Genomic DNA, 56712 nt, shown 5'->3' on the forward strand with positions numbered 1-56712 from the left:
ACGGTGCCGGAGTCGAAGATCGTCGAGACCCTGATCGAGGAGGCCCTGAAGATCGCCGCGGAGATGGAGGCCGACGGAGTCCCCTCCGGCGAGCCCGAGGTCTCCATCAGCTGAGGATCGCCCCGGGGCCCCCGCCGGGCCGCTCGCCGGCCGCCGCCTGGCCCCGACCCTCCTCGTCGCTGCCACGTCTCCGTACGGCCCCGCATCCCACGCCTCAGGCGTCAGGGGAGCGGGGCCTTTCGGTGTACGCGGCACGGCGCGGAAGCGGCGGGTACAGTGCGGAGAATCAGCAGACGTATGGTGAGGCCCCTCTCGTGTTGACGCAGACCACCACCCGGGTCCTCGATCCCGGCGAACTCGGCGCCGCGCTCGCCATCCTCGAGAGTGAGCCCGTCGCCAACGCCTTCGTGGCTTCCCGTGTCCAATCGGCGGGACTCGACCCCTGGCGCCTCGGCGGCGAGATGTGGGGCTGGTACGCGGACGGGCGGCTGCGCTCACTGTGCTACTCCGGCGCCAACCTGGTCCCGATCTGCGCGTCCCCCGACGCCGTGAGGGCCTTCGCCGACCGCGCCCGCCGTACGGGGCGCCGCTGTTCGTCCATCGTCGGGCCCGCGGAGCCCACGGCCCAGCTCTGGCGGCTCCTGGAGCCCAACTGGGGCCCCGCCCGCGAGGTCCGCGCCCATCAGCCGCTCATGGTCACCGAGCGGGCGTCCGAGACGGTGCGGCCCGACCCTCTCGTACGCCGCATCCGTAAGGAGGAGCTGGAGACGATCATGCCCGCCTGCGTGGCGATGTTCACCGAGGAGGTCGGCGTCTCCCCGCTGGCCGGCGACGGCGGGCTGCTGTACCAGGCGCGGGTGGCCGAACTGGTCGGCGCCGGGCGGTCGTTCGCCCGCGTCGACGACGGCAAGGTGATCTTCAAGGCGGAGATCGGCGCGGCCACGTCGCACGCCTGCCAGATCCAGGGCGTCTGGGTCGCCCCCGAATTCCGCGGCCAGGGCCTCTCCGAGAGCGGTATGGCCGCCGTCGTCCGGTACGCGCTCGCCGACGTCGCCCCCGTCGTCAGCCTGTACGTGAACGACTACAACACCCCCGCCAGGGCCTCCTACCGACGGGTCGGCTTCCGCGAAGTGGGCGCGTTCATGAGCGTCCTCTTCTGAAAGTAGGGTTCGGCCATGCCGAGCGTGCCGAGCTACCCCGGGAACCACCGCCGGATTCCCGACGTGCGCGTGGGGCCGATCGACCTCGCCCCGCGCGTGGACGAGGCGCTGGCCGTACAGGCGCTCGCCTTCGGGCTCAGCGAGGCCGAGATCGGCGTACGCCGCCAGATCGTGCTGCGGCACCTCCTCACGCCCGGGGCCCGCGCGTACGGGGCGCTCACGGCGGAGGGCAGGCTCACCGGCTTCGTCTACGGCATGCCGAACGACCGCTCCCACTGGTGGTCCACGGTCGTCGAGCCGTATCTGCGCGCCGAAGGCCGCGACGGCTGGCTCGACGACTCCTTCGTCATCACCGAACTGCACGTCCACCCCGCGTTCCAGGGCCACGGCATCGGGCGCACCCTCATCACCACCATCACCGACGTCGCACGGCAGCCCCGCTCGATACTGTCCGCGATCGACATCGAGAGCCCCGCCCGCGGCCTCTACCGCGCCCTCGGCTACCAGGACCTGGCGCGCCAGGTCATCTTCCCCAGCGCGGCCAAACCGTACGCCGTGATGGGCGCCCAGCTGCCGCTGCGGCGGCGCTGAGGGCCTTACGGTGCGCGCTTACTGATTTCCGCCCGCCGGTGTGCCCCGGATAACCTCCTGGCACCAGCCGAGTAGAAAACGCAGGAGTGCTCCCCATGTCCCAGGTCCAGCGCATGTCCCGTTTGATGGCCAAGACACTGCGCGACGACCCGGCGGACGCGGAGACCCTGAGCCACAAGCTTCTCGTCCGCGCCGGGTACGTACGCCGCACCTCCGCCGGCCTCTGGAGCTGGCTGCCGCTCGGCAAGAAGGTGCTCGACAACATCGCGCGCGTCGTCCGCGAGGAGATGGACGCCATCGGGGCGCAGGAAGTACTGCTGCCGGCCCTCCTTCCCAAGGAGCCCTACGAGGCGAGTGGCCGCTGGGACGAGTACGGCGACCTGCTCTTCCGTCTCAAGGACCGCAAGGGCGGCGAGTATCTCCTCGGTCCGACGCACGAGGAGATCTTCACCCTGGTCGTCAAGGACCAGTGCACGTCCTACAAGGACCTGCCGGTGATGCTCTACCAGATCCAGACGAAGTACCGGGACGAGGCGCGGCCCCGCTCCGGCGTGCTGCGCGGCCGTGAGTTCCAGATGAAGGACTCGTACTCCTTCGACGCCACGGACGAGGGCCTCGCCGAGTCGTACGCGCTCCACCGCGCCGCGTACCAGAAGATCTTCGCGCGCCTGGGGCTCGACTACCGCATCGTCTCCGCCGTCTCCGGCGCCATGGGCGGCTCCGCGTCCGAGGAGTTCCTGGCACCGGCCGCCGCGGGTGAGGACACCTTCGTCGACTGCCCCAACGGCGACTACGCCGCCAACACCGAGGCGGTCACGTTCACCACGCCCCCCGTCGACGGCTCGGCGCACGGGCCGATGGAGGAGCTGGACACCCCCGACACCCCGACCATCGAGACCCTGGCCAAGTTCCTCGGCGTGCCGGCCTCGGCCACGCTCAAGAACCTCCTGGTGAAGGTCGACGGTGAGATCACCGCCGTCGGCGTCCCCGGTGACCGCGAGGTGGACCTCGGCAAGCTCGGCGAGCACCTGGCGCCCGCCGTCGTGGAACTGGTGACGGCCGAGGACTTCGAGGGCCGTCCCGAGCTGGTGCGTGGCTACGTCGGCCCCCAGGGGCTGAAGATCCGCTACATCGCCGACCCGCGCGTCGCGCCCGGCACCGCCTGGGTCACCGGCGCGAACAAGGCCGACACCCACGCGCGCGACGTCGTCTGCGGACGGGACTTCGAGGTCGACGACTACCTCGACGTGGTGGTCGTCGAGGAGGGCGACCCCTGCCCCGTGTGCGGCACCGGGCTGAAGCTGGGACGCGCGATCGAGATCGGCCACATCTTCCAGCTCGGACGCAAGTACGCCGACACCTTCCAGCTCGACGTCCTCGGGCAGCAGGGCAAGCCGGTGCGGGTGACGATGGGCTCGTACGGCATCGGCGTCTCCCGCGCCGTCGCCGCGCTCGCGGAGCAGACCGCGGACGAGCAGGGCCTGTGCTGGCCCCGTGAGATCGCCCCGGCGGACGTGCACGTCGTCGCCGCGGGCAAGGCCCTCCAGACGGAGCTGGCGGTCGACGTCGCCGACCAGCTGGCCGCTGCGGGGCTGTGCGTGCTGGTCGACGAGCGCCCCGGCGTCTCGCCCGGTGTGAAGTTCACCGACGCGGAGCTGATCGGTGTGCCCAAGATCCTGGTCGCCGGGCGGCGCGCGGGCGACGGAGTGGTGGAGCTGAAGGACCGCCGCACCGGGGAGCGCGAGGAGCTGACGGTCGCGGAGGCGGTCGCGCGCCTGACGGCCGACGCCTGACGCCGACGCCCCTACGGGGCGGGTACGGCGGGCCGAGGACGAGTACGACGGGGTACGGGGCGGGCGGGACCGGGTCCGGGGCGACCGGGCTCTCCCGCCCCGTACCCCGTGGCCGCCCGGACCGCCCCGTGACGGGGCTCGCGGAGTACGTGGCACGGGTGGTGCGTACGGTCGGCGGCGCCAACTCCCCGCCCCGTTACAGCCAGTCGGCGAACTCCAGCAGCAGTTCCGCGTCCTGGCGACGCCCGGCCTCCAGCGCGCGCACGCCCGATTCCACCGCGCGGAAGAGCGTCCAGCCACGCAGCCGCTCGCGGTCGACGTCCAGCGAGTCGGCCAGTTTGTTCACCCGGCGCCGCGTCGCGGCGGCGCCGGACGACGCGGCGACGAGATCCTCCACCCGGTCGCGTACCAGCCGCGCCAGGTCGAACGCGCGCTCGCCCACCACCGGCACGGGGCCCACCGCCAGCCACGGCGCCCGGTCGCCCGACAGCACCTTGCCCTGACGGAACGCGCCGTGGAGCAGCATCAGCTCCGCCGTCCCCGCAGCGAGAAGGTCCTCGCGTGCGTCGAGTGCCGCCGCGACGAGCGGAGCGACCTGTGGGTCCGTCGCCCTCCGCATCGCCTCCGCCTGCCGCGTCGTCCGCTCGGCGACTGTCTCGAAACCGTGGCCGGCGACCGGCTCGACCCACAACTTCCGCACCGTTCCCGCCGCTTCGAGCAGTGCCTTCGCCTCGGGCAGGGAGCGCAACGACGTCTCGGAGTGCAGCCGTTCCAGGAGCAGCGCACCGTCGGAGCCCGAGATGAGCTCCACCGAGCCCCAGCCCTTCCAGTGCGTCAGCGCCGCCCGCTCCGGCTCCGGAGCGGCGAAGGGGGGGACCACCTTGAGCGCGGCCGGCGCCCCGTCGGGGCGCCGTACGAGCACCACGAGGCTGCTCCCGCCGCCAGGCGCCACCACCCGCTCGACCGTCAACTCCCGCCGCTCCACCGCTTCCTGGGCGATCCCGGGCAACCGCCCGAGCCACGGTGCCGCGACGGATTCCCCGTACGTCTCGCTCAGGGTGCGTACCAGCCGCCGTGGCGGTTCGAAAGCCATACGTGCCCAGAGCCCTTCCTGTGGATCGGGCTCACAGACGCTCGGCGAGCCCAGGAAAGGCTACGCCGCTGCCCCGCCAGCGCACCGCCCGCACCGCCGCCTCGCGCAGCGCCCCGGCGGCGTCCTGCCTCAGCGGCCCCTCCGAGGCCCGTACGAGGTCGGAGTAGACCCCCGCGATCCGATCCTCCAGATCGGCCGCGAGCGCCGTGGCCGCGGCGGTGTCGGGCACCTCGAAGGGCAGGGCGTAGGCCGCGGCGGCCGCGGCCGGTTTCCCGCCGAGATCGCGCACCGTACGCGCGAGGCCGTCCCGCCGGGCCCGGTGCGCGTCGTACGCGGTCGTCGCCTCCGCGCGGCGTTCGTCGCCGACACGTCCGCCGACCACGCCGTACCCGTACACCGCCGCGTGTTCGGCGGCGAGGGCCGCCTGCGCGGCGTCCAGGACCCGGTCACCGCTCACGAGGAGAATCCTTCCGCCAGCAGGTACGCGTGGGCGGCGGCGGCCGCGGCGAGGGAGGCCAGCAGCCGGGCCAGTTCCGGCGGGGCGTGGACGAGGGCGTCGGCGTGCGCCTCGGAGACACGGCGCTCGGCCGCGGCCAGCTCCTTGATCGCGGCGCCGGGATCCGCCGGAACGGACGGCGCGGGACCGGAAGCCGCTACCCCGGCGTTCATGGCGGCCGTACCGACAGACGCCGCCGACGACGGCGCCGGAGACGGAGCGGAGGAAGCCGGCAAGGAAGGAGACGGCTTCGCCGACCCGTTCTCCGTCTCCTTCTTGGAAGGCCGCGGAGGCGACAGCGCGGTCACATGCCGTGCGACGGCGCCCCGCAGCGGCGTCAACCGCGTGGCCTGATCCGGATGCCGTTCGAGCACCGCGTCGTACTGCCGCAGCAGTTCGCGGCTCGTCCCGGCGGACTTCACCCGCAGCTCCTTCGCGGCCCGGACGGCCGCCGCGCTCGCCGGGCCCCGTGATCCGTCGTCGCCGTCGGTGCAGGCGGTCAGCAGACCTCCCGCCGCGGCGCCGACCGCCAAGAGCGCACCCCTACGTGTCGTCCCCGTGCGCCCCACGCGTGTCTCCCTCGGGCCTCGCAGTGATCACCGCAGGCGAGCGTACCTGCGCGTCAGCCCCAGGTGGACGGCAACACCCCTTGCGACCGGATACCCTTTCCCTGACACGCGACGATCCCACAACAGCACACACGCGGCCGAGGAGTCACCCGGATGAGCACCACCCACAGCGAGAGGCTGCGCGGACTGCTGGAACCGCTCGTCAGCGCGAAGGGCCTGGATCTCGAGGAGATCGAGGTGTCCCGGGCGGGCCGGCGTCGTGTGCTGAGAATCGTGGTCGACTCCGACGACGGCGTGGATCTGGACGAGTGCGCCGAGCTGAGCCGCACCGTCTCCACGGCTCTCGACGAGACAGACGTGATGGGCGAGGACGAGTACCAGCTCGAAGTGACCTCCCCGGGAGCCGACCGCCCGCTGACCGAGCACCGTCACTACGTGCGCGCCGTCGGCCGTCTGGCGAAGATCCAGCCTCATGAGGGCGACGAATTCGTGGCCCGTGTCCTCGCGGTGGACGAGGGAGGACTCGACCTCGAAGTGCCGGGTGTGAAGGGGCGCAAGCCGACCGCCCGCCGGATCGAGTTCGCGTCGATCGCCAAGGCGCGCGTGGAACTCGAGTTCAACCGCAAGGACAAGAAGGAAGAGGAGGCGTAGCCATGGACATCGACGTAAAGCTCCTGAAGGGCTTGGCACAAGAGAAGGAGATCCCGTTCGAGCTGTTGGTCGAGGCGATCGAATCCGCCCTCCTCATCGCCTACCACCGCACCGAGGGGAGCCGCCGCCTCGCCCGTGTCGTGCTCAGCCGCGACAACGGTCACGTAACGGTGTGGGCCAAGGAGGACCCCTCGGAGCTGGAGGAGGGCCAGGAGGCGAAGGAGTTCGACGACACCCCGTCGGACTTCGGCCGCATCGCCGCCACGACGGCGCGTCAGGTCATCCAGCAGCGGCTGCGGGACGCCGAGAACGACGTGACATTCGGGGAGTACGCGCGCCGTGAGGGCGACATCGTCGCCGGACAGGTCCAGCAGGGCAAGGACCCCAGGAACATCCTGGTGCGGCTGGACGACAAGCTGGAGGCCATCCTCCCGGTGCAGGAGCAGGTGCCGGGCGAGGAGTACACGCACGGTCTGCGGCTGCGTACGTTCGTGGTCCGCGTGGCCAAGGGCGTACGGGGCCCCTCCGTGACACTGTCGCGCACCCACCCCAACCTCGTGAAGAAGCTCTTCGAGCTGGAGGTCCCGGAGATCGCGGACGGCTCCGTGGAGATCTGCGCGATCGCCCGTGAGGCGGGCCACCGCACCAAGATCGCCGTACGGTCCACCCGCTCCGGCCTCAACCCCAAGGGCGCCTGCATCGGCCCGATGGGCTCGCGGGTGCGCAACGTGATGGCGGAGCTGCACGGCGAGAAGATCGACATCGTCGACTGGTCGGACGACCCGGCGGAGATGGTGGCCAACGCGCTGTCGCCCGCCCGGGTCAGCAAGGTCGAGGTCGTCGACCTCGGCGCTCGCTCCGCGCGGGTGACAGTGCCGGACTACCAGCTGTCGCTGGCGATCGGCAAGGAAGGGCAGAACGCCCGCCTGGCCGCCCGTCTCACCGGCTGGCGCATCGACATCCGGCCTGACACGGAGCAGACCGACGGGGCGGACGACACCGGGGCGGCCATGGGTCCGTCGCCGCGCGGCGACGGCGGCTGACGGGGCGGCGCGGCCGCACCGGGACCGGCGGGCGAGCCGGGTCGGCTCGGGTCCGTTCGGCGCAGCGGCGGGCGGTGCGGAGCGGCGTACGCGGCGCGATCCCGCCCGGTACGCCGCGGTGCGGGGGAGCCCCGTACGGTCGCGGATCGCTCCGTGCGGCGCGCGACCGCCCCGTACGCGCCGTACAGCCGCGGCATCGCCCCGTACGCCACGTACACCCCGCGCCGTCGGGGCAGCGTGATCCGGGCGTCGTCCGCCGGGTGCATCGCATTCGGCCATCGGGTGCCGGATGTCGGCCACCGACGGTGCCGGCTGATCGCGGTGGATCACGGCTCGCCACCCCGCCCGAGCCCGCGCGGGGCCCGCGACGTGCGGGCGACGTACGACGACGGACGGCGCGGAGATCAACCGAGTCTTTTTGGCCAGCAAATGTTCGACCATTGCCCCAAAGGGGTGAGGTCGGTACGGGGAGGTAGACTTAAGGATGTCTGGCCGGACGCACGCCCGCGCCTGCCCTGAGCGAACCTGCGTGGGATGCCGGGAGCGAGCGGCCAAGAACGATCTGCTGCGCATCGTGGTGGTCGAGGGTGCTTGCCTCCCTGATCCACGCGGTACGCTGCCCGGCCGGGGCGCTTATGTACACCCCGCCTCGTTCTGTCTCGATCAGGCGGTCCGCCGCCGGGCGTTTCCCCGGGCCTTCAGGGTCAAGGGACCGCTCGACAGCGCGGAACTGCTCCGATACGTCGAGCAGGCAGCAACGCACGAACACGTACGGCACGGAACCCCGTGCGATTCAGGTACCTCGCGAGTTGGAAGTAGGTCGAGATTGCGATGAGCACTCGATGAGTACGCGATGAGTACGCCCATGAAGTAGCGACGGTCCGGCGGTAACCCGGACCTAAAAGGAGCGAAGTGGCTAAGGTCCGGGTATACGAACTCGCCAAGGAGTTCGGTGTGGAGAGCAAGGTCGTCATGGCCAAGCTCCAAGAACTCGGTGAATTCGTCCGTTCGGCGTCGTCGACGATCGAGGCGCCGGTCGTACGCAAATTGACTGATGCTTTGCAGGGCCCCGGCGGCAACGCCGCCAAGCCCGCCGCGAAGCCCGGGGCGCCGCGTAAGGCGACCCCCGCGAAGCCCGCCGCGCCCTCCCCGGCGCAGGCGGCACGTCCCGCTGCCCCCAAGCCCGGCGCCCCGGCCCCCAAGCCGGCCGCCGCCGAGGCCCCGCAGAGCAGCACCCCTTCTTCTCCGGCTCCGTCCGCGACGCCCGCCCCCGGCCCGCGTCCCGGTCCGAAGCCCCCGGCGTCGAAGCCCGCGCCGACCCCGGTGCCCGCGGCCGAGTTCTCGGCCCCGGCGCCGGCCCAGCCCGCGGCGCCCCAGACCCCGGCGTCCCCGCGCCCCGGTTCGGCCACCCCGGGGCCCCGCCCCACCGGTGGTCCGGCCGCCCGTCCGGCTCCGTCCGGCGGTCAGCGCGACGGCGGCCGTGACGGTGGCCGCGGCGGCGAGCGCCCCGCGCGTCCCGCGGGACAGGGCGCCCGTCCGGGTGCCCGTCCGGCGGGTCCCCGTCCGGGCAACAACCCCTTCACCTCGGGTGGTTCCACCGGTATGGCGCGCCCGCAGGCGCCCCGTCCGGGTGGTGCCCCGCGTCCCGGCGGTGCCGGTGCGCCCGGCGGCCCGCGTCCGCAGGGCGCCGGTCAGGGCGGTCCCCGTCCGCAGGCCGGTGCCGGTGGTCAGGGCGGCCGTCCCACCCCCGGTGGGATGCCTCGTCCGCAGTCCCCGCGTCCCGGCGGCGGCCCCGCCGGTAACCGTCCGAACCCGGGCATGATGCCGCAGCGTCCCGCCGCGGGTCCGCGTCCCGGCGGCGGCCCCGGCGGAGGCCGTGGTCCCGGTGGTGCCGGCCGTCCCGCCGGTGGCGGCGGTCGTCCCGGTGGCGGCGGCGGTTTCGCCGGCCGTCCCGGTGGCGGTGGCGGCGGTGGCTTCGCCGGTCGTCCCGGTGGCGGCGGCGGTGCTCCGGGCCGTCCCGGCGGCGGTGGTTTCGGTGGCGGCGGTGGCCGTCCCGGTTTCGGCGGACGTCCGGGTGGTCCCGGTGGCCGTGGTGGAACGCAGGGCGCGTTCGGCCGTCCCGGCGGACCGGCCCGTCGTGGCCGCAAGTCGAAGCGGCAGAGGCGCCAGGAGTACGAGGCCATGCAGGCCCCCTCGGTCGGCGGCGTGATGCTGCCGCGTGGCCAGGGACAGGTCGTCCGGCTGTCGCGCGGTGCGTCTCTCACCGACTTCGCGGAGAAGATCAACGCCAACCCGGCGTCGCTCGTCGCCGTGATGATGAACCTCGGCGAGATGGTCACCGCCACGCAGTCCGTCTCCGACGACACCCTGCACGTGCTCGCCGGCGAGATGAACTACGTCGTCGAGATCGTCAGCCCGGAGGAGGAGGACCGCGAGCTTCTCGAGTCCTTCGACATCGAGTTCGGTGAGGACGAGGGTGGCGAGGAGTTCCTCGTCGCGCGTCCGCCGGTCGTGACCGTCATGGGTCACGTCGACCACGGTAAGACCCGGCTCCTCGACGCCATCCGCAAGACGAACGTCGTCGCGGGCGAGGCCGGCGGTATCACGCAGCACATCGGCGCGTACCAGGTCGCCACCGAGGTCAACGACGAAGAGCGCAGGATCACCTTCATCGACACCCCGGGTCACGAGGCGTTCACCGCCATGCGTGCCCGTGGTGCCAAGTCCACCGACATCGCGATCCTCGTGGTGGCGGCGAACGACGGTGTGATGCCCCAGACGATCGAGGCGCTGAACCACGCCAAGGCGGCCGACGTGCCGATCGTGGTCGCGGTCAACAAGATCGACGTCGAGGGCGCGGACCCGACCAAGGTGCGCGGTCAGCTGACCGAGTACGGCCTCGTGGCCGAGGAGTACGGCGGCGACACCATGTTCGTCGACATCTCCGCCAAGCAGGGTCTGCACATCGACAGCCTGCTGGAGGCCGTGGTCCTCACGGCGGACGCCTCGCTCGACCTCCGGGCCAACCCGGAGCAGGACGCGCAGGGTATCGCCATCGAGGCGCACCTCGACCGCGGTCGAGGCGCCGTCGCCACCGTGCTCGTCCAGCGCGGCACGCTGCGCGTCGGCGACACGATGGTCGCCGGTGACGCGTACGGCCGTGTCCGGGCGATGCTCGACGACAACGGCAACAACGTCGAGGAAGCGGGTCCCGCGACCCCCGTCCTGGTCCTGGGACTCACCAACGTCCCCGGCGCCGGCGACAACTTCCTGGTCGTCGACGAGGACCGCACCGCGCGGCAGATCGCCGAGAAGCGTGCCGCCCGTGAGCGGAACGCGGCGTTCGCCCGCAAGGGCGTCCGGTTCTCGCTGGAGAACCTGGACGAGGCCCTCAAGGCCGGCCTGGTGCAGGAACTCAACCTCATCATCAAGGGCGACGCGTCCGGTTCGGTGGAGGCCCTCGAGTCCTCGCTGCTCCAGCTCGACGTCGGTGAAGAGGTCGACATCCGGGTCCTGCACCGCGGCGTCGGTGCGGTCACGGAGTCCGACATCGACCTGGCGATGGGCTCCGACGCCATCGTCATCGGCTTCAACGTGCGCGCCGCGGGGCGTGCCTCGCAGATGGCCGACCGCGAGGGTGTCGACGTCCGCTACTACTCGGTGATCTACCAGGCCATCGAGGAGATCGAGGCGGCCCTCAAGGGCATGCTCAAGCCGGAGTACGAGGAGATCGAGCTCGGCACGGCGGAGATCCGCGAGGTCTTCCGCTCGTCCAAGCTCGGCAACATCGCGGGTGTTCTCATCCGGTCCGGCGAGGTCAGGCGCAACACGAAGGCCCGGCTCGTCCGCGACGGCAAGGTCATCGCGGAGGACCTCAACATCCAGGGTCTGCGCCGCTTCAAGGACGATGTCACCGAGATCCGCGAAGGCTTCGAGGGCGGTATCAACCTCGGGAACTTCAACGACATCAAGATCGACGACGTCATCGCGACGTACGAGATGCGCGAGAAGCCGCGCGGCTGACGTACCGCCGCCGTACGGCTGACGAGGCCGTACGGCGGACGGTGCGCCGTCACATGACCGACGTCGCGACCCACGTCGCGACCGACGTCATGTGACGGGGCGCGCGGTGCGCCGATGCCGCCCGGGTCCCGCTCGGGCGGCATCGCCGGTCCGGGGCCGGTCGGCGGTGCTTAATCCGTCGATCGGCCCCGGCCGTTCCGTGTACGGTTTATGTGCCCCTGCCAAGCGCTGGCGGGCCCGAACCCGTACCGGCGGGACATCCGGAAACACATGTATGTGGGGACATTGTCCTTCGACCTCCTCCTCGGCGACGTACGGTCGTTGAAGGAGAAACGCTCGATCGTCCGGCCGATCGTCGCCGAACTCCAGCGGAAGTTCGCGGTGAGTGCGGCGGAGACCGGCGACCAGGACCTCTATCGCAGGGCCGAGATCGGCCTGGCGGTGGTGTCCGGGGACACGGGGCACCTGAGGGACGTCCTGGACCGGTGCGAGCGCATGGTCGCGGGCCGTCCGGAGGTGGAGTTGCTGTCGGTACGGCGGCGGCTGCACGGGGACGACGACTGAACGTCGAGACGACTGAGCGGCCACAGCCGGCCGCGCCCGACCGTCCCGGTCGGGTCGGTGACGGCCGACAACGGTCGTGGCAGCAACAGCAGCAGACAAGAAACCCAGAAGGAAGAGTGACGGACCGGTGACCGACAACGCGCGGGCCCGCAAGCTGGCCGACCGCATCCAGGTCGTGGTCGCGGAGACCCTGGACCGGCGTATCAAGGATCCGCGGCTGGGCTTCGTGACCATCACGGACGCCCGGGTCACCGGCGACCTGCGGGAGGCCACGGTCTTCTACACGGTCTACGGGGACGACGAGGAGCGGGCGGCGTCCGCCGCCGCCCTGGAGAGCGCCAAGGGCGTCCTGCGGTCCGAGGTGGGCCGCCAGACCGGTGTGCGGTTCACGCCGACGCTGGCGTTCGTCCCGGACGCCCTGCCGGACAACGCCCGCACCATCGAGGACCTTCTCGACAGGGCGCGCGCCAAGGACGCGGAGGTGCGGGAGGTGTCGACCGGTAAGACCTACGCGGGCGAGGCCGACCCTTACCGCAAGCCCGGTGACGAGGGCTACGAGGAGGAGGGCGCGGGCGACGCCGGTGCCGCCTCCGAGGCCGGAGCGGGGTCCGGCTCCGGGTCCGGCGAGGACGGTGCGGCCAAGGCGGCCGAGGCGGGCGACGGCGGCGTCGGCCCGGCAGGCGACGACACGGACGGTGCCGCCGCTAAATGACACAGCGACTCCCCACGACGCCCGACGGCCTTGTCATCGTGGACAAGCCGTCGGGCTTCACTTCGCACGACGTCGTGGCCAAGATGCGCGGCATCGCCAAGACCCGCCGCGTCGGTCACGCGGGCACGCTCGACCCCATGGCGACGGGCGTTCTCGTCCTCGGCGTGGAACGGGCCACCAAACTGCTGGGGCACCTCGCCCTGACCGAGAAGGAGTACCTCGGCACCATCAGGCTGGGGCAGGACACCGTCACCGACGACGCCGAGGGCGAGATCATCTCGTCCACCGACGCGTCCGGGGTCACCCGGGAGGGCATCGACGCCGGGGTGGCCGCACTCACCGGCGCGATCATGCAGGTGCCGTCCAAGGTCAGCGCCATCAAGATCGACGGGAAACGGTCGTACGCGCGCGTACGGGGCGGTGAGGACTTCGAGATCCCGGCACGGCCGGTGACGATCTCCTCGTTCAAGGTGTACGACGTCCGCCCCGACGTCGCTGAGGACGGCACGCCCGTGGTCGACCTGGTCGTGTCGGTCGTCTGCTCCTCCGGTACGTACATCCGGGCCCTCGCCCGCGACCTCGGCGCTGGACTCGGCGTCGGGGGGCACCTCACGGCGCTGCGCAGGACCCGGGTGGGTCCGTACGGCCTCGACGAGGCGAGGACGCTCGACCAGCACCAGGAGCGGCTGACCGTCATGCCGGTCGCCGACGCCGCGGCTACCGCCTTCGCGCGCTGGGACGTCGACGAGAGGCGCGCGAAGCTGCTGCTCAATGGTGTACGCCTTGACATGCCCGTTCGGCGTGACGGGGCGGGCCGCACCGGGCCCGTGGCCGCGTTCGGGCCGGACGGGCGGTTCCTGGCGCTGGTGGAGGAGCAGGGCGGCAAGGCGAAGAGCCTGGCTGTCTTCGGCTGACCCGGACGTCCGTCCGACGCGGGGACCTCATCGCGGAGCGGACACGACGGTTTGTCCGTCCCGGCGAGCGCGCGGCCGGCCACGCGCTCGCCGGGATTCGAGCGCCCAACTCACCGAACACGTCGCGGCACTTGGCGGTGAGTACCTGAGCCGGGGCTCGCCCCGGCGACACCTGCGCACCGCGCCGGACCGGTGGCTGCCGTCAGCCGGTATTCGACACGAATGTCACGTTATGGCGGGTCGATGATTCGAAGCAGGGGGCGCCAGTGGACGGGCCGGGCGCGGGGAAGTCCCTCATGTCGCTCCGTACCCCGATACCGATGCGGGTCAAAAGCCTCGGGCATGGCAGTCTTAGACCTTCGTAAGAGGCATTCACGTACACAGGTTCGGGCGAGGAGAGCGGTCACAGTGCAGCGCTGGCGCGGCTTGGAGGACATCCCCCAGGACTGGGGGCGCAGCGTCGTCACCATCGGCTCCTACGACGGTGTGCACCGCGGGCACCAGCTGGTCATCGGCCGCGCCGTCGAGCGGGCTCGGGAACTGGGGATTCCCTCGGTGGTCGTGACGTTCGACCCGCACCCCAGCGAGGTCGTCAGGCCGGGGACCCATCCGCCTCTGCTGGCGCCGCACCACCGGCGCGCGGAGCTGATGGCGGAGCTGGGTGTGGACGCGATGCTCGTCCTGCCGTTCACGCTCGAATTCTCGAAGCTGTCGCCCGCCGACTTCATCGTGAAGGTGCTGGTCGACAAGTTGCACGCGAGCGCGGTCATCGAGGGGCCGAACTTCCGCTTCGGCCACCGGGCGGCCGGCAACGTCGCCTTCCTGGCCGAGCTGGGGGCGACGTACGACTACGAGGTCGAGGTCAACGACCTGTACGTGAGCGGTGCGGCGGGTGGCGGCGAGCCCTTCTCGTCGACCCTGACCCGGCGGCTGATCGCCGAGGGGGACGTCGCGGGCGCGGCGGAGATCCTGGGCAGGCCGCACCGGGTCGAGGGCATCGTGGTGCGCGGTGCGCAGCGCGGACGTGAGCTCGGCTACCCGACGGCCAACGTCGAGACGCTGCCGCACACCGCGATCCCGGCGGACGGCGTGTACGCGGGCTGGCTGACGGCCGACGGCGAACGGATGCCGGCGGCGATCTCGGTCGGTACGAACCCGCAGTTCAACGGCACGGAGCAGACGGTGGAGGCGTACGCCATCGACCGTGTGGGGCTCGACCTGTACGGGCTCCACGTCGCGGTTGACTTCCTGTCCTACGTCCGGCCTCAGCGCACGTTCGACTCGATCGAGGCGCTGCTCGAGGCCATCGCCGGCGACGTGAAGCGCTCGCGCGATCTCGTCGCCGCCCACGACGCGCGTTGACGACGCTGTGAGACCCCAACTCGGGCACCGTGTGTCCGAGTTGGGGAGGTACGGCGCTCCGGGTCAGAGCGCCTTCTCGCTCTGCGCACCGGACCGGGTGGCCGTGGCCCAGTGACAGGCGACCTGAGTGGTGTCACCGCCCGTCAGAATCGGCAGGGCCTCCGTACGGCACTTGGAGGCGACGCCCGCGCGTTCCGCCTCCCCCGAGGCCAGGATCTGGCACCTCGCGTGGAAGCGGCAGCCCCCTGGGATACGTGACGGGTCCGGAGGCTCGCCGGCCAGCACGACCGGTTCCGCGCCGGACTCGGGAAGCACCGACAACAGCGCCTGCGTGTACGGGTGTTGCGGGGAGGTCAGTACCTGTTCGACCGGTCCCGTCTCGACGATCCGCCCCAGATACATCACGGCGACCCGGTCGGCGATGTTCCACGCGAGCCCCAGGTCATGTGTCACGACCAGGGCGGACAGGCCGAGTTCGTCGCGGAGAGAGAGCAGCAGCGCCAGGATCTCGCCCCGTACGGAGGCGTCCAGCGAAGCCACGGGCTCGTCGGCGACGATCAGTTCGGGCTTCAGGACCAGGGCGCCCGCGATGACGACGCGCTGCCGCTGGCCGCCCGACAACTCGTGCGGATAGCGGAGGAAGAACCGCTCCGGCGGCCGGAGCCCGGCGCGGGACAGCGCCTCGGCGACTGCCTCGCGTTCGTCGCCCTTGTACCGGTGGATGCGCAGGCCCTCCGCCACCGCGTCGTACACCGTGTGCCGCGGGTTCAGCGAACCGCTCGGATCCTGGAGCACCAGCTGGACGCGCTTGCGGTACGCCTTGAGAGCGGCGGACTGGTAGCCGAGGGGCGCTCCGCCGAAGGTGATGCCGCCCGTCGTCGGTGGCAGCAGACCGAGCAGCGTCCGCGCCAGTGTGGTCTTGCCGCAGCCGGATTCGCCGACGAGGGCGACGATCTCGCCCCCGCCGATGTCGAGGTCGACGCCGTCGACGGCCCGCGCCGTCGGGGCGCCGCGCCGCCCGGGGAACGTGATGTGCAGCCCCGAGGCCGAGAGCAGAGGCGTGGGCGTGGTGGTCATGACTGGCTCCTGAGGAGTGGCCGCCCGGCGGCCGTACGAGCGGGACGGGGCGGGTACGGCGCCGACGGCGCCGTCGACCCTGCCGTCCGCGGGCGTCGGGCCCCATCGCCCCGTACGGTGCGGCCGACGGCCCCGTGCGCCGCGTGCCGCACCGTACGGGGCACCACGGTGGCCGCCCCTTCGGGGCGCGGGGAGGTCATGGGCGGGACTCCGTGGGCGCCGTGGACAGCTGCGCGGGAACGGCCGCGCCCACGTGTACGCACGCAGCCTGCCGCCCCGGCCCCGCCTCCCGCAGGGGCTGGTCCTCCCGCGCGCACTCCTCCAGCGCGACGGGGCAGCGCGGATGGAACGTACAGCCCGACGGCAGCGACGACGGGTCGGGCGGATCCCCCGGCAGCCCGCGCGGGGCGCGCCGCGAGGCGAGGTCCCCGATCCGGGGGAACGCCGCGGAGAGCGCCCGGCCGTACGGGTGCTCGGCAGCGTCGTACACCGCCTTCGCCGGCCCCTCCTCGACGATCCGCCCTGCGTACATCACCGCGAGTCGGTCACAGGTGTCGGAGAGCACTGCCAGATCGTGGCTGATCATCAGCAGGCTGATGTCCTGATCCGCGACCAACTGCTCTATGAGGCGCAGGATTTGGGCCTGGATCATCACGTCGAGTGCCGTCGTCGGTTCGTCCGCGACAATGAGCCGCGGATCGCAGGCCAGCGCCATCGCGATCATCACGCGCTGCCGTTGCCCGCCGGACAGTTCGTGCGGGTAGGCGTCGGCGCGGGAGGCCGGCAGCCCGACCTGCTCCAGGAGCTCCACGGTGCGCCTGCGCGCGGCGGCTGGCGTCGCGCCCCGGTGCAGCAGCACGGGCTCGGCGATCTGGTCGCCGATCCGGTGCACGGCGTTGAGGGAGTGCATCGCGCCCTGGAAGACGATCGAGGCCCCTGCCCAGCGCACGGCGCGCAGCCTGCCCCACTTCATGGTGAGCACGTCCTCACCGTCGAGCAGCACCTGACCGGTGAGCTTCGCCGAGGGGGGCAGCAGCCGCAGCAGGGCAAGCGCCAGCGTGGACTTGCCGCAGCCGGACTCGCCGGCGATGCCGAGCTTGCGGCCCGCTTCGAGAACGAGGTCCACGCCCCGTACGGCGGGTACGGCCGAGGGCCCCGTCCCGTACGTGACGCACAGATTCCTGATCTCCAGCAGACTCGACGCCGGGCTCGTCCGCTCCCGTGGCTCCGAGCCCCGATCGTTCCGCGGCTGCGGCTGCGGTTCCGTCACTTTCGATGTCTTCGGCGTATCGGTCAACGGGACACCCCAAGCTTCGGGTTGAGCACGGCCTCGATGGCCCGGCCGCAGAGTGTGAAGGCGAGCGCGACGAGCGCGATCGCGATACCGGGCGGCGCCAGATACCACCAGTGACCCGAGGAGACGGCCCCCGCCTCGCGGGCGTCCTGGAGCATGCCTCCCCAGGAGACGACGGAGGGGTCACCGAGCCCGAGGAACGCGAGCGTGGCCTCCGTCAGGATCGCCGTGGAGATCCCGAGCGTCGTCTGGGCGAGGACGAGCGGCATCACGTTGGGCAGCACGTGGCGGGTCATGACGTGGCCGTGTCCGCCGCCGAGTGCCCGCGCCCGCTCGATGTACGGGCGCGATTCGACGGCGATGGTCTGCGCGCGCACCAGACGTGCCGTCGTCGGCCACGAGGTCACCCCGATCGCCAGGATGACCGTCCAGATGCTGCGCGACATCACCGTCGCCAGCACGATCGCCAGCACCAGCGCCGGCATCACCAGGAACCAGTCGGTCACCCGCATGGTCACCGTCGCGAACCAGCCGCCGAAGTGCCCCGCGATGATGCCGACGAAGGTGCCGATGGCCACCGACAGCGCGGCGGCGAGGAGTCCGACGATCAGGGAGATCCGTGCCCCCCAGATCAGCAGGCCGAGCAGTGACCGGCCGAACTGGTCCGTACCGAGCGGGAATTCACCGCTCGGGCTCTCCAGCGCCGTTCCCGGCGCGTCGGTGACGCTCTGCACGTCGCCGCCGATGAACAGCGGCGACGTCAGGGCGATCAGGGCGATGACCGCGAGGCCGGCGAGACCGAGGAGGCCGGCACGGTGCGCGCGGTACTGGCGCCAGAACCGGGACACGGAGGCGCGCCGCCGTGCCCACACGAGCGCCGAGGCGGACCGCACGGCCGGCTCCCCGACCGACGGGGCCGAGGACGCCGAGGACGCCGACGGCGCCGACGAAGTCTGCGGCGTCGACGCGACCGGCGCGGGCGTCGCCGCGTCGTCGCCGGGCTCCGGGGACCCCCCGGACTCGGGGGGATTCGGCGGCGTCTCGTCGATGGTCATCGGCCCACCCGGGGATCGAGCAGCGGATACAACAGGTCGGCCAGGAGGTTCATCAGGATCATCGCTCCCGCGAAGACCACGAACAGCCCCTGCACGACGGGCAGATCGGGCACGCTCAGCGCCTGGTAGAACAGTCCGCCGAGGCCGGGCCACGAGAAGACAGTCTCGACGAGGATCGAACCCGCGGCGACGTGGCCCAAGTTGATGAAAATCATCGTGACCGTCGGCAGCATCGCGTTCGGTACGGCGTGCCGACGCCGTACGAGATCGTCCCGCAGCCCCTTGGCCCGCGCCGTCGTCAGATAGTCGCTGCCCATCTCGTCCAGCAGCGAGGACCGCATCACCAGCAGCGTCTGCGCGTAACCGACCGCGACCAGCGTCACCACCGGCAGCACCATGTGGTGCGCCACGTCGAGCACATACGCGAAGCCGGTCTCGTCGCCCGACTCCATCCCGCCGCTGGGGAACATCCCGGGAATCGGCCCGATGCCCACCGAGAACACGATGATCATCAGCAGTCCCAGCCAGAACGACGGCACGGACCAGAGAGTCAGCGCCACACCGGTGTTGACCCGGTCGCCGAGCCCCCCGTGGCGCCACGCGGAGCGCGTACCGAGCCACAGGCCGAGCGTCGAGTAGATCAGCACGGCCACGCCGGTCAGCAGCAGCGTCGCCGGCACCTTCTCGGCGATCAGTTCACCGACGGGGGCGTGGAACTGGTACGAGATCCCCAGATCGCCCGTCAGGGCCTTCGCGCAGTACTCCGTGAACTGCTGCCACATCGGCAGATCGAGTCCGAACTGCTTGCGGAGCGTGGCCATCTGCTCCAGCGACGTCGGCTTGCCGTGGGTCATGGCCTTGACCGGGTCGCCGGGGATGATCCGGAACAGGAAGAAACTGGTGACGAGGACGGCGAACAGCGAGACGGCCGCGCCGCCCAGCTTGCCCGCCACGTACAGCAGATAGCCGGTCCTGTGGCCCGTGGAGCGGGTACGGGGGCCGCCGGACGGCCCGGTCTTCACCGGGTCGTCGACGGCGTCCCGCACCACACCCGGGGTGCTTGCGGTGCTCATACGGTGTCTTTCCGGGGAAGCCTCCCGGACCCCCTGTTCGCGGTCGTGACCTTTCCCATGCTCCTACTCACGGTCCTCGGCCGTCGAGCGGCGCCGCATCATGAAGAAGAGCCCGAGTGCCGCCACGAACACCACGGCCACGCCGATCCCGACCATCGTGCCGGTGGACGAGCCGCTGTCGGAACTCGCTTCGCCGGTCCCGTCGGCCGGCACGGCGGACCACCAGCTCCAGTAGCCGTCCTGGCCCCAGATGTTGCCGGCGGCCTCGGGCATGGTCGTGATGGACTTGATCTGGTCCGTGCGGTACGCCTCGACGGCGTTCGGGTAGGCCATGACATTCATGTACCCGGTGTCGTACAGACGCGACTGGATCTGCTTGACCAGGTCGGTGCGCTTGGCCGTGTCGTATTCGACCGACTGCTTCGCATACAGCTCGTCGTACTTCTTGTCGCAGATGAAGTTGTCCGTCGCGCCGGAGGCGTCGGCCGTGGCGGGCAGGGCGCCGCAGGTGTGGATCGACAGGACGTAGTCCGGGTCGGGGTTGACCGACCAGCCGTCGAAGGCGAGGTCGTAGTTGCCCGCGAGCCACGGGTCGGAGACGTTGTCCAGGCACTCGACCTTGAGGCCGATGCCCAGCTCACCCCACCACTCCTGGAGGTACTTGCCGATGGCCTTGTCGTTCGGGTCGGTGGCGTGGCAGAGGATGCGGAAGTCGAGTGGCTTGCCGTCCTTGCCGACGCGCTTTCCGGCGGCGTTCTTCTCGTATCCGGCATCGTCGAGGAGTGTCGCGGCCTTCGCCGGGTCGTAGCCGATCTTCTGGCCGGCCGACGGCTCCCAGAAGTACGAGTCGAAGCGCGGCGGTATGTAGCCCTGTCCCTCGACCGCGTGGCCCTGGAAGACCTTGTCGACGATCGTCTTGCGGTCGACGGCGTGGAACAGCGCCTTGCGGACGTCGGGGTCGAGCAGCGCCTTGTGGCCGTTGCCGAAGGTCTTGCCGTCCTTCGCCTTCGCACCGGGGTTGGTGGCGAGCGCGAAGAAGCGGCGTCCGGGGGCGTCGTTGACCTTGATGTTGTCGGCCTTGCCGAGCGCGGCGGCCTGGGCCGGCGTCAGGCCGGCGACGAACGAGACCTCGCCCTTCTGGAGGGCGGCGACCGCGGCGTCCTTGTCCTTGTAGTACCTGAAGACCAGCTCGTCGAACTTCGGCGCGCCGCGCCAGAAGTCCTTGTTCGGCTTCAGCCGGAGGTACTGGTCGACCTTGAAGTCCTCAATGATGTAGGGGCCGTTGCCCACGATCGGGAACTTCTTGTCGTTGTTGAACTTGGAGAAGTCGCCGACCTTCTCCCAGATGTGCTTGGGCACGATCGGCACGTCCAGCGCCGTCATCGTCGCCTGCGGCTTCTTGAGCTCGATGACGAGCTTCGTGGGGTCGGGCGCGGTGACCTTCTTGAAGTTCGACGTGAAGCTGCCGTTCGCCGTGGCGGCGTTCGGGTCCGTCATCATCTTGTTGAAGGTCCACGCCGCGTCCTCGGCCGTGGCCTGCTTGCCGTCGGACCACTTGGAGTCGTCGCGGATGGTGAAGGTCCACGTCAGCTTGTCCGCCGAGGGCGTCCACTCGGTGGCGAAGGCCGGAACGGTGCGGGCGTCCTTGGCGTCGTAGTTGGTCAGGTACTCGTACGTGAGCCGGTGGACGCTGGTGGCGACGAGCGTCTGGGCCAGGAACGGGCTGAGCGAGTCGATGCTCTGGTCGACGGCGACCGTGAGGACGTTCTTGCCGTCCGCTGCGGCCGGGGCCTTGGGCGCGTTCGGCGCCGCCTGGGCCTGTGGCGCCGCGGGCAGCAGCGGACTCAGAGGGACCACGGAACCGACCACCATCGCCGTGGCAGCGGCACCGGATGCCAGGAAGAGACGGAACCGGGAGCGTTGCCGGGCGGGCTGCCGCGTCGTACGCGGTGGAATCCTTGTGACCATGGGTCGTGACCTCGCGTCATCACTCGCACGGAGAAACAGAGAACAGCAAACACGAACTGCGGAGAGAACAGAGAGAACGGGAGAGACCAGAGAACAGCGGAGAGCGGCGGACACATCTGGCGGTTGAGCGATGGAGAAGCGGGAAAGCAGCGAAACGGGGCGGGAGTTGGCGGGTCGGACGGGTGGTCGGGTGGTCGGGACTGTCATCGGCCCGAGCGGTCACTCGAAGGGGTGGCCAGAAACGATTACTCGCGTCGGCCGCGGTCGGTATGTGGGTTGACTCCAGCTCACCATCTGGTGAAGCGAAGGTTTATCAGCGCTGGTCGGGCCACGTCAACGGGCGTAGAAACCCCGTGTGGGCTGCGGGAATGCGATGAGGGTCCGTACCGTCGAGCCGGTACGGACCCTCATTGGTCTAATCCTCTGTCGCCTTACTGCTGAGGCGCTGACGGAGCCTGCGGAGGCTCCTGCTGCGGCCATCCGGCGGGCGGAACCGGACCCTGCAATTCCGGCTGTGCCGACTCGCCCGGCTGGCCGGTCTGCCCCGGTTGCGCGGGCTGCTGATGCTGCGGCTGCGCACCGGGGTACTGGCCCGGCGGGGGACCGGCCGGGGCGCCGGACGACTGCGCCTGCGACGGCAGCGACTGCTGCCACCCCTGCTGCTGCGGATAGGGCTGCTGCGGATGGTACTGATGGCTCGGGCCGTGGGGCTGCTGGCCCGGAGCCCAGGGCTGACCCTGGGCGTGCCCGGTCCCCGGAGCCTGGTGTCCAGGGGCCTGCCCCGGAGCCTGGTGTCCCGGTGTCTGGCCGGGGACTTGGTGTCCCGGTGGCTGACCGTGTCCGTACTGTCCGGGAGCCTGCGGCTGTCCGTACGGCTGCTGACCCGGCACCTGCTGGCCTGGCGCGTACTGGCCGGGCTGGCCGTGCTGTTGGCCCTGCTGGCCCGGCATCGGCGGTGCCAGGTGCGGCGGCGGGTTGCCGTCCGCCGTCCACAACCCCTGCTGCTGCTGGGCGCGTACGAAGTCCTCGGCGATCAGCGCGGACAGGTTGAAGTACGCGTCACGCGTCTTCGGCCGCATCATGTCGAGGTCGACCTCGGCACCCGCCGCCAGGTGCTCGTCGAACGGCACGACCACGACGCCGCGGCAACGCGTCTGGAAGTGCTGCACGATGTCGTCGACCTTGATCATCTTTCCGGTCTCGCGTACGCCGGAGATGACGGTGATGGACCGCTGCACCAGATCCGCGTAACCGTGGGCCGACAGCCAGTCCAGCGTCGTCGACGCGCTGCTCGCACCGTCGACGGACGGGGTCGAGATGATGATCAACTGGTCGGCCAGGTCCAGCACTCCACGCATCGCGCTGTAGAGGAGCCCCGTGCCGGAGTCGGTGAGGATGATCGGGTACTGCTTGCCGAGTACGTCGATCGCACGCCGGTAGTCCTCGTCGTTGAACGTCGTGGAGACCGCCGGATCCACATCGTTGGCGATGATCTCCAGCCCGGACGGTGCCTGCGAGGTGAACCGGCGGATGTCCATGTACGAGTTGAGGTACGGGATCGCCTGCACCAGGTCCCGGATGGTCGCCCCGGTCTCACGGCGCACCCGGCGGCCGAGAGTGCCGGCGTCGGGGTTGGCGTCGATCGCCAGGATCTTGTCCTGCCGCTCCGTGGCCAGCGTGGCACCGAGCGCGGTGGTGGTGGTCGTCTTGCCGACGCCGCCCTTGAGGCTGATGACCGCGATGCGGTAGCAGGAGAGCACCGGCGTGCGGATCAGTTCGAGCTTGCGCTGCCGCTCCGCCTCCTCCTTCTTCGCCCCGATCCTGAAGCGTGAGGCGCCGGAGGGGTTGCGGCTGCTCTTGGCCTTCGGCTTGTTGTTGCGCAGGAGGCGGTCCGAGGACAGTTCGACGGCGGCGGTGTAGCCGAGAGGTGCGCCGGGCACCGAGCGCTCACGCTGGTCGTGCGCCACCGTCGTCGGCCAGCCCCCGCCGGAGCGCGGGTCCACGGGCGGAGCGCCGGGCCCGGCCCCCGGTGCGCCGGCGGCCCCAGCGGCCCCGGGTCCGCCGGCTGGCGGGTTGCCCGGCGCGGGCTGCTGGTACGGCTGCTGCTGGGCGGGCAGATTGGGCGTCTGCGGGGCTGGAGCCGGCAGGTGCGGCGGCTGCGCATGCTGTGTCTGCGCGGGCGGCGTCTGGGGCGTCTGCGGGGGCTGGGCGGTCTGCGGCTGCTGCTGCGCGGGGACATACGGGGCGGGCTGCGCGGAGTGCGGCTGCTGGCCCTGTTGGGCTGGCTGTCCGGGTTGTCCCTGCTGAGGGAAACCGTAGCCAGGCTGCGGGCCTTGTTGCCCCGGCTGTCCGGGCTGTTGGGGGAAGCCGTAACCGCTCTGCGCGTACGGGGCATGGGGGCCGGAGTTGGCGGGCGCGGGCCCGCCCGGCTGACCCTGCTGGCCCGGCTGCGGGAATCCGTAACCGCTCTCCTGCGCCGTCGCGGCGGGAGTCGCCGGTGTGGCGGGCGCGGCGGGCGTGGCCCAGGGGGACGCCGCTGGGGGCAGCTGAGGCTGCTGGTGCTGTTGGTGGGCGGGCGCGGGAGTGATCGCGGGCGGCTGCGGTTGCGACTGGCCCTGGGACACCGATGGCGACTGCGGCTGCGGCTGAGACGCCGCGGGGCGCTCGGCGGGCCACTGCGGCGCGGGCGCCGGAGCGGCCGGCTGGAAGGCGGGCGGCAACGGCGGCAGGCCGGAGTCCGGACCGGCCGGAGCCGGGGACCACGGCAGCGCGGGGGCGGGCGGCGCCGCCGGGGTGTCCGACGGCGGAGCGGCGTCGACGGGCTCGTCCGTCGGCACCGCGTCGGCCGGCTCGTCGACTGTGTCGACCGCGTCGACGGCATCGGCCGGCTCCGGCTCTTCGCGGCTGTCCTGGACGTCGTCCGAGAGGTCCGCACGGACCACGGAGTCGCTGACATCCGCCGGTTCCCCGGAGTCGGCGTCGAAGCCGGTGTCCGCGTCGCGGTCGGAGGTGGATCGGGAATCCGCGTCGATGTCGGTCTCGTCCGACGAATCGGGGCGCTCCGAAGGCGCGTGGGCGGTGGACTCGCCGGACCCGGTCAGGTGGCTCCCACCCGTGTCTCCGTCCCTCTCTCCGTCCGCGTCGTCCCCGCCCCGTACGTCGTCCTTGACGCCGTCGTCCTCGTCGCGGTTCGTCTCCTCACCGAAACGCAGACCGGGCTGGGCGCCGGCACCCGCCCCGTCCTGCTCGTCCTTCGCCGAGGCCCCGGCAGGTGCGGCGTCGCTCGCGTCGGCCGCCGCCCCGTCAGGGGCCCCGTCGGCATCCGGAGCGCCGTCGTCGGCGTCCGCTTCACTCTTGGCCTGCTCCGCCGCCTCCTTGGCGGCGTCGATCTCCGCCATCTCGCGCTTCAGTGCGGCGGGGGAGAAGCGCATGGTCGCCCCGCTCTCCACGTCCCCGGCGCCGAAAGGCTGAGCGAATGGCTCCGGCGCGGCGGAGTCGTCGGCCGCGGCGGAGGAGGGTGTCGCAGGAGGAGGTGTCGACGGCAGGACCGGATCGACCGACGGCGGCAGGGGCGCGCTCTGCGCCGGGATCGGCGGCGGAGGCTGCTGGTGCGGCCAGTTCGGCTCGTACCCACTGCCCGCCGGCAGCCCCGGCACGGCCACCGGAGCCCCGTTCGGAGGCGGCGGCGGAGGGGTGGAGCTCCGCAAGCCCGCCCCGTCGCCCGATGTGTCCCCGGAGGCGTTCTGCGTGTACCAGGCCGGCGGGGTGTAGTCGATGGTGAACTCACCCGTCATCTCGGCGGGCTCCGCGTCGGACTGATCATCGACGGGAGTGTTCCAGTCCCCACGGATCTCGTCCCGATCGCCGTTCACTTTGCCTCCTGGTGTGGTCGAGCACCCTTGTGCCGTGGTGGGTGGGGGCGACCGTGGTCACTCGATCCGCCCGGCTCTACCCGTTGGGACGCTCCCGGAATGCCTGTGGGTTCTCGTGCGCCCCGACCCACCCTAATCGCCCGCGAGCCGGTACCGGCAGGTCCGCCCACCGGTCATCGTTCGCCCCGTACGTCGCCCCTTGTCCCCCGGTGGTTCGGGTGTGGCAGACGGTCAGGGCGACGGTGGGGTGAATCGTGACAACACCGCAGGAATGCATGCCCGTTCGCCCAGCTCCGGGCACGAGCCAACAATCCGGTATCGGCGCCCGGGCGTGGTCCGGTAGGGACGGTTCTGTCCAGGATTGCCTGTACCGACGATTCCCCGCTTCCCCATCGTCTCAGCGCGTTCCCTTCTTATAAGGAGGAAGAGGCGCGGCGCCCGCTCGCTAAGAAGGCGTAGGAGTCGGGCCATTTACTCGCGTCGATGGAGGTCCGTGGCCGCGGCCTCTATTGGAGGTCGAACTCTCCGTCGCGCGCGCCCAGTACGAACGCCCGCCACTCCGACTCGGTGTACCGCAGCACCGTGTCGGGATCCAGGGACGACCGCATCGCCACCGCCCCGCCGGGAAGGTGCGCGATCTCGACGCGCTCCTCGTCCTCGCTCGTGCCGGGGGCGCTGAGCCACTCGACGTCAGAGATGTCGAGGGCGTACAACTCGTCCTTCTCCTGTGCGGTCCCCATCGGTCGGGCCTCTCCTTCGACAACTGCTGAGTTGAACGGACTCCACGCACGAGTGGAGACGAACAGGTCCACCGGCGCGTGCTCCTACGGATCCTAGATCCGCCCGGTACGTCCGGTCCGGCGTTTCCCGTCCGGTCACTCGCACCAGGGGCTTCTCGCCCCGTACGTCACCGCCTTGGCCACCACCGCACGTGCGAGGGTCCGGGGCCCGGACCGCCCCTTACGGCGCCGCTCAGTCCATCCTGCGGGCCGTGCCCAGCAGTCCCGACTCGGCGTCCGTGGGGCTCGTCATCACCCAGTGCCGCTCGCGCCCGGCGCACCACAGGGTGACACCGTCGGCCAGGGTCGGCAGCGCCTCGCTCTCCGCCTGCGACAGCCCGAGGATCTGGCCTGTCTGCTCGGCCTCGCGCGGCGACACCCGCTGCACACCCACCAGCGTCGAGTTGCGCATCAACCGGGGCGCGACGGGGCTCAGATACGGCAGCAACGTCAGCACCGACTGCCACGGTGCCGACACCACACGGCCACGGGGCGGCCGCATGCCCGCGTCGCGTACGACCACCACGGGGCTGCCCACCGTCGCTCCCTGGGGCGGCACCCGGCCCACGTCGTGCAGGGTGATGCACTCCAGGCCCGCGCCGGCGGCCTGTGCCAGCAGCGTCCATGCCTGGGCGCGCCCCGTCTCCACGACCACGCGCGCCCCGGTGCCCGCCGCGCGCAGCGCTATCACCTGCGCCGTCCAGAGGCCGCCGATCAACAGCACGTCGTACGGCGCGGAGCGGTGGAACCCCACCATCTGGGGGTGCCCCTCGGCGTCGTCACCGATCACCACCCCGTCGTCACCGACCGGCAGTGAGAGCGCGCCGAGTTCGTCGGCGGGCATGGTGTGACCCGCGTGCCGCGGGCCGAGCAGTGTGCGCAGCCCGCTCATCGGGCGCCTCCCAGCGGGAGTGTGGCGAGGGCCCCGGGCAGTTGCTCATGGTCGAGACGGACGAGACCGACCTTCGCCGAGCGCGCGGCCTGCTCCAGCAGCCGCCGCACACCGACCAGTTCCGTGTCGCTGACGCCGGTGATACGGACATGGCCGTTCACCGTCATGGCGCCCAGACGGGTGCCGCGCCGCAGGGTGAGGCTGAAGGTCGTCGCGTACGCCGGGGTGGCGGTGAGCAGCGACACCAGCTTGGGCAGCGGAGCGGCGCCGCGCCCCAACTCTGGCCAGCGGCCCACCGCGTAGGTCGTGTGCCACTTCTCGTCGCACCGCCACACGCGCGGAGTCTCGGCCGTGCGCCGCGCCGGGGCGGCGCCGGGGTGTGCGGCGTGGGCGGCCTGTACGGGGCTGGCACAGGCCGACGTGGCGATGGTGGAGTTCAGCTCCTCCTGGTCCAGTACGACGGCCCGGAACCCCGCTCCGGTGATCCGGCTCGCCACGTGGTCCGCCACTCGTACGAGGCAACGTTGAGCACCCTCGACGCCGCCCCCGCGCGAGTCCACCGCTTCCCGGCACAGTTCGGGGTCCAGCTTGACCGCCACCCATGTCAGCCGCAGGGCAGGGGCTCCGGTCTTCTCCTGAAGAGGTACGTACGAGAGCCGGGCCACCGATTGCCGCGGCAGGTGCGGCGCGGGCGCGGAACGCACCTGCTGCACCAGCTGGACCGACTCCAGCCTGATGTCGTCGACCTCCAGGGCGCCGCCCAGGAGGGAGAGAGGCAGCGCCCGGGCGCCGAAGGCGGGCCGCAGCGCGGACCCGCTCGCCTCGACCCGTACGACGGCCGTGAGGAAGCTCCCGTCGCCCAGCATGCCCACGGTGCGGCGGTCGCGGTCGACGTAGGTGTACGGGCGCAGCGCCGGGACGGCCTCCGCGACAGGGGCCAGCGACGGATCGACGTCCACCGCCGCGGGCCCGGCGGCCCGCTCGCGCGCACGGAGGGAGAGAACGGTCGAGAGCCAGTCCTGGACGGCATGGCCGCGGCGCCGTACGACGGCGAAGAGGACCAGCACGCAGGCGACGGCGATCGTGGGCACCATCCACAGCCCGCCGAGCACGGCGCCACCGGCGGCCAGTGCGAGCGCCACCTCGACGAGCACCAACTGCCGTAGCTGGAAGGGGCCGACGTGGCTGGTGCGGGAGAGGGCCCGCAGTGTGGTCGTGGCGGGCACACGCGGCGCGGTGCCCGCCGCCGGGGGCGTCGGGGCGGTGCCGGAGACAGGAGCGTTGCGGCGTTGCCGACGGGAAGAGCCGGGGGGCTGTCCGGAGGTCCGCCCAGTGCGCTCGCGCGTCGCCGTACCCATCCCCGCGTTGCCCCCTCTGTCCGAATTGGCCATTTCCCCATGGGCGGTTGACCGGGCGATCACCCTACCTGAGCAGTGAGGCGTGATCGCCAGCATGCATAGTAGGGGCCGGAACGACGGCAACCCTCTGTAAGAGAAGGGGGTCTGGCCGCGCAGTGGGGGAGAGGGACAGCGGACAGATGGCATCACGACGGGACGAACTCAACGCCTACACCTTCGCGAAGCGAAGGCTGATCGCGCAGTTCGTGCGGCCGAACTCGACCGGTTCGGAAGAGGGTGCGCCCCGTCCGCTGCGCGGGGTGGTGCCCGGGATGATCGTCGCCGTGGTCATTCTCGCGATCTTCGGCGCGTGGGGGATGTTCAAACCGGTGGCACCCAAGGAGTGGGACACACCCGGCGAGAACGTCATCATCGCCAGCAAGTCCACCACCCGTTATGTGGTGTTGAAGACCGGGGACCCCGGCAAGATCCAGCTCCATCCGGTCCTGAACATGTCCTCGGCCAAGCTCCTCCTCAACCCCGACAAGGGCAAGGTCATCAACGTCGACGAGTCGGTGCTCGACAGCGGCAAGATCCCGCACGGTGCCACCCTCGGCATCCCGTACGCCCCGGACCGGCTGCCCGATGCCAAAGAGGCCGGCGCCGCCAAGCGCTGGGCGGTCTGTGAGCGCCCCGGGGAGGGCGGGCAGGCCATCGAGAAGGCCACATTCGTCTTCGCGGAGCGCGAGCGGAAGAAGACCGAGGGCGCGAACCAGCTGACCGGCGGCGAGCTGATGTACGTGGAGGGGCCCGACAAGGCCCGCCACATCGTGGACGCCACGGGCAAGGCATACGAGGTCGACGCGGACGACGACGTGTTGCTGCAACTGGTCGTCGGTGGAGACCGTAAGCCGCAACGGGTGTCCGCGGCCTGGTTGGCCACCCTGCACCGCGGCGACGCCGTCGAGTTCCCGGAGATCGACGGGACGATCGGCGCCGACGCGGGCGTCGGCGGTGAGCTGGACCCCTCACTCGACAAGGTCGGCACGGTCCTCACGGCGACGGACGGGACCAAGGACCAGAACTACGTCGTCCTGGAGGGCCGGGCCGCCCCGGTCTCCGACTTCATCGCCAAACTGCTGCTCGGCAGCCCCGACCTGATCGAGGTCGCCCAGAACGGCAAGGCCACGTCCGTCAGCGCCGCGGCGTTCCGGCCGGGCGCGCCGTTCGGACAGGACAACGACTGGCCCGAGAACGACCCCGACGCGGTCAACTCCGCGAGCACGGGGGAGGGAAGCCGTAACACCGTGTGCAACGTACTGCGCGAGGTGGACGCCGACAGCGGCGACACCAAGCTCACCACGTGGGCCGGCACCGGCTTCCCCGAGACGCTGGCGACCGGAGCCACGAGCGCGTACGTCACCCCCGGGTCCGGCCAGCTCTTCCGCCAGTTCACGGGCGGCACCACCAAGTCCGGGTTCCTCTTCCTGGTGACGGACACCGGCCTGCGGTACGCGATGCAGTCCAACGGGGACAGCGCGACGGACGACTCGGGGATCGGTGAATCCGGTTCGCAGAAGGAGCGGCAGGCGGCCCGGGACGAGGTGCGGAAGGCGCAGAACAGGCTCGGCTACCAGAACGTCGACGCGGCGCCGATGCCCGCCGCCTGGGCCGGTCTCCTCCCGACGGGTCCCAGGCTGTCGACCGGGGCCGCGCGTCAGCCGCAGGGTTCGTGAGGGCGGGGCAGCCATGACGGACATCCGCAGCCGCACTCGTACCCCCGGCCGCCGGCGTACGCCCTCCGACGGGAGCACGCGCACGCCCAACTCCCCATCCACGTACCGCGGGTTGGCGGCGAGGACGACGGCGACGGCGACCGCCGTGACCACCGCCGCCCTCGCCCTCATGACGCTGTCGGCACCCACCGCGAGCGCCGACACGGGGCAGTGTTCCTTCCCCGGCGAGAAGTACGAGGGCCGCCCCTGGGCCCTGCAACGCGTCCTGCTCGACGAGCTGTGGAAGCAGTCCACCGGCGAGAACGTGAAGGTCGCGGTCATCGACACAGGCGTCGACATCAAGAACCCACAGCTCGCCAAGGCGGTGGACACGGGCAGCGGCCTCAACCTGATGCCCCCGGACGCCAAGGACGACAACGGGAACAGACTCGAACGGGGCAAGGCGAACGGCACGACCGACGTCGTCGGCCACGGCACCAAGGTCGCCGGCATCATCGCGGCGCGCCCCGCCGAGGGAACCGGCTTCGTGGGCCTCGCGCCCGACGCCACGATCATTCCGATCCAGCAGAACGACGCGTTCGGCAACGGCAGCGCCGAATCGCTCGCCGAGGCCATCGAGCACGCGGTCCAGCAGGACGCCGACGTCATCAACATCTCCCAGGACACGGCGGACGCCGTGGAGCCGACGACGATGCTGAAGCAGGCGGTGGACAACGCCCTCGCGGCGGAAGTCGTGATCGTCGCCTCCGCGGGCAACGACGGCCTCGACGGAAAGGTGAAGGAGACCTACCCCGCCTCGTACGAAGGAGTGCTGGCCGTGGCGGCGTCCGACCGGAACAACGAACGCGCTCCGTTCTCCCAGTCGGGTGAGTTCGTCGGCATCGCGGCGCCGGGGGTCGACATGGTCACGACGGTCCCGGGCGGCGGCCACTGCGCGGACAACGGGACCAGCTTCTCCGCCCCGTACGTCGCGGGAATCGCCGCTCTGATCAAGAGCAAGCACAAGGGGTGGACGCAGAAGCAGATCGTCGCCCAGATCCAGCAGACGGCGGAGCGCTCGATCCCCGGCCGCGACCGCCTCGTCGGCTGGGGAGTGGTGGATCCGGTCCGCGCGCTGACCGAGGATGACAAGCCCGTTGAGAGACCGGTGGCACACGAAGGAGTGACCAGGGCCGAGGCACCGACCCCGGCCGAGCTCGACCTCGGCGAGACGGCCGAGGAACGGAACTCCCGGCTCGCGACCTACGTCGTCGTCGGAGGCGTCGTCATGGTGGCGGCGATCACGGGCGGTTCGGTGGCTCTGCGCGATTCAAGACGCCGGGCGCGGCGGGTTCAGGAGAGTTGAGGAGAGTCGGTGAACGGGGCGGGTGGGTTCGGTGGGACGGCGGAGGACCCGCTCAGGTAATCAAGTCACCTGAACAACAACCCACTTAGAGGTGTCCGAGCAAGTAGCTAGAGTGGTCGCGAGCGATCACCGAGTGTATGTGGACGGACCGGTCCGCTCGGGTCGCGGTGCGGGACAGCAGCAGCAAACGGGGAGGAACGGGCATCGTGCCTGAGTCGGTGGGCGGCATGAGCGGGGGCGCTGATGGCCAGCAATCTTGAGCGCGGCGTCGGAGCGCTGAAGAGGTTCCAGAGCCAGATCAACACCCTGCTCGCGGAGTTCGAGGGCGGCGCGGCCGGCAACGGTGAGATCGCGGCCCAGCGCGTACCGCGGTCGTCTTTCAGCGGCCCGGGCAAGTTCGACGAGGCCGAGGGCTTCTCGACGCAGTACGAGCGGGTGCACACCTCCCTCGTCTCGCTGTCCAAGTCCCTCGGGGAGCAGATAGAGCTGCTGAGCATTGGAGTTCACGCGGCGGACGTCGGCTACGACAACGTCGAGGAAGACCTGCGGTACCGCTTCCACTCCATCCAGACGCGCTTGGAAGAGCAGCGCGAGGCGCACGAGAAGCAGCAGCGGCAGGAGCGGGGCGAGGCCCCCGACGCGCCGCGCCAGAACGCCACCGGCGGCACGAAGGACTTGGGGTGACGAGACATGAGTGACGACAGGAATCCGCCGCTCTCCCCTCACGAACAGCAGCAGAACGAGGACGCCGCCAAGATCCAGACGGAGTTCGGCGCGACCGACGCCGCGGAGCGCGCGGCGACGTCCATGGGCGGGCTCTTCTTCGGCAACTTCGGGGGCTTCTTCGGCCGAACGAGCTTCGAAGAGCGCGGCCTCAACGACATGCTCGACCTGCTGGACGGCGCGAACCCCTCGGACCTGGAGAACGCAGGCAAGAACCTCGAAAGGGCCAAGAAGAGCCTCAACGACGCCGCGCAGGAACTCAGCGACTTCGTCAGGGCGACGGACTGGCAGGGTGAGGGAGCCACCGAGTTCCAGCGCTACGGCGGCGAACTCGCCGGGTACGCCTGGGGCCTTGCCTCGTTCGCGAACGTCGTAGGCACCCAGATGTCCGTCGCGGCCACGGGCCTGGCCTCGGTCCGCAACTCCAAACCGCCCCGCGACAACCGGGCGGACCCCAGGCGTCCCAGGGACTTCCCGGTCTCGGAGCAGAGGCAGGACAACCCGGAGTACAAGCAGGCGGTACAGGCGGAGGAGAATCGCCAGGAGGCCATCAACCAGATGAACCGCCTGGCGTCGTTCTACGCGGTGTCGGAGCAGTCGCTGGCGGCGGCGAAGGAGCCGGAGCTGCCGAAGATGCTGGCGGCGGATGTGCCGCGACCGCAACAGGGCGAGTGGGGCACCGACTCTGATTCAGGAGACTCAGAAAGTAGGGGCATCGCTGGGTCGTCGCCTCAGCAGTCAAGCGCCCTACGTGCCGATGCAGGCGGTACAGGCGGAGTGTTGCGTACCAGTACCGATGGCTTGGTCCCACAGCAGTCGACACCGAACACATCGATGGAGCTCGACAGCGTCAAGACCTTGCCGCCCACCACGACGAATCCCGGTCCCACGCAGCCTCCCACGGCGCCAGTTGGACCAAACTCAGGAAACCAGCACTTCCCAGCGCCTTTGGCGCCCAATCTCGGTCTTCCCGTACGCGGCGGCGGTCCTCGTTCCGGCCCGCCACTCGCGCCGAGAGGCGGAGGACCGGGGCCTGTCTCCAACGCGAAAACGAGCACGGGAGGGGGTGGCCGTCAGCCCCCTATGGGGCGGCCAACCCCAATCGGCGGCGGCACCAACTCGGGTACACAGCCGGGCAAAGGACCTGTTGGCAGGCCGACAACCATGGGACCCGGAGTAGGACGTGGTGGTGGCACGGGTGCCACCCGGAGCCCCATGGTCGGTCGACCGAGCACGGGCGGGCCGCCCATGGGCGGACGTTCCGGTCCGGGATCTTCCTCCGCGCCCCGTACGGGCCGTGTGAACGGCATCGTCGGAGGCACCCCACAACGCGCCTCCGGCAGTGGCACGGGCGCCTCCGGATCACGTATCCCCAGAGGGAATGTCATCGGAGGTCCGGGTAGCGCGACGCCTGGCCGCCCGGTGTCGGCTGCACGTCCCAGCCAGTCCGGTGTCGTGGGGTCGGAGTCGGATAAGGGCCCTCTACGGCCTACGGGGCGGGGTATGCCCACCTCCACCAATGGCGTCGTGGGCACCCCGCGAAGCGCGAGTGCACCCGCCAGGCCGGACGCCAACGGATCCACGACGGGCGGCTCCGGGCTGTTCGGTGACCGACACGAGCAGCCACGACAGGAAGATTGGGCGGACGGCGCAGCGACACGGGCGCCTCGACGGCGTGGCGCCGTACCACCAGTCATCGAATAGGCACAGCGGAAGGTTCGGAAGTCGGGATGACGGCAGGAATGAGCCAGGTCCGGAAGCGTTCTGGGTCGTACGACCTTCGGCGCGGCACGCTTTTCGCGGTGGCTGTGATCGGGGCCGCAGCGATGGTGGTCGGTGCCGCTCCCGCGTCGGTTGCCGACGACGCGCAGTCGAAGCAGTGGTACCTGGACGCTATGCGTGCTGAGGAGATCTGGAAGTCGACCACGGGCGAGGGCATCAAGATTGCCCTGATTGACACTGGAGTCAACGCGTCCATCCCGTCGCTCAGGGGGCAGGTGCTGAAGGGTCTCGATGCCACGGAGACGGATGGGTCGACGAGCGATTACAACGGGCACGGGACCACCATGGCCGAGCTCATTGCGGGAACAGGCGAGGGAGGTGGCCTCAAGGGGTTGGCGCCCGGAGCCAAGATCATCCCAATGCGGATGGCCAATAAGGAGTTCGAGGAGAAACACAAGTCGAACACTTTCGACAACTCCAACGCCATCCGCGCTGCTGCTGACGGTGACGCCAAGATCATCAATATGTCAATCGGAAGCGTGTTCGTCGACTCTGCGGAGAAGGAAGCAGTGGAGTACGCGGAGAGTAAGGGCAAGTTGGTCTTCGCCGCAGTCGGCAACACGGGCCACGAGGACAACAAGCCCGGCTACCCCGCCAACTACCCCGAGGTAGTAGGTGTCGGTGCCTCCGACCGCGACGGTCAGGTGGCCAAATACTCCCAGCACGGCGATTTCGTGGACATCGCGGCCCCTGCCAACGACATTCCCCGCTGGTGTGACGAGACTTTCAAGAAGTACTGCATGGGCAACGGCGGAACCAGCGCCGCCACCGCCCTCGCCTCCGCCTCCGCCGCACTCATCTGGTCCGCCAACCCCGACTGGACCGCCAACCAGGTCCTGCGCGTCATGTTCGAGTCGGCCGGCCGTGGTGACGACTGGAAGCCCGGCACCGTCAGTAACTACCTCGGCCACGGCATCGTCCGGCCCAACGCGGCCATCAACCGCGGCATCGGCAAGCCCGGCGATCCGGATGTCAGCCCGCTGACCAACGAGCGGACGACGGCCGGCGGCTCGTCCGACGCGGGCGCTCCCGAGGAGGGATCCGCGGACGACGCCGCCGCCTCTCTGCCCGACTCCGACGCCAAGGCCCCTGACGCGGAGACAGACACGGCCAACGCGGCGAAGGACACCGGCGACGACAGCCAGTTGGGGCTGATCCTCGGGGGCGCCGCGCTCGTCGCCGTGCTCGCCGGGGGCGCGTTCGCCGTCGTACGCAGACGCCGCACCGTGTGATCGCGCGGCTCAAACCACTCACCGAAGCACAAGCACTCCCGTACACGCGCACGCACGTGCGCATACAACGCAGTAGCGAGCACATTCGAAAGGAAGGCTGACATATGACAGTCCAGAAGGTCGGGGATCAGAGTCTCAAGGACTTCCAGGACGAGATCACGGTCAAGTTCGAGGACGTGAAGGGACAGCTGAGGAACCTCCAGGGCGTCATCGACAGTCTGGAAGGCGCCTGGAAGGGCATCGGCGCGAGCGCCTTCGACGCGAAGCAGGCCGAGATCAACTCGGGCATGGTCCGCATCGCGAAGATGCTTCTCAACTTCCAGGAAGCGATCCAGGTCACCCGTACCACTGCGGGCAACACCGAGGACGAGGTCTACGCGGCCCTGAACGGTGTCGACGTCACGGCCGGCTTCTCCGGTGACGCCGCCGCGACGGCGAAGGCCACGTCGAACATCGCCGGTTACTGACGCCGCCCGTACCGCACGTCACCATCACCCACCGCACTGACACGAAACAGGAGGACCCGTGGCTCAGCAGAACGACGGCACCATGGTCGTGACCTACGGCTCGCTGGAGCAGGCCGCCGGGGTCATCGAGAAGCAGGCCGCCCGGCTCGACGAGAGCCTTGAGGCCATCCAGACGAAGATCCGCGGCGTCTCCGCGACCTTCGAGGGTGAGGCCAAGACCGCGGCGGACGCGGCCCACAAGAAGTGGGACAACGAGACGCGCATGATCCACAACGCGCTCAAGGACATCGCCCGCAAGGTCCGCGAGGCGGGCCCGACCTACCAGGCGGGCGACAAGAAGTCCGCCGGCTACTTCTAGGAACCTCCTGGAAGCGACCGGCAGTTACGGCGACAAGGGGGGGCACGCGCGGGAGGTGCCCCCCTTTGCCGTGTCCAAGGGCGCTTTCACGGCCACGCCTACGCACGTGCAGCGCTCAGCCGCAGGTGTGCAGGGCCTGGAACCTTGTGGCCTGCGGCTGGAGCGCCCACCTACTCGGGGAGTTCGGAAGGGAGGTTGCATTCCGTCTTCTCGTGCGCGAAGCGTGCCGCCTCGACTGCGAGATCCTTCAGACCCTGACGTACCTTGTCCGAAGCCTCGCTCGACCTCGGATCAACGACGACTCTCAGGCTGTATTCGCCGCCCGGTATGGTTCCCGCCTTGGCGCAAGGCACCTGAATGGCGACTGTGTTCTCTGCCGTGATGAACCCTCCGGAACCTGCTTCGAAGCTTTCGCGGGCCTCGTCGCCGTCCTCCAGCGAGTACTTCGCCCAGCTCTCCGCGGATTGGGTCTCCATCAGCAGCGCTTCGGCGGTCAGAAGCGATTTCCCCTCGCCGTAGACCGCGCAGTCGCTTCTGAACGCGTTGCTCTGCTGCGTCACCTGCTCGCCGGTCACTCTGTCTCTGAAGGAGTACTCCGGTTCCTTCGGCAGTACCGTTTCGAGCGTCGATGCCGCTTTCGTTGAGTCGCCCAGCGACTCACAGACCTTGCTCGCTTCTATTTTGCCGCGCTTTTCGAACGGAGGCAGCCCAAGCGCATAGAACGCGGCTGCCGCCAATCCGGCCGCGACCAGTGCGGTGAGGGGGATCAGGACTTTCTTCGACATGGACATCATGTGCTCACTTTTTCGGCTCGAGTTGCCGGGGAGTTCCTTCGCCGTCGATAAAGTCTGAGAGGTTGGTGCGGGCGTTGTTGAAGCCCTGTTCCGCCGCGTTCGCGGCGGCGTCGACAATGGCCGGCGACGGGTTCTTCGCACTCTCGCCCGCCTTTTCGGCGGCCGTTTCGACAAGGGTGTAGGTGGATTGACGCGTCGCGTCTATCTCCTGTCCGTTACGGTAGATGACTTCGCCGGAGCTGTCCTTCAGCGCGCCTTCGGTGAGACCGCCGAGAATCTCGTCCACCGCGGTGCCCGCCAGTCCGCCCGCGACGATGCCGCCCGGGCCGATGAACGGAGCCGTCGCAAGTCCGACACCGATGCCGACCCCGCTACCGACCCAGGTACTCGTGGTCTCGATCGCGTCGTTGAATTCCTGATCCTTCGTGCCCCCCTCTTCTTCGCTCGCGAACGCACGACCCGCCCCGATCGTCCCCTGGACTTCGCCGCTGACTTTCGCCACACCCTCAATGGCCTGCTTGAGGTTGTCGTTGTCGCTGAAGTTGGGGTCCTTGACGAATGCCTCAGGATTGGCGAAGTGATATTCCATCAGGGACGTGGTGTACGCGGCCTGGCCCGCGTTGACCGCCGCATACCCCTCAGGATTCTGTCCCACGGCGTACAGGAACCTGGTGATGTCGACCTCAGGGATCTTCGCCGGCTCGCCGACCACCGGAAAGAGGTCGTTTCCTGATTCCTTCCCGGCGTACATGCCTCGATTGATGTCGGGCATGTACTCGGCGGCAATCTGACCGACACTGTCGGACATGTAACTGTGCTCGGTAAGACGTTCCGGGTTCTCCGAGATGGACACCATCACGTTCCTCGCCAGCTCCGCCTGCCCGGCGTTGTGGGCCGGGGTGTCCAGAGTCGGCAGTTCGCCCGCCGGGTGTCCGGTCGTGGCCGCTTCCAGAGCCATCGCCAGGTTGTTCCGGCCGGAGATGCTGTCGTCACCGTCCTTGTCGCGCTCCGGCGGCCAGTCGCGCTCCTCGAATAGATAATCGAAGTTGGAGAGAGAGGCCTTGACTTCTTTGCCGGTTTTTTCGTCCTCTTCCTTGAAGTCGTGATCCTCGCTGTTCGACAGGAACGGGTCGTTGAAGAAGTCCGTCGCCGCGTCCGGGCTGTTCGACAGCGCCTTCAGGAAACCGATCATCGGGTCCGAACCGGAGTCCTCACCCGTACGGTTGAGATAGGGGTCCATTCCCATGCGGGCCCAGACCGTCGCCCCGTGACGGCCGTTGCTGGTGGCTTCCTTCTCGGTCTGCATGAGCTCGGAGCCGTAGCTCTTGAGGAACTGGTCGTCGAAGTTGCCCCAGCGCATCAGGTTGCTCATCACCTGGAAGCCCTGCGTGGTGCTGTTCTTGCTGATGGGCTGGCTTCCGAGGTCTGTCATCTCGTAGGTCCACCTGCGCATTTCAGGTGTGTCCGCCTGAGTCGCCGTCGCGAGCGTGAGGCTGAGGTTCTTCTGGAGTTCGCCCAGCTGCTCGTGCCGCTCATGGAACAAGCGGCTGTTGTTGTGCGGCTCGTTGATACCCGCCCAGAACTCCAGCGTCCCCTTGGCGCCCAACTGCTCGGCGAAGCGCTCGCTGAAGAGTTCGTCGCCGGAGTACTTCTTCAGGCCCGCGTTGAGCGCGTCGAACTCCTTGACCGTCAGATCCCCGGGGTCCTTCTTCGCGATACGTGCCAGATTCTCGGCCTCCTTGATCGCGTTGGCAGCCGAGTCGCGATCGGCGTACTTCTGCCCGGAGAAGCCGTAGTCGGTGAGATCGACAAGAGCCTTGAGCGACGTGGCCGCCGTGTTGTCCATCTCCGTCGCCGTGTCGAGAATGCCCTGGAGCTCGTCCCGCAGCGCGTCGACGTCCTTCTGGCCGTTCGCGGGTTTCGGGTCCGGATTCGGAGTGACGGTGAAGCCGCTGCCCGCCGACTTGACGGACATGTGATTGCCGCGCCCGCGCTCGATCGCTTCTTTGAGCAGGCGCTGCTGGGTCTTCAGCTCACCCTGGGTGTCGCGCATGATGTTGCGTATCGACTCGGCCTGGGTGTACGCGTCGTTGAACTCCTCGGCGGTCTTGCCGATGAACTCACGCGACACCGTGGCGTTGTAGCCGGCCCAGTTGGCCTTGCTCGCCTTGCCGTGGAGGCCGTCCTTGGCGTCGGCCTTGAGGTCGGTGAGTTTGGTGAGCATCTTCGTCCAGTCGCTGACCGTGGTGTCGAGCGACGTGAAACTGGCTGAGTGAAGGGCTTCGAAATCCATGATTCTGTTTCCTTTAGTCCTTCTCAGTCCTTCGAGTCTTTCTTGCCCTCGCCGTAGACCTCGTTCTTCTCGCCCGGCTGGGACCACTGCTCGTCAAAACCAGCGTCCAGCGTGGAGATGCTGCTCACATGACGCTCGATGAAGATTTCGTCGCCCTCGTGCGCCTTTTTCGTGAAGTCCATGTGGTTCGAAATGAGCGCGCACGCGTCCATCAGTGACCCGAGCTGCCGGTCCCAGCGCAGCGATACGTGGCTCAGGGCGCCGCCGAGCGCGAAGCCCTGACCCTTCAGATCGCTGCCGGCCGTGTCGGTGCTGGTGACCCGCGCCTCGTCCCACAACCGGTTGTACAGCTTGAACGCCTCGTCGCCGATCGCCGCCAAGTCCTTCTGGTCGACGGTGAGATCACCGGTCGGATTGCCCGCGTTGGGACGGTCCTCCTCCGGGATTCCGTTCAGCTGCATCTGCCCGGACCCGTTTCCGGCCGCCGATGCCTTCAGCTGGTCCCATTCGTCCCATGCCATCTGGGATTCCTTCCCCCGTGCTCACTGATGGATTTCACCATTCCGGATCAACCTATTAATGCGCGCCGATCACACGCAAGTGCGGTCCGCCGCAACCGTGTTCAGCCCTCGAAACGCCCCCGTACACCCATTTCCGGACTTCTCGTGCCTGGCCCCGCCGCTCTCACTCCATCCCCGCCAGCCGGAACATCTCCACCGCCTGCCACCCCAGGAACAGCGCGAGCCCGATCAGCGCGAATTTCCGCCCCCGGATCAGACCGTCCGACGGCTCGTGCGCCGACGGGTCGTCGAAGCGGTGGGCCTGGAAGCGCCACCACGCCTTGCGCTGGTCCACGAACGCCAGACCCAGGAACAGCACCGCGAAGAAGGCCGCGAGGACCCCCGCCCCCGTCACCGCTCGTCCAGCGACGGCATGAGGCCCGTCTGCACCAGCGGGTTGCCGCGCTGGCGGGAGACGAAGATGCCGCGGCCCGCCGGCATCGGACGCGCCCGCACGCCGCCGAGGATGTCGCCCTCCTGCGGGTCGCCCGAGAGCAGCACGCCCTGCGCGCCCAGCTCCATCATCCGCTGCATGAACGGCTCGTACGACGCCCTGCTCGCCCCCGCCGCGCTGCGGGCGATGATGAAGCGCACCCCCACGTCGCGCGCGAACGGCAGCTGCTCCGTGAGCTTGTTGAGCGGGTTGCCGCTGGACGTGGACACCAGGTCGTAGTCGTCGACGACCACGAACACCGTCGGGCCGCGCCACCAGCTCCGTTCGCGCAACTGCTGTGCCGTGACGTCCGCCGCCGGGGTACGGCGCCGCATCAGGTCCGACAGCGCGTCGACATGGTGGTCCATGTTGTTGGACATCGGCACGTACTCCGCCAGGTGCGACGGCGGCGTCACGTCCAGCAGGGCGCGCCGGTTGTCGATGACGAAGAACTTGGCCGAACTTCCGTCGTACCGCTCGCACAACTGCTTGATCAGCAGCCGCAGGAGGTTCGACTTGCCGGACTCGCTCTCGCCGAACACCAGGAAGAACGGGTCGCGTTCGAAGTTGACGAAGACCGGCTCCAGCAGGTTCTCGTCGATGCCGAAGGCGACGCCGCGCTTCGGCTGCTCGACGCCCGCCGGCAACGTGGTCGCGTCCAGTTCGCGCGGCAGCAGCCGTACGGCGGGGGCACCCGGCCCCGTCCAGTGCCGGCCGACCTCCTGCGTCATGGCCGCCGTCGCCTCCGACAGGTCGCTGTCGGAGTTGATGGAGTCGATCCGCGGCACCGCCGCCATGAAGTGCAGCTTCTCCGGCGTCAGACCCCGGCCCGGCACCCCGGTGGGCACGTTGACGGCCGCCTTGCGGTCCAGGTCGGAGTCCATCGTGTCGCCGAGGCGCAGCTCCAGCCGGTTCATCAGGTGGTCCTTGAGGTTGGCGCGCACCTCCATCGAGCGCGACGCCGTGAGCACCACATGGATGCCGTAACCGAGCCCGCGCGCCGCGATGTCCAGTACGGCGGGCTCCAACGCCTCATAGTCGGTGCGGAAGTTGCCCCATCCGTCGATGACCAGGAAGACATCGCCCCACGGCTGGTCCGCCGGCGAGATCTCGCCCCGTTCCCGCATCCTGCGGAAGGTGGCGATGGAGTCGATCCCCGCCGCACGGAAGTACTCCTCGCGGCGCGCCAGGATCCCGTACACCTCCGCCGTCGTACGCCGCACCTTCTCGGGATCCAGCCGCGACGCCACCCCGCCGACATGCGGCAGGCCGGCGATCGACGACATGCCCCCGCCGCCGAAGTCCAGCCCGTAGAACTGCACTTCCCGCGGGGTGTGCGTCAGCGCGAACCCGGAGATGAGGGTGCGCAGCAGCGTCGACTTGCCGGACTGCGGCCCGCCGACGATCTGCATGTGGCCCGCCGCCCCGGAGAAGTCCCGGTACAGGGTGTCGCGCCGCTGCTCGTACGGTTTGTCGACCACGCCCAGCGGTACGACCAGGCGCCCCGCCCCCTCGAAGCCGGGCTGGGTGAGCCCGCGCCCCTCCACGTTCGACAGCCCCGGCAGCAGCTCGTCCAGCGACGGCGGATTGTCCAGCGGCGGCAGCCACACCTGGTGCGCCTCGGCGCCGCGCCCTTCGAGCCGGCGCACGATCACGTCGAGCACCGTGTCGGCCAGCGCGTCGTCCTCGGGGCTGGTGCGCGTCTCCGGCACGGCGGCCCGGGCGGCCGGCTGCACGTGGTGCACGGGCACCGGCGCCGCGGTGAACGGCACGGGCCGGCGGTCGACCGGGAGCGGCCCGCCGGTGCCCGCGACGGCCCGCGCGTTCGCCCGGTACACCCCGGAGACGTACGCCGCCTTGAACCGCACCATCTCGTCGGTGCCGTACTTCAGATACCCGGAACCGGGCACGTTCGGCAGCTGGTACGCGTCCGGCACACCGAGCGCGGCGCGCGACTCCGCGGCCGAGAAGGTGCGCAGACCGATGCGGTAGGACAGGTACGTCTCAAGCCCCCGCAGCCGGCCCTCCTCCAACCGCTGCGACGCCAGCAGGAGATGCACGCCCAGCGAACGCCCGATGCGCCCGATCTGGACGAACATCTCGATGAAGTCCGGCATCGCTGTCAGGAGTTCACTGAATTCGTCGATGACCAGGACCAGCGAAGGAATGGGCTGCAACGGGGAGCCCGCGGCGCGCGCCTTCTCGTAGTCGTGGATGTTGGCGTAGTTGCCCGCGTCGCGCAGCATCTCCTGACGCCGGTTCAGCTCGCCGCGGATGGAGTCACCCATGCGGTCGACCAGCGTGAGGTCGTCCGCGAGGTTGGTGATCACCGCGGCGACGTGCGGCATCTGGGACATGCCCGCGAAGGTGGCACCGCCCTTGAAGTCCGCGAGGACGAAGTTCAGCGTCTCCGACGAGTGCGTGACGGCGAGCCCCAGCACCAGCGTGCGCAGCAGTTCGGACTTGCCGGAGCCGGTGGCGCCGACACACAGCCCGTGCGGCCCCATGCCCTCCTGCGCCGCCTCCTTCAGGTCCAGCATCACGGGCGCGCCGTCCTCACCGACACCGATCGGCACGCGCAGCCGCTCCGCCTGCGAACGGGGCCGCCACGTGCGGGTGACGTCGACGGACGCCGCGTCCCCGAGGTTCAGCAGATCGGTGAAGTCGAGATTGGCGAGCAGCGGTTCGTCGTCGTCGTCACCTCCCGTCGCCGCCCGCAGCGGCGCGAGCTGACGGGCCAGCGCCTCGGCGGCCTCCGGGCTCAGCCGGTCGGGCTCCCCGTCGTAGACCATGCCGTGCCCCGACTCCAGCCGCAGCGAGCCGGGATGCACCACCACGGCCAGGCTGCCGCGCGCCCCGGTGACCTCGCCGGGTACGACCTCGACGATCGTCACCCCCTGGAGACCCTCCGGGGCCGCGAGCGCCGAGACGGAGGGCAGCGACAGTCCGTCCAGCACCACCACGATGTGCGGCTGGTCCAGCAGCGGATGCCCGCCGGACTGGAACCGCGGGCGGCCCTCCAGCCGCCCCGCCAGCATCTCCTCCAGCTCCCGCACGTCCGAGGTGATCAGCCGGCGGCTGCCCGCCCCGTCACCGGGTCCCTGCGCCTGCACGTGCGGCAGCCACTTCGCCCACTCCCACGCCGGCGCCGCGCCCCGTCCGGCCACGACGGCGATCACCAGGTCCTCGGGCGAGTGCAGCGAGGCGAGTGAACCGACCATCGCGCGCGCCGTGGAGCGCACCGACTCGGCCTCGCCGGTCACGGTCAGGTGGTAGAAGGCACGCAGCGAGACGGCCATCGGCAGTCCGTCCAGCACGCTGTGCGCGTTGAGGAACTGGCGCATCGCCCCGGCGGTCAGCGGCTCCAGCTCGTCCACGGGCGCGGTCTCGGGCGCGATCAGCGGGGTGGCGAGCTGCTGGCTGCCGAGCCCGATGCGCACCTGCCCGAAGTCGTCGTCCGCGACGCGCCGTTCCCACACCCGGCTGCCCTCGGCGACCAGCGCCCACAGCTGCTCCGGGGACGGATGCAGGTAGTACTGCGCGTCCCGTTGCAGTCGCGCCGTCCGCAGCACCGTACGCCGCGTCTGCGTCAGGTACTTGAGGTAGTCACGCCGCATGTCGGCGAGTTCGCCCTGGGTCCCGCGCCGGTGCCGCACGAGCATCGCGATCGCCATGGCGATCGTCGAGGCGATCATCACCATGCCCATGATCCGCATGATCGGATTCGGCGTCATGAAGAAGAAGACGACCGAACCGCCCATGCCCAGCATCGGGAGCAACTGCATGAGCGCGCCCTCCTGCTGCCCCCTGGGCAGCGGCGGAGGGGGTTGCACCTGCATCTGCTCGCCCGGTACGTCGGCGGGCAGAGCCCGCGGCGGGCGCTTGACGACGATCTGACTCACTGCTCACCAATTCCCTTGCCGGACGGTGAAGTTCCCACCGGCGCCCCCGTGGCGACGGGCCTCCATCCGCGGGCAAGGATCCTACTTGCGCAGGTGGCCGACGCCCGGCGGTAGGGTGACCGGACGCGTTTGCGCAGCGATGAACTCCCGCAAAAAAACGGGTCATTCACAGCACAACGCGGCATCGGGCGCATGGGAACCACGAGGGGATGCAGCACGTGAGTATGACGGCCCAAGCGGCGGCCACCGGCACCGGTCAGCCGGGCGCTCCGGCCCCGTCCAGCGGTGGGACCGGCTTCTGCCGGATCACCGTCGTCGCCCCGGACGGCCGTATCGACGTGGCGCTGCCCGAGGACATCGCCGTGGCCGACCTCCACCCGGAGATCCTGCGGCTCTCCGGCCAGAGCCCCGAGGCGGGCGCCCCCGTCGGATACCACCTCGTACGCCGCGACGGCACCGTCCTCGACAGCGCCCGCTCCCTGGCCTCCCAGCGCATCCTGGACGGCGAACTGCTGTCGCTGCGGCCCTTCGCCGAATCCCTGCCCCCCGCGGTCTTCGACGACGTCTCCGACGCCGTCGCGTCCGCGGTCGCCCGCGACCGCACCCTGTGGACCGACAGAGCCATGCGCGGCGCCGGCCTCCTCGGCGGATCCGTCCTGCTGACGCTGCTCGCCTTCGTCCTGTGGACCGCCGACCCGCGCCACGACACCCACGGCCTCCCGGGCATCCTGGCCGGCGTCACCGCCGTCCTGCTGCTCGCCCTCGCCGGCGTACGGGCCCGGGTGTACGACGACCGCGGCTCGTCCGTCGCGCTCGGCATCGGCTCGATGGCCAACGCCGCCGTCGCCGGGTCCGGACTGCTGCCCTTCGCGGACGGCCAGGGCATCGGCAGACTCCAGTTCCTGCTGGCCTGCGCCGCCGTACTGGTCGCCTCGGTGATCCTGGTGATCGTCACCCCCGCCGGCGACAGCCCCTTCGTCGCGTTCGTGTTCGCCTCCACCGTCGGCCTCCTGGTGACGTTCGTCGCCATCACGACCGACATGGCGCCCGCCGAGACCGCCGCCGTGTGCGCCGCGCTCTCCGTAGGAACACTCGCCTTCCTGCCCGGCCTCTCCACCCGCTTCGCCCGGCTCCCCATCGGCTTCGAACCGCCCCGTACGGCCGCCGGAGACTACGGGACCGACCCCGCGCCCCCGGCGCCCGTCGACCCCGAGCGCATCGCCGCCCAGGCCCGGCGCGGCCACGAACTGCTCGTCGGCCTGGTCGGCGGCTGCGCCCTGGTGGCTGTCGGCGCCGCCGCCGTACTCGGCTTCTCCGACGGCGTCTGGGGCCAGCTCCTCGCCCTCGCCACCGGTATCGCCATGCTGATGCGCGCCCACCTCTTCAGTTACACGGCGCAGGTCGGCTGCGCCCTCGCCGCCGGCCTCGGCGCCCTCGTCCTGCTGGGGCTCGGGCTCTGCCTCAACCCCCCGGAGGGGCTGATCCGCGACGCCCTGCGCGGTGACGGCGCGGGCCTCGACATCCGTACGGTCTGGCTGACCGCCGCCATCGCCGGCATCGCCGCGCTGATCATCGCCATAGGGCTGATCGTCCCCCGCAAGGGCGTCACGCCCTTCTGGGGACGCTTTCTGGAGATCGCCGAGTCCTTCGTACTACTGACGGTCGTTCCCCTCTGCCTCGCGGTGTTCGACGTCTACCACTCCATCCGTGCGTTGACGTCCTGACTGGCTGGTACGCTGTGTGACGGCCGTTTGTGTACGCGTTCCCGGTGCGACCGGAAACAGCGACCCCGTCAACGGCGCCTCATCCCCGCCACCCGAGTAACCGAAGATCCCCAGCGAATACGACCTGGGGCACTCGATGGCCACGAAGACCCACGAGGAGTACGCGTGCCGCTTGCCGCCGCTACGAAGAAGCAGATCATGTCGGAGTTCGCCACCAAGGAAGGCGACACCGGCTCCCCCGAGGTCCAGGTCGCGATGCTCTCGCGCCGTATCTCGGACCTGACCGAGCACCTGAAGACGCACAAGCACGACCACCACTCCCGCCGCGGTCTGCTCATCCTGGTCGGCCAGCGCCGCCGCCTGCTGCAGTACCTGGCGAAGAAGGACATCCAGCGCTTCCGTGCGCTGGTCGACCGCCTGGGCATCCGCCGCGGTGCGGCCGGCGGCGCCAAGTAGCACGCCGTGAAGGGAGCGGTTCCCACACACCGGGAACCGCTCCCTTCGCCGTATGCGCGCGAAGCTCAGTAACCTGTTCGCAGGAGCACAGCTCCCGGACACCGCTGAGAAGCAGTGCCGCGACACCAGCACGACGAGCACGATCAGCACCACCCCGCACGACAGAAGGCACCACCCACCGACGAGGGGAAGCGCCCCTCCGCCGCCGCCGGTCCTCGGTAGTGGCCCCCGGAACGGCGCGGCGAACGCCGCCCGCGGCCCACGCCGCGCCCCGGGAGCTTCGATCGAAGACCGGCCCGCACCAAGGAGCGCTTCTCCGCCTGTCCCCCCGCCACACGGGCGGCGGGACGAAAGACGACAACGACAAGCAACGGAGAACCACTGGTGGAGAACGAGACCCACTACGCCGAAGCCGTCATCGACAACGGCACCTTCGGCACCCGCACCATCCGCTTCGAGACGGGCCGCCTGGCCAAGCAGGCCGCCGGCTCCGCCGTCGCGTACCTGGACGACGACACCATGGTGCTGTCGGCCACCACCGCTTCCAAGAAGCCCAAGGACCAGCTCGACTTCTTCCCCCTCACGGTGGACGTCGAGGAGCGGCAGTACGCGGCCGGCAAGATCCCCGGCTCGTTCTTCCGCCGCGAGGGCCGGCCCTCCGAGGACGCGATCCTCACCTGCCGCCTCATCGACCGGCCGCTGCGCCCCTCCTTCAAGAAGGGCCTGCGCAACGAGATCCAGATCGTCGAGACGATCATGGCCCTCAACCCCGACCACCTGTACGACGTGGTCGCGATCAACGCCGCCTCCTGCTCCACGCAGCTGGCCGGCCTGCCCTTCTCCGGCCCGATCGGCGGCACCCGTGTCGCCCTGATCAAGGGCCAGTGGGTCGCGTTCCCGACGCACACCGAGCTGGAGGACGCCGTCTTCGACATGGTCGTCGCCGGCCGCGTCCTGGAGGACGGCGACGTCGCGATCATGATGGTCGAGGCCGAGGCCACCACGAAGACCATCCAGCTCGTCGCCGACGGCGCGGACGCTCCCACCGAGGAGATCGTCGCCGCCGGCCTGGAGGCCGCGAAGCCCTTCATCAAGGCGCTCTGCAAGGCCCAGGCCGACCTCGCCGCCAAGGCCGCCAAGCCCACCGGCGAGTTCCCGGTCTACCTCGACTACCAGGACGACGTCCTGGAGGCCCTCACCGCCGCCGTGAAGAGCGAGCTGTCCCAGGCGCTCACCATCGCCGGCAAGCAGGACCGAGAGACCGAGCTGGACCGCGTCAAGGACCTCGCCGCCGAGAAGCTGCTCCCGCAGTTCGAGGGCCGCGAGAAGGAGATCTCCGGTGCGTACCGCGCGCTGACGAAGTCCCTGGTCCGCGAGCGCGTCATCAAGGACAAGGTCCGCATCGACGGCCGCGGCGTCACGGACATCCGTACGCTCGCCGCCGAGGTCGAGGCCATCCCGCGCGTGCACGGCTCCGCGCTGTTCGAGCGTGGCGAGACGCAGATCCTGGGCGTCACCACCCTCAACATGCTGCGCATGGAGCAGCAGTTGGACACCCTCTCGCCGGTGACCCGCAAGCGCTACATGCACAACTACAACTTCCCGCCGTACTCCGTCGGTGAGACCGGCCGCGTCGGTTCGCCCAAGCGCCGCGAGATCGGCCACGGAGCGCTCGCCGAGCGCGCCATCGTGCCGGTGCTGCCGACGCGCGAGGAGTTCCCGTACGCGATCCGCCAGGTCTCCGAGGCGCTGGGCTCCAACGGCTCGACGTCCATGGGCTCGGTCTGCGCCTCCACCATGTCGCTGCTGAACGCCGGTGTGCCCCTCAAGGCCCCCGTCGCCGGTATCGCCATGGGCCTGATCTCCCAGGAGATCGACGGCAAGACGCACTACGTCGCCCTCACCGACATCCTCGGTGCGGAGGACGCATTCGGCGACATGGACTTCAAGGTCGCCGGTACGAAGACGTTCGTCACCGCGCTCCAGCTCGACACCAAGCTCGACGGCATCCCCGCCTCGGTCCTGGCCGCCGCGCTGAAGCAGGCCCGCGACGCCCGCCTCCACATCCTCGATGTGATGAACGAGGCCATCGACGTCCCGGACGAGATGTCCCCGAACGCCCCGCGGATCATCACCGTCAAGATCCCCGTGGACAAGATCGGTGAGGTCATCGGCCCCAAGGGCAAGATGATCAACCAGATCCAGGAGGACACCGGCGCCGACATCACGATCGAGGACGACGGCACCATCTACATCGGTGCCGCCGACGGACCGGCCGCCGAGGCCGCCCGCGCCACGATCAACGGCATCGCCAACCCGACCATGCCGGAGGTCGGCGAGCGCTACCTGGGTACGGTCGTCAAGACCACCACCTTCGGCGCGTTCGTGTCGCTGCTCCCCGGCAAGGACGGTCTGCTGCACATCTCGCAGATCCGCAAGCTCGCCGGCGGCAAGCGCGTCGAGAACGTCGAGGACGTCCTCGGCGTCGGCCAGAAGGTCCAGGTCGAGATCGCCGAGATCGACCAGCGCGGCAAGCTCTCCCTGATCCCCGTGATCGAGGGCGAGGACGAAGAGAAGAACGACAAGCAGAACGACCAGAAGGACGAAGCCTCCCAGTGACGTTTCGTAGTTCCACGACGACGGCCCGCACCTCCTCGGAGGTACGGGCCGTCGCCCGTACCCAAACCCTCCTGGAGGGGCAGAACGGCATCGGCACCGTCCGCCGAACGACCCTCCCCGGCGGCCTGCGCGTCGTCACCGAGACCCTGCCGTCCGTACGGTCGGCGACCTTCGGCATCTGGGTACAGGTCGGCTCACGCGACGAGACGCCCACGCTCAACGGCGCCACGCACTATCTGGAACACCTCCTCTTCAAGGGCACCAAGAAGCGCAGCGCCCTCGACATCTCCTCCGCCATAGACGCGGTCGGCGGCGAGATGAACGCCTTCACGGCGAAGGAGTACACCTGCTACTACGCGCGCGTGCTCGACACCGACCTCCCCCTCGCCATCGACGTCGTGTGCGACATGCTCACGGGCTCGCTCATCGACGCCGAGGACGTCGACGCCGAGCGCGGCGTCATCCTCGAAGAGATCGCCATGACCGAGGACGACCCGGGCGACTGCGTGCACGACCTCTTCTCGCACACCATGCTCGGCGACACCCCCCTCGGCCGCCCCGTCCTCGGCACCGTCGACACCGTCAACGCCCTGGACCGCACCCGGATCGCCCGCTTCTACAAGAAGCACTACGACCCGACGCACCTGGTCGTCGCCGCCGCGGGCAACGTCGACCACGCCACCGTCGTACGGCAGGTACGCCGCGCCTTCGAGAAGGCCGGGGCCCTCACCCGTACGGACGCCGTCCCGGTCGCCCCGCGCGAGGGCCGGCGCGACCTGCGCACCGCGGGCCGCGTCGAGCTGCTGAACCGCAAGACGGAGCAGGCGCACATCGTCCTGGGCATGCCGGGCCTCTCCCGCACCGACGAGCGCCGGTGGGCCCTGGGGGTCCTCAGCACGGCCCTCGGCGGCGGCATGAGCTCCCGGCTCTTCCAGGAGGTACGGGAGAAGCGCGGCCTCGCCTACAGCGTCTACTCGTACACCTCCGGCTTCGCCGACTGCGGACTCTTCGGCGTCTACGCGGGCTGCCGCCCCAGCCAGGTCCACGACGTGCTGAAGATCTGCCGCGACGGGCTGGACCAGGTAGCGTCCGAAGGACTCGGCGACGAGGAGATCGGCCGCGCCGTCGGGCAGCTCTCCGGCTCCACCGTCCTCGGCCTGGAGGACACCGGCGCGCTGATGAACCGCATCGGCAAGAGCGAGCTGTGCTGGGGCACCCAGATGTCCGTGGACGACATGCTCGCCCGGATAGCCGCCGTCACGCCCGACGACGTGCGCGCCGTGGCACGCGACGTACTGGGACAGCGCCCCTCGCTGTCGGTCATCGGCCCCCTCAAGGACAAGCAGGCCGACCGCCTCGACGAAGCCGTCGTCTGACCCCCGTCCTCCCAGCCTCCTAAGGAAGCAGAGCGATGAGCACCAAACTGCGGGTGGCCGTTCTCGGCGCCAACGGCCGGATCGGCTCCGAAGCCGTACGGGCCGTCGAGGCCGCCGACGACATGGAACTGGTCGCCACCCTCGGGCGCGGCGACAAACTGGAGACCCTCGTCGACACGGGAGCCCAGGTCGCCGTCGAACTGACCACTCCCACCGCGGTGATGGGCAACCTCGACTTCCTCGTACGCCACGGCATCCACGCCGTCGTCGGCACCACCGGCTGGACCGACGACCGCCTCGGGCAGCTGGAGACGGTGCTGGCGGCCTCCCCGGGGACGGGCGTGCTCATCGCGCCCAACTTCTCCATCGGCGCCGTCCTCACCATGAAGTTCGCGCAGGCTGCGGCCCGCTACTTCGAGTCCGCCGAGGTCGTCGAGCTGCACCATCCCAACAAGGCCGACGCCCCCTCGGGCACCGCCGCCCGCACCGCCCAGCTGATCGCCGCCGCCCGCGCCCGGGCCGGCTCCCCGCCCCAGCCCGACGCCACGGTCACGGCGCTGGACGGGGCGCGCGGCGCGGACGTCGACGGGGTCCGGGTGCACTCCGTACGCCTCCGGGGGCTGCTCGCCCACCAGGAGGTCCTGCTCGGCGGCGAGGGGGAGACCCTCACCATCCGCCACGACTCCCTGCACCACAGCAGCTTCATGCCGGGAATCCTCCTCGGTGTCCGCCGGGTGGGCACCGCACCGGGCCTCACCTTCGGCCTGGAACACTTCCTCGATCTGAACCTGCCGGACTGACCACCGTGCGCGCCAAGATCATGTACTTCGTCATGGCCACCGTCCTCGTCGGCTACTTCGTCCTGGCCGGCGGCCGCGGCGTCGCGCTCATCGGCATCGGTACGCCGCTGACCGTCACGTTCGGGATCGCGGTGCTGGTGCTGCCGGCCATCGGGGCCTGGTTCCTCTGGCAGAACACCCGGTTCGTCCAGCGGGCCAACCGGCTCGCCGCCGAGCTGGACGCCGAGGGCGGCCTGCCGGTCGACGAACTGGCGCGCACCGCGAGCGGCCGCGTCGACCGGGCCTCGGCGGACGCCGTGTTCGCCGCCCGCCGTGCCGAGACCGAGGACACTCCGGGGGACTGGCGCTGCTGGTTCCGTCTCGCGGTCGCCTACCGCGACGCCGGCGACACTCCCAGGGCCCGTGAGGCGATGCGCCACGCCATCGCGCTGCACGGGGCGAACCCGGCGACGGCCGCGGAGTGACGCGGAGCTGAGCCCCGGACGGGATGCGGCGAGGGCGCCGCGACTTCGCGGCGCCCTCGGTCGATCAGCTCCAACGGACCGGTCGGTCCCGCGCGATCCGCCCCGTCGGCACCTGGCACGAGGCGCCCGATCGATGCCCCGCCGATGCCCGGCCGACGTCCAACCGGCGTTCGTTCGGTTTCCGTTCCGGGGACCATGCCCGCGGCCAACTCGCGACTACGGTGCGCCGGTTCAGCCCCGGCGGTACTCGTCGCCCCACGCCTCGACCGTGTCCGCCGCCCGGTCGAAGGCCTCGGGTCGCGACAGGAAGTCCGCGTTGTGGTCCGTGAGCAGCAGCCGCTTCTCGCCGTCATGGAGCACGAGCAGGAGCGCCTGCCCCTGCACCGTCCGCGGCAGCCCCAGCCAGCGCACCGGCTGCTGCACCGTGCGCACCTCCGCGGCCTCTCTCCACGGCACGGTCTTCGTCGTGAGCAGACCCACGCGCCGTACGCCGTGGAGACTGACCCACGCGCCCACCCGGAGCAGTCGCAGTGCGACGGCGATCACCACCAGCGCGATACCGAGACATACGGCGGCGCCGGACGTCGCCCCGGCGAACGCGATGATCATCGTCGCGAGCAGCACGAACGAGGCGAGCAGCAGGAGCAGCGCGGACGCGCCCACCCGCCACGGTCCGGGACGGTACGGGCGGCGCCAGCTGTCGTGGTCGTCGAACGGGAGCGCGACGTCGTCGCCGGTCGCGTCAAACGCACGGTCGGCCGTCAGGAAGGGCAGGGGCACGACTGATCCTCACTCACAAGCACGCTCGATCGGGCGGTGCTGGCTGAGGTTATCGAGGAGCACCCGGGCAGGACCACTCAGGGGGGCCGGACGGGTCAGCGGCCCTGGGACGCCGTGGGCTGCTGTGTCTGCCCGGAGGGCCGGCCCGATTCGAGGGACGGCAGCCCGAACAGCAGCGAACCGGTGAGCCCGGCCGCGATGACCAGCCCGACGAGTGTGCGACTCATCAGCTCGGACCGGCTGATCCGTTGCCTGGGAGGCGGAGTGATGTTGCTGCGGAAGCGGTCGGCCTCGGCGACGAATGCGAACGGGACGGCTTCACGCCGGCGGAACATGGGAGTGAACTCCTTGCGGTCGTGCGGGGGAGAGGTGGGTCGGCTGCGGGTGAAGTGCCCGGACGCCACTACTGAGTCAGACGCGTGGCACGGTCATTTGGTGCCCGATTTCGCCGAATTGACGAACAACAGCACGACCTGCGGAAAGGCGTCGGGGATGTCCACTCGTACGGTGCCGCGGGTGACCGGAGTCGTCGCCAGTGGCCGGAGTGCCTGGTCGTAGAGTGGGCGCCGCCCCTTGGACGTGACAGGAAGGACCCCGCCCGGTGAGTGAGATCTCCGCCGAGACCAAGCCCAGCTTCCGCAGTGAGGTGACCGTCGACCTGGTGAAGCACAGCGCGGGTGACTCTGACGTCCTGTGGGCCGCGCGCGTCTCCACGGCCGGCGAACAGTCGCTGGAGGAGCTCTCCAAGGACCCCGAGCGTTCCAAGGGCCTCATCAACTTCCTGATGCGCGACCGCCACGGCAGCCCTTTCGAGCACAACTCGATGACCTTCTTCATCAGCGCCCCGATCTTCGTCTTCCGCGAGTTCATGAGGCACCGGGTCGGCTGGTCCTACAACGAGGAATCCGGGCGCTACCGGGAGCTCCAGCCCGTCTTCTACGTCCCCGACGCCTCGCGCAAGCTCGTCCAGGAGGGCCGCCCCGGCAAGTACGTCTTCGTCGACGGCACCCAGGAGCAGCAGGACCTCACCGAGCGCACGATGACGGAGTCGTACCGCCAGGCGTACGAGGCGTACCAGGAGATGCTGGCGGCCGGGGTCGCCCGCGAGGTGGCCCGCGCGGTGCTGCCCGTGGGCCTCTACTCGTCGATGTACGCGACGTGCAACGCACGCTCTCTGATGCACTTCCTCGGGCTGCGCACCCAGCACGAGGCGGCCAGGGTCCCGTCCTTCCCGCAGCGGGAGATCGAGATGGTCGGCGAGAAGATGGAGGAGCAGTGGGCGCGGCTCATGCCGCTCACGCACGCCGCCTTCAACGGCAACGGCAGGGTGGCGCCGTAGCGCGTCGCGGGCCCCGCAGGGCTGGCATTGCGCACAGATGTGCCACTGGGGCGGCCAGTGTCCGGATTGCGGCGTTTCGAGTAGTTCATCTAGGCTGATCAGACGGACCCGGCACTGCCTGAACCCCCGAGCAGTCAGTGCCGGGCTCCGTACACCGCCCCTCCAGGGGTCCGTCACCGAGAGTCACGGGCAGTCCCACGGCGCCCGTCACCCCGGGGCCCGTACAGGCACCACGGGCCCACGACCTGCCCGTGTGCCCCCGAGGGGACACGCCGAGCCGAGCAGCGAGTAGCGTGTTACCCATGGCTCCGATCTCCACTCCGCAGACCCCCTTCGGGCGGGTCCTCACCGCCATGGTCACGCCCTTCACGGCGGAAGGCGCGCTCGATCTCGACGGCGCCCAGCGACTCGCCAGCCATCTGGTGGACGCAGGCAACGACGGCCTGATCATCAACGGCACCACCGGTGAGTCCCCGACCACCAGCGACGCGGAGAAAGACCAGCTCGTACGGGCGGTCCTGGAGGCGGTCGGAGACCGCGCCCATGTCGTCGCCGGCATCGGCACCAACGACACCCGGCACAGCGTCGAGCTCGCCCGCACCGCCGAACGAACCGGCGCGCACGGCCTGCTCGCGGTGACCCCGTACTACAACAAGCCCCCGCAGGAGGGCCTCTTCCGGCACTTCACCGCCATCGCCGACGCGACGGAACTGCCGGTGATGCTGTACGACATCCCCGGCCGAAGCGGCGTGCCCATCGACACCGAGACGCTCATCCGTCTCGCCCAGCACCCCCGTATCGTCGCCAACAAGGACGCCAAGGGTGACCTCGGCCGAGCCAGCTGGGTCATCGCGCAGAGCGGCCTCCCCTGGTACTCGGGCGACGACATGCTCAACCTGCCGCTCCTCGCGGTCGGCGCCATCGGCTTCGTCTCCGTCGTCGGCCACGTGGTCACACCGGAACTGCGCGCGATGCTCGACGCCCATGTCTCCGGCGACGTCCAGAAGGCCACGGAGATCCACCAGAAGCTGCTCCCCGTCTTCACCGGCATGTTCCGCACGCAGGGAGTCATCACCACCAAGGCGGCGCTCACCCTTCAGCGGCTGCCGGCCGGCCCGCTGCGGCTGCCGCTCGTCGAGCTCACGGAGCACGAGACGGCGCAGCTCAAGATCGATCTCGCAGCCGGCGGGGTAGAACTCTGATCGAGGCGCCGCCTTCACGAACAGGATCCATGGACCAGGTTCCATGGATACCGAATAACCCGGACTTCACAACTGAATAACCGAACACCGAAAGTACAGGGCATTCGGCCCCACTCGGACAACAAGCAAGTGCGACAGCAAGTGCACGAATGTCATGCGCGCCACGTGCCTCACCGGTACGTGGCGTGTGTGGTGAGGAGAGTCTTTTGAGTCATCCGCATCCCGAACTCGGCGCCCCGCCGAAGCTGCCCAAGGGCGGCCTGCGCGTCACCCCGCTCGGTGGCCTCGGCGAAATCGGCCGCAACATGACGGTCTTCGAATACAACGGCCGTCTGCTGATCGTCGACTGCGGCGTCCTCTTCCCCGAAGAGGAGCAGCCGGGCATCGATCTGATCCTCCCGGACTTCACCACCATCCGTGAGCGCCTCGACGACATCGAGGGCATCGTCCTCACCCATGGCCACGAGGACCACATCGGTGGTGTCCCCTTCCTCCTCCGGCTCAAGCCGGACATCCCCCTCATCGGCTCCAAGCTGACCCTCGCCCTCATCGAGGCCAAGCTCCAAGAGCACCGCATCCGCCCGTACACCCTCGAAGTGACCGAGGGCCACCGCGAGCGCATCGGCCCGTTCGACTGCGAGTTCGTCGCGGTCAACCACTCGATCCCGGACGCGCTGGCCGTCGCCATCCGCACCCCCGCGGGAATGGTGGTCCACACCGGCGACTTCAAGATGGACCAGCTCCCGCTGGACCGCCGGCTGACCGACCTGCCGACCTTCGCGAGACTCGGCGAGGAGGGCATCGATCTGCTGCTCTCCGACTCGACCAATGCCGAGGTGCCGGGCTTCGTCCCGCCCGAGCGGGACATCTCGAACGTCCTGCGGCAGGTCTTCGCCAGTGCCCAGAAGCGGATCATCGTGGCGAGTTTCGCCAGCCACGTCCACCGCATCCAGCAGATCCTCGACGCGGCCCACGAGTACGGCCGCAGGGTCGCCTTCGTCGGCCGCTCCATGGTCAGGAACATGGGGATCGCACGGGACCTGGGCTACTTGAAGGTCCCGGCCGGACTCGTCGTCGACGTCAAGACGCTCGACGACCTGCCGGACAGCGAGGTCGTGCTCGTCTGCACCGGCTCACAGGGCGAACCGATGGCCGCGCTCTCCCGCATGGCCAACCGCGACCACCAGATCAGGATCGTCCCCGGTGACACGGTGATCCTGGCGTCGTCCCTCATCCCGGGCAACGAGAACGCGGTCTACCGCGTGATCAACGGCCTGACCCGCTGGGGCGCCAACGTTGTCCACAAGGGCAACGCGAAGGTCCATGTCTCGGGCCACGCCTCGGCCGGCGAACTCCTGTACTTCTACAACATCTGCAAGCCGAAGAACCTCATGCCGGTGCACGGCGAGTGGCGCCACCTGCGCGCCAACGCCGAACTGGGCGCGCTGACGGGGGTCCCGAAGGACCACATCGTCATCGCCGAGGACGGAGTGGTCGTCGACCTGGTCGACGGCAGGGCCAGAATCGTCGGCAAGGTCCAGGCGGGTTACGTGTACGTCGACGGTCTCTCGGTCGGAGACGTGACCGAGACCTCCCTCAAGGACCGCCGCATCCTCGGCGACGAGGGCATCATCTCCGTGTTCCTGGTGGTGGATTCGACGACCGGGAAGGTCGTGGGCGGTCCGCATATCCAGGCGCGCGGATCCGGCATCGAGGACTCCGCCTTCGCCGCCGTCATCCCCAAGATCGAGGAGATCATCGGGAAATCGGCGTCGGACGGCGTCGCCGAGCCGCACCAACTCCAGCAGCTGGTACGGCGAGCGGTGGGGAAGTGGGTATCGGACACCTACCGCCGACGCCCGATGATCCTGCCCGTGGTCGTCGAGGTCTGACCTCGGCTTGGAGCCTCAACACTGGAGCGGGGGGGGGGGGGGGGGGGGGGGGGGGGGGGGGGGGGGGGGGGGGGGGGGGGGGGGAGAGGGGGGAAGGGAGAGGGAAAAAAACGCGGG

General features: G+C 70.0%; 45 protein-coding genes and 1 pseudogene. 27 read left to right on the forward strand and 19 right to left on the reverse strand.

From position 1 onward, the window contains the following. From ACZ61E_RS27310 to ACZ61E_RS27325, 4 genes and pseudogenes are all read left to right on the forward strand, one after another. A pseudogene (locus ACZ61E_RS27310) lies at positions 1 to 114 on the forward strand (flavodoxin-dependent (E)-4-hydroxy-3-methylbut-2-enyl-diphosphate synthase); the annotation flags it as partial. 200 nt (positions 115 to 314) lie between these two features. Beyond that, positions 315 to 1160 carry a GNAT family N-acetyltransferase gene (locus tag ACZ61E_RS27315; protein ID WP_469702532.1) on the forward strand — a complete coding sequence of 282 codons (846 nt, stop codon included), beginning with the start codon at positions 315 to 317 and terminating at the stop codon, positions 1158 to 1160. Between the two features lie 15 nt (positions 1161 to 1175). Next, entirely contained in the window at positions 1176 to 1751 is a 576-nt protein-coding gene (locus tag ACZ61E_RS27320; RefSeq protein ID WP_469702533.1) for a GNAT family N-acetyltransferase, read from the forward strand. A gap of 95 nt (positions 1752 to 1846) precedes the next feature. Continuing rightward, on the forward strand, positions 1847 to 3544 hold the full coding sequence (locus tag ACZ61E_RS27325) for a proline--tRNA ligase (protein WP_469702534.1): 1698 nt from the start codon (positions 1847 to 1849) through the stop codon (positions 3542 to 3544). A 196-nt stretch (positions 3545 to 3740) separates the two neighbouring features. Here ACZ61E_RS27325 and ACZ61E_RS27330 read toward each other — a convergent pair whose 3' ends face one another. The 3 genes from ACZ61E_RS27330 to ACZ61E_RS27340 are packed head-to-tail and all read right to left on the reverse strand — an operon-like array spanning position 3741 to position 5666. After that, positions 3741 to 4637 (reverse strand): aminoglycoside phosphotransferase family protein, encoded by an 897-nt coding sequence (locus tag ACZ61E_RS27330; RefSeq protein ID WP_469702535.1) that lies wholly within the window; start codon positions 4635 to 4637, stop codon positions 3741 to 3743. 31 nt (positions 4638 to 4668) lie between these two features. Further along, positions 4669 to 5094, reverse strand: a complete 426-nt coding sequence (locus ACZ61E_RS27335; protein WP_469702536.1) for a ferritin-like domain-containing protein — start codon at positions 5092 to 5094, stop codon at positions 4669 to 4671. Next, complete coding sequence (locus ACZ61E_RS27340) at positions 5091 to 5666, reverse strand: hypothetical protein (protein WP_469702538.1); 576 nt, start codon at positions 5664 to 5666, stop codon at positions 5091 to 5093. The genes ACZ61E_RS27335 and ACZ61E_RS27340 overlap by 4 nt, the downstream gene beginning before the upstream one ends. 189 nt (positions 5667 to 5855) lie before the next feature. On the opposite strand from ACZ61E_RS27340, the gene rimP reads away from it, so the two are divergent. From rimP to ACZ61E_RS27380, 8 genes are all read left to right on the forward strand, one after another. After that, a complete protein-coding gene (gene rimP / locus ACZ61E_RS27345) occupies positions 5856 to 6353 on the forward strand; it encodes a ribosome maturation factor RimP (RefSeq protein ID WP_469702539.1) in 498 nt (165 codons plus the stop codon). A 2-nt stretch (positions 6354 to 6355) separates the two neighbouring features. Continuing rightward, entirely contained in the window at positions 6356 to 7396 is a 1041-nt protein-coding gene (nusA, locus tag ACZ61E_RS27350; RefSeq protein WP_469702541.1) for a transcription termination factor NusA, read from the forward strand. Positions 7397 to 7880: 484 nt separating this feature from the next. Then, positions 7881 to 8231: a YlxR family protein gene (locus ACZ61E_RS27355; RefSeq protein WP_147878834.1), complete on the forward strand. Its 351-nt coding sequence runs from the start codon at positions 7881 to 7883 to the stop codon at positions 8229 to 8231. Positions 8232 to 8308: 77 nt separating this feature from the next. Further along, a complete protein-coding gene (gene infB, locus ACZ61E_RS27360; protein ID WP_469702543.1) occupies positions 8309 to 11419 on the forward strand; it encodes a translation initiation factor IF-2 in 3111 nt (1036 codons plus the stop codon). Positions 11420 to 11689: 270 nt separating this feature from the next. Then, entirely contained in the window at positions 11690 to 11983 is a 294-nt protein-coding gene (locus tag ACZ61E_RS27365; RefSeq protein ID WP_469702544.1) for a DUF503 domain-containing protein, read from the forward strand. 127 nt (positions 11984 to 12110) lie between these two features. After that, complete coding sequence (gene rbfA / locus ACZ61E_RS27370) at positions 12111 to 12695, forward strand: 30S ribosome-binding factor RbfA (RefSeq protein ID WP_469702546.1); 585 nt, start codon at positions 12111 to 12113, stop codon at positions 12693 to 12695. Then, positions 12692 to 13609, forward strand: coding sequence for a tRNA pseudouridine(55) synthase TruB (gene truB, locus ACZ61E_RS27375; protein ID WP_469702548.1), 918 nt, complete (start codon positions 12692 to 12694; stop codon positions 13607 to 13609). The genes rbfA and truB overlap by 4 nt, the downstream gene beginning before the upstream one ends. Positions 13610 to 14017: 408 nt before the next feature. Next, entirely contained in the window at positions 14018 to 14971 is a 954-nt protein-coding gene (locus ACZ61E_RS27380) for a bifunctional riboflavin kinase/FAD synthetase (RefSeq protein ID WP_469702550.1), read from the forward strand. Between the two features lie 63 nt (positions 14972 to 15034). Here the strand turns inward: ACZ61E_RS27380 and ACZ61E_RS27385 are convergent, their stop codons facing one another. From ACZ61E_RS27385 to eccE, 9 genes are all read right to left on the reverse strand, one after another. Then, the gene (locus tag ACZ61E_RS27385) at positions 15035 to 16048 is read right to left on the reverse strand and encodes an oligopeptide/dipeptide ABC transporter ATP-binding protein (RefSeq protein ID WP_469702551.1); all 1014 of its coding nucleotides are present in this window, start codon (positions 16046 to 16048) and stop codon (positions 15035 to 15037) included. Positions 16049 to 16244: 196 nt separating this feature from the next. Further along, positions 16245 to 17243 carry an ABC transporter ATP-binding protein gene (locus ACZ61E_RS27390; RefSeq protein ID WP_469702594.1) on the reverse strand — a complete coding sequence of 333 codons (999 nt, stop codon included), beginning with the start codon at positions 17241 to 17243 and terminating at the stop codon, positions 16245 to 16247. A 98-nt stretch (positions 17244 to 17341) separates the two neighbouring features. Next, on the reverse strand, positions 17342 to 18397 hold the full coding sequence (locus ACZ61E_RS27395) for an ABC transporter permease (protein ID WP_469702553.1): 1056 nt from the start codon (positions 18395 to 18397) through the stop codon (positions 17342 to 17344). Then, on the reverse strand, positions 18394 to 19470 hold the full coding sequence (locus ACZ61E_RS27400) for an ABC transporter permease (RefSeq protein WP_469702555.1): 1077 nt from the start codon (positions 19468 to 19470) through the stop codon (positions 18394 to 18396). Before ACZ61E_RS27400 ends, ACZ61E_RS27395 begins: the two co-directional genes overlap by 4 nt. A 63-nt stretch (positions 19471 to 19533) precedes the next feature. Then, entirely contained in the window at positions 19534 to 21438 is a 1905-nt protein-coding gene (locus ACZ61E_RS27405; protein ID WP_469702556.1) for an ABC transporter substrate-binding protein, read from the reverse strand. Positions 21439 to 21869: 431 nt separating this feature from the next. Then, positions 21870 to 25310 carry an SCO5717 family growth-regulating ATPase gene (locus tag ACZ61E_RS27410; RefSeq protein ID WP_469702558.1) on the reverse strand — a complete coding sequence of 1147 codons (3441 nt, stop codon included), beginning with the start codon at positions 25308 to 25310 and terminating at the stop codon, positions 21870 to 21872. A 506-nt stretch (positions 25311 to 25816) separates the two neighbouring features. After that, positions 25817 to 26050, reverse strand: a complete 234-nt coding sequence (locus tag ACZ61E_RS27415; RefSeq protein WP_469702560.1) for a DUF397 domain-containing protein — start codon at positions 26048 to 26050, stop codon at positions 25817 to 25819. Between the two features lie 232 nt (positions 26051 to 26282). Then, entirely contained in the window at positions 26283 to 26981 is a 699-nt protein-coding gene (locus ACZ61E_RS27420; RefSeq protein ID WP_469702562.1) for a hypothetical protein, read from the reverse strand. Next, entirely contained in the window at positions 26978 to 28339 is a 1362-nt protein-coding gene (eccE, locus tag ACZ61E_RS27425) for a type VII secretion protein EccE (RefSeq protein ID WP_469702563.1), read from the reverse strand. Before eccE ends, ACZ61E_RS27420 begins: the two co-directional genes overlap by 4 nt. 179 nt (positions 28340 to 28518) lie before the next feature. On the opposite strand from eccE, the gene eccB reads away from it, so the two are divergent. The 6 genes from eccB (at position 28519) to ACZ61E_RS27455 (ending at position 35961) form a co-directional block, all read left to right on the forward strand. Then, positions 28519 to 30054, forward strand: coding sequence for a type VII secretion protein EccB (gene eccB / locus ACZ61E_RS27430; protein ID WP_469702565.1), 1536 nt, complete (start codon positions 28519 to 28521; stop codon positions 30052 to 30054). A 169-nt stretch (positions 30055 to 30223) separates the two neighbouring features. After that, positions 30224 to 31399, forward strand: coding sequence for a type VII secretion-associated serine protease mycosin (mycP, locus tag ACZ61E_RS27435; RefSeq protein WP_469702596.1), 1176 nt, complete (start codon positions 30224 to 30226; stop codon positions 31397 to 31399). A 243-nt stretch (positions 31400 to 31642) separates the two neighbouring features. Continuing rightward, complete coding sequence (locus ACZ61E_RS27440; RefSeq protein ID WP_469702566.1) at positions 31643 to 32083, forward strand: hypothetical protein; 441 nt, start codon at positions 31643 to 31645, stop codon at positions 32081 to 32083. Positions 32084 to 33852: 1769 nt separating this feature from the next. After that, positions 33853 to 35136 (forward strand): S8 family serine peptidase, encoded by a 1284-nt coding sequence (locus tag ACZ61E_RS27445; protein WP_469702567.1) that lies wholly within the window; start codon positions 33853 to 33855, stop codon positions 35134 to 35136. A 104-nt stretch (positions 35137 to 35240) separates the two neighbouring features. Further along, positions 35241 to 35603, forward strand: coding sequence for a WXG100 family type VII secretion target (locus tag ACZ61E_RS27450; protein WP_469702569.1), 363 nt, complete (start codon positions 35241 to 35243; stop codon positions 35601 to 35603). Between the two features lie 58 nt (positions 35604 to 35661). Next, positions 35662 to 35961: a WXG100 family type VII secretion target gene (locus ACZ61E_RS27455; RefSeq protein WP_381793613.1), complete on the forward strand. Its 300-nt coding sequence runs from the start codon at positions 35662 to 35664 to the stop codon at positions 35959 to 35961. A 170-nt stretch (positions 35962 to 36131) separates the two neighbouring features. Here ACZ61E_RS27455 and ACZ61E_RS27460 read toward each other — a convergent pair whose 3' ends face one another. From ACZ61E_RS27460 to eccCa, 5 genes are all read right to left on the reverse strand, one after another. Beyond that, complete coding sequence (locus ACZ61E_RS27460; RefSeq protein ID WP_469702571.1) at positions 36132 to 36755, reverse strand: hypothetical protein; 624 nt, start codon at positions 36753 to 36755, stop codon at positions 36132 to 36134. A gap of 4 nt (positions 36756 to 36759) precedes the next feature. Then, positions 36760 to 39048, reverse strand: a complete 2289-nt coding sequence (locus ACZ61E_RS27465; RefSeq protein WP_469702572.1) for a DUF6571 family protein — start codon at positions 39046 to 39048, stop codon at positions 36760 to 36762. 23 nt (positions 39049 to 39071) lie between these two features. Continuing rightward, positions 39072 to 39569 (reverse strand): hypothetical protein, encoded by a 498-nt coding sequence (locus tag ACZ61E_RS27470; RefSeq protein ID WP_469702573.1) that lies wholly within the window; start codon positions 39567 to 39569, stop codon positions 39072 to 39074. A gap of 163 nt (positions 39570 to 39732) precedes the next feature. Then, positions 39733 to 39963 (reverse strand): hypothetical protein, encoded by a 231-nt coding sequence (locus ACZ61E_RS27475; RefSeq protein ID WP_469702574.1) that lies wholly within the window; start codon positions 39961 to 39963, stop codon positions 39733 to 39735. After that, the gene (eccCa, locus tag ACZ61E_RS27480) at positions 39960 to 43943 is read right to left on the reverse strand and encodes a type VII secretion protein EccCa (RefSeq protein ID WP_469702576.1); all 3984 of its coding nucleotides are present in this window, start codon (positions 43941 to 43943) and stop codon (positions 39960 to 39962) included. Before eccCa ends, ACZ61E_RS27475 begins: the two co-directional genes overlap by 4 nt. 224 nt (positions 43944 to 44167) lie before the next feature. Between eccCa and eccD the strand changes: the two genes are divergently transcribed. The 6 genes from eccD to ACZ61E_RS27510 all read left to right on the forward strand — a co-directional run bounded on the left by eccD (position 44168) and on the right by ACZ61E_RS27510 (position 51382). Continuing rightward, complete coding sequence (eccD, locus tag ACZ61E_RS27485; RefSeq protein ID WP_469702577.1) at positions 44168 to 45667, forward strand: type VII secretion integral membrane protein EccD; 1500 nt, start codon at positions 44168 to 44170, stop codon at positions 45665 to 45667. 165 nt (positions 45668 to 45832) lie between these two features. After that, positions 45833 to 46123: a 30S ribosomal protein S15 gene (rpsO, locus tag ACZ61E_RS27490; RefSeq protein ID WP_023538273.1), complete on the forward strand. Its 291-nt coding sequence runs from the start codon at positions 45833 to 45835 to the stop codon at positions 46121 to 46123. A gap of 384 nt (positions 46124 to 46507) precedes the next feature. Then, entirely contained in the window at positions 46508 to 48742 is a 2235-nt protein-coding gene (locus tag ACZ61E_RS27495; protein ID WP_469702579.1) for a polyribonucleotide nucleotidyltransferase, read from the forward strand. After that, positions 48739 to 50118, forward strand: coding sequence for a M16 family metallopeptidase (locus ACZ61E_RS27500; RefSeq protein WP_469702581.1), 1380 nt, complete (start codon positions 48739 to 48741; stop codon positions 50116 to 50118). The genes ACZ61E_RS27495 and ACZ61E_RS27500 overlap by 4 nt, the downstream gene beginning before the upstream one ends. Before the next feature lie 35 nt (positions 50119 to 50153). Then, complete coding sequence (gene dapB / locus ACZ61E_RS27505; protein WP_469702582.1) at positions 50154 to 50918, forward strand: 4-hydroxy-tetrahydrodipicolinate reductase; 765 nt, start codon at positions 50154 to 50156, stop codon at positions 50916 to 50918. A gap of 5 nt (positions 50919 to 50923) precedes the next feature. After that, positions 50924 to 51382, forward strand: coding sequence for a tetratricopeptide repeat protein (locus ACZ61E_RS27510; protein ID WP_469702584.1), 459 nt, complete (start codon positions 50924 to 50926; stop codon positions 51380 to 51382). Positions 51383 to 51613: 231 nt separating this feature from the next. Here ACZ61E_RS27510 and ACZ61E_RS27515 read toward each other — a convergent pair whose 3' ends face one another. Together ACZ61E_RS27515 and ACZ61E_RS27520 are read right to left on the reverse strand one after the other, a co-directional pair. Then, a complete protein-coding gene (locus ACZ61E_RS27515; protein WP_469702586.1) occupies positions 51614 to 52162 on the reverse strand; it encodes a hypothetical protein in 549 nt (182 codons plus the stop codon). 95 nt (positions 52163 to 52257) lie between these two features. Next, positions 52258 to 52497 (reverse strand): hypothetical protein, encoded by a 240-nt coding sequence (locus tag ACZ61E_RS27520; RefSeq protein ID WP_469702588.1) that lies wholly within the window; start codon positions 52495 to 52497, stop codon positions 52258 to 52260. Positions 52498 to 52763: 266 nt separating this feature from the next. Between ACZ61E_RS27520 and thyX the strand changes: the two genes are divergently transcribed. The 3 genes from thyX to ACZ61E_RS27535 all read left to right on the forward strand — a co-directional run bounded on the left by thyX (position 52764) and on the right by ACZ61E_RS27535 (position 56595). Then, positions 52764 to 53501: an FAD-dependent thymidylate synthase gene (gene thyX / locus ACZ61E_RS27525; protein ID WP_469702589.1), complete on the forward strand. Its 738-nt coding sequence runs from the start codon at positions 52764 to 52766 to the stop codon at positions 53499 to 53501. 302 nt (positions 53502 to 53803) lie between these two features. Beyond that, the gene (gene dapA, locus ACZ61E_RS27530; RefSeq protein ID WP_469702591.1) at positions 53804 to 54703 is read left to right on the forward strand and encodes a 4-hydroxy-tetrahydrodipicolinate synthase; all 900 of its coding nucleotides are present in this window, start codon (positions 53804 to 53806) and stop codon (positions 54701 to 54703) included. 206 nt (positions 54704 to 54909) lie between these two features. Then, positions 54910 to 56595 carry a ribonuclease J gene (locus ACZ61E_RS27535; protein ID WP_469702593.1) on the forward strand — a complete coding sequence of 562 codons (1686 nt, stop codon included), beginning with the start codon at positions 54910 to 54912 and terminating at the stop codon, positions 56593 to 56595. Positions 56596 to 56712: the final 117 nt, after the last annotated feature.

Source organism: Streptomyces sp. NPDC104581, from assembly GCF_055583685.1.

Excerpts from the sequence above, each read along its gene's own strand:
- ACZ61E_RS27365 (WP_469702544.1), top strand. The coding sequence starts at position 11,690 with ATGTATGTGGGGACATTGTCCTTCGACCTCCTCCTCGGCGACGTACGG.
- ACZ61E_RS27450 (WP_469702569.1), top strand. The coding sequence starts at position 35,241 with ATGACAGTCCAGAAGGTCGGGGATCAGAGTCTCAAGGACTTCCAGGAC.
- dapA (WP_469702591.1), top strand. The coding sequence starts at position 53,804 with ATGGCTCCGATCTCCACTCCGCAGACCCCCTTCGGGCGGGTCCTCACC.
- ACZ61E_RS27395 (WP_469702553.1), bottom strand. The coding sequence starts at position 18,397 with ATGACCATCGACGAGACGCCGCCGAATCCCCCCGAGTCCGGGGGGTCC.
- eccE (WP_469702563.1), bottom strand. The coding sequence starts at position 28,339 with ATGGGTACGGCGACGCGCGAGCGCACTGGGCGGACCTCCGGACAGCCC.
- eccD (WP_469702577.1), top strand. The coding sequence starts at position 44,168 with ATGACGGCCCAAGCGGCGGCCACCGGCACCGGTCAGCCGGGCGCTCCG.
- ACZ61E_RS27405 (WP_469702556.1), bottom strand. The coding sequence starts at position 21,438 with ATGGTCACAAGGATTCCACCGCGTACGACGCGGCAGCCCGCCCGGCAA.
- ACZ61E_RS27420 (WP_469702562.1), bottom strand. The coding sequence starts at position 26,981 with ATGAGCGGGCTGCGCACACTGCTCGGCCCGCGGCACGCGGGTCACACC.
- dapB (WP_469702582.1), top strand. The coding sequence starts at position 50,154 with ATGAGCACCAAACTGCGGGTGGCCGTTCTCGGCGCCAACGGCCGGATC.
- truB (WP_469702548.1), top strand. The coding sequence starts at position 12,692 with ATGACACAGCGACTCCCCACGACGCCCGACGGCCTTGTCATCGTGGAC.
- ACZ61E_RS27520 (WP_469702588.1), bottom strand. The coding sequence starts at position 52,497 with ATGTTCCGCCGGCGTGAAGCCGTCCCGTTCGCATTCGTCGCCGAGGCC.
- rimP (WP_469702539.1), top strand. The coding sequence starts at position 5,856 with ATGAGCACCACCCACAGCGAGAGGCTGCGCGGACTGCTGGAACCGCTC.
- ACZ61E_RS27465 (WP_469702572.1), bottom strand. The coding sequence starts at position 39,048 with ATGGATTTCGAAGCCCTTCACTCAGCCAGTTTCACGTCGCTCGACACC.
- ACZ61E_RS27330 (WP_469702535.1), bottom strand. The coding sequence starts at position 4,637 with ATGGCTTTCGAACCGCCACGGCGGCTGGTACGCACCCTGAGCGAGACG.
- ACZ61E_RS27415 (WP_469702560.1), bottom strand. The coding sequence starts at position 26,050 with ATGGGGACCGCACAGGAGAAGGACGAGTTGTACGCCCTCGACATCTCT.
- ACZ61E_RS27470 (WP_469702573.1), bottom strand. The coding sequence starts at position 39,569 with ATGGCATGGGACGAATGGGACCAGCTGAAGGCATCGGCGGCCGGAAAC.
- ACZ61E_RS27320 (WP_469702533.1), top strand. The coding sequence starts at position 1,176 with ATGCCGAGCGTGCCGAGCTACCCCGGGAACCACCGCCGGATTCCCGAC.
- ACZ61E_RS27460 (WP_469702571.1), bottom strand. The coding sequence starts at position 36,755 with ATGATGTCCATGTCGAAGAAAGTCCTGATCCCCCTCACCGCACTGGTC.
- ACZ61E_RS27445 (WP_469702567.1), top strand. The coding sequence starts at position 33,853 with ATGACGGCAGGAATGAGCCAGGTCCGGAAGCGTTCTGGGTCGTACGAC.
- ACZ61E_RS27400 (WP_469702555.1), bottom strand. The coding sequence starts at position 19,470 with ATGAGCACCGCAAGCACCCCGGGTGTGGTGCGGGACGCCGTCGACGAC.
- ACZ61E_RS27440 (WP_469702566.1), top strand. The coding sequence starts at position 31,643 with ATGGCCAGCAATCTTGAGCGCGGCGTCGGAGCGCTGAAGAGGTTCCAG.
- eccB (WP_469702565.1), top strand. The coding sequence starts at position 28,519 with ATGGCATCACGACGGGACGAACTCAACGCCTACACCTTCGCGAAGCGA.
- ACZ61E_RS27325 (WP_469702534.1), top strand. The coding sequence starts at position 1,847 with ATGTCCCAGGTCCAGCGCATGTCCCGTTTGATGGCCAAGACACTGCGC.
- ACZ61E_RS27385 (WP_469702551.1), bottom strand. The coding sequence starts at position 16,048 with ATGACCACCACGCCCACGCCTCTGCTCTCGGCCTCGGGGCTGCACATC.
- mycP (WP_469702596.1), top strand. The coding sequence starts at position 30,224 with ATGACGCTGTCGGCACCCACCGCGAGCGCCGACACGGGGCAGTGTTCC.
- nusA (WP_469702541.1), top strand. The coding sequence starts at position 6,356 with ATGGACATCGACGTAAAGCTCCTGAAGGGCTTGGCACAAGAGAAGGAG.
- ACZ61E_RS27355 (WP_147878834.1), top strand. The coding sequence starts at position 7,881 with ATGTCTGGCCGGACGCACGCCCGCGCCTGCCCTGAGCGAACCTGCGTG.